This window comes from Neorhizobium huautlense (genome assembly GCF_030811685.1).
GTDB lineage: Bacteria > Pseudomonadota > Alphaproteobacteria > Rhizobiales > Rhizobiaceae > Neorhizobium > Neorhizobium huautlense_A.
The window spans coordinates 1-57,671 of sequence record NZ_JAUSRF010000023.1 but is presented as its reverse complement, the minus strand read 5'-3'; the positions used below and the strand labels follow the sequence as shown (position 1 = coordinate 57,671).

At 59.4% G+C, this 57,671-nt stretch carries 49 protein-coding genes, 3 tRNA genes and 1 pseudogene (1 of these 53 running past the window's edge); 40 read left to right on the top strand and 13 right to left on the bottom strand.

Annotated elements, in window-relative coordinates; genetic code table 11:
• A protein-coding gene (gene ggt, locus J2T09_RS24530; protein ID WP_306839562.1) for a gamma-glutamyltransferase crosses the window boundary here: on the bottom strand, positions 1-449 show its beginning. The gene continues 1,312 nt to the left of window position 1, outside the view; the window shows 449 of its 1,761 coding nt (coding positions 1-449); its start codon is at positions 447-449; its stop codon lies beyond the left edge, outside the window.
• A 403-nt stretch (positions 450-852) separates the two neighbouring features.
• On the opposite strand from ggt, the gene clpP reads away from it, so the two are divergent.
• From clpP to J2T09_RS24500, 6 genes are all read left to right on the top strand, one after another.
• Positions 853-1,485, top strand: a complete 633-nt coding sequence (gene clpP, locus J2T09_RS24525) for an ATP-dependent Clp endopeptidase proteolytic subunit ClpP (RefSeq protein ID WP_306839560.1) — start codon at positions 853-855, stop codon at positions 1,483-1,485.
• A gap of 290 nt (positions 1,486-1,775) precedes the next feature.
• On the top strand, positions 1,776-3,053 hold the full coding sequence (gene clpX / locus J2T09_RS24520) for an ATP-dependent Clp protease ATP-binding subunit ClpX (protein ID WP_306839559.1): 1,278 nt from the start codon (positions 1,776-1,778) through the stop codon (positions 3,051-3,053).
• Positions 3,054-3,464: 411 nt separating this feature from the next.
• On the top strand, positions 3,465-5,885 hold the full coding sequence (gene lon / locus J2T09_RS24515; protein ID WP_306839558.1) for an endopeptidase La: 2,421 nt from the start codon (positions 3,465-3,467) through the stop codon (positions 5,883-5,885).
• Between the two features lie 306 nt (positions 5,886-6,191).
• Positions 6,192-6,470, top strand: coding sequence for a DNA-binding protein HupB (gene hupB, locus J2T09_RS24510; RefSeq protein WP_112728432.1), 279 nt, complete (start codon positions 6,192-6,194; stop codon positions 6,468-6,470).
• A 165-nt stretch (positions 6,471-6,635) separates the two neighbouring features.
• Positions 6,636-7,238 carry an inorganic diphosphatase gene (locus J2T09_RS24505; protein WP_306839555.1) on the top strand — a complete coding sequence of 201 codons (603 nt, stop codon included), beginning with the start codon at positions 6,636-6,638 and terminating at the stop codon, positions 7,236-7,238.
• Between the two features lie 173 nt (positions 7,239-7,411).
• A complete protein-coding gene (locus tag J2T09_RS24500) occupies positions 7,412-9,601 on the top strand; it encodes an esterase-like activity of phytase family protein (protein ID WP_306839553.1) in 2,190 nt (729 codons plus the stop codon).
• Positions 9,602-9,798: 197 nt separating this feature from the next.
• Here J2T09_RS24500 and J2T09_RS24495 read toward each other — a convergent pair.
• Positions 9,799-9,874: transfer RNA gene (locus tag J2T09_RS24495), tRNA-Val, on the bottom strand.
• 285 nt (positions 9,875-10,159) lie between these two features.
• Between J2T09_RS24495 and J2T09_RS24490 the strand changes: the two genes are divergently transcribed.
• The 28 genes and pseudogenes from J2T09_RS24490 (at position 10,160) to J2T09_RS24355 (ending at position 36,577) form a co-directional block, all read left to right on the top strand.
• Positions 10,160-10,236: transfer RNA gene (locus tag J2T09_RS24490), tRNA-Asp, on the top strand.
• A gap of 66 nt (positions 10,237-10,302) precedes the next feature.
• Positions 10,303-10,379: transfer RNA gene (locus J2T09_RS24485), tRNA-Asp, on the top strand.
• Positions 10,380-11,070: 691 nt separating this feature from the next.
• The gene (locus J2T09_RS24480; protein ID WP_153356548.1) at positions 11,071-11,436 is read left to right on the top strand and encodes an NADH-quinone oxidoreductase subunit A; all 366 of its coding nucleotides are present in this window, start codon (positions 11,071-11,073) and stop codon (positions 11,434-11,436) included.
• A complete protein-coding gene (locus J2T09_RS24475) occupies positions 11,406-12,005 on the top strand; it encodes a NuoB/complex I 20 kDa subunit family protein (protein ID WP_306839550.1) in 600 nt (199 codons plus the stop codon). The genes J2T09_RS24480 and J2T09_RS24475 overlap by 31 nt, the downstream gene beginning before the upstream one ends.
• Positions 12,006-12,015: 10 nt before the next feature.
• Positions 12,016-12,618, top strand: a complete 603-nt coding sequence (locus tag J2T09_RS24470) for an NADH-quinone oxidoreductase subunit C (RefSeq protein WP_306839548.1) — start codon at positions 12,016-12,018, stop codon at positions 12,616-12,618.
• 64 nt (positions 12,619-12,682) lie between these two features.
• Positions 12,683-13,873, top strand: coding sequence for an NADH-quinone oxidoreductase subunit D (locus J2T09_RS24465; RefSeq protein WP_306839546.1), 1,191 nt, complete (start codon positions 12,683-12,685; stop codon positions 13,871-13,873).
• 52 nt (positions 13,874-13,925) lie between these two features.
• A pseudogene (gene nuoE / locus J2T09_RS24460) lies at positions 13,926-14,828 on the top strand (NADH-quinone oxidoreductase subunit NuoE); the annotation flags it as partial.
• Between the two features lie 26 nt (positions 14,829-14,854).
• Positions 14,855-16,159 carry an NADH-quinone oxidoreductase subunit NuoF gene (gene nuoF, locus J2T09_RS24455; RefSeq protein ID WP_306839541.1) on the top strand — a complete coding sequence of 435 codons (1,305 nt, stop codon included), beginning with the start codon at positions 14,855-14,857 and terminating at the stop codon, positions 16,157-16,159.
• Between the two features lie 4 nt (positions 16,160-16,163).
• The gene (locus J2T09_RS24450; RefSeq protein ID WP_306839539.1) at positions 16,164-16,775 is read left to right on the top strand and encodes a 5' DNA nuclease; all 612 of its coding nucleotides are present in this window, start codon (positions 16,164-16,166) and stop codon (positions 16,773-16,775) included.
• 2 nt (positions 16,776-16,777) lie between these two features.
• A complete protein-coding gene (gene nuoG / locus J2T09_RS24445; protein WP_306839537.1) occupies positions 16,778-18,859 on the top strand; it encodes an NADH-quinone oxidoreductase subunit NuoG in 2,082 nt (693 codons plus the stop codon).
• Between the two features lie 10 nt (positions 18,860-18,869).
• Positions 18,870-19,916, top strand: a complete 1,047-nt coding sequence (nuoH, locus tag J2T09_RS24440; RefSeq protein WP_306839535.1) for an NADH-quinone oxidoreductase subunit NuoH — start codon at positions 18,870-18,872, stop codon at positions 19,914-19,916.
• A 37-nt stretch (positions 19,917-19,953) separates the two neighbouring features.
• Positions 19,954-20,448: an NADH-quinone oxidoreductase subunit NuoI gene (gene nuoI, locus J2T09_RS24435; RefSeq protein WP_306839534.1), complete on the top strand. Its 495-nt coding sequence runs from the start codon at positions 19,954-19,956 to the stop codon at positions 20,446-20,448.
• Between the two features lie 155 nt (positions 20,449-20,603).
• Positions 20,604-21,218, top strand: a complete 615-nt coding sequence (locus J2T09_RS24430; RefSeq protein WP_306839532.1) for an NADH-quinone oxidoreductase subunit J — start codon at positions 20,604-20,606, stop codon at positions 21,216-21,218.
• A 22-nt stretch (positions 21,219-21,240) separates the two neighbouring features.
• Positions 21,241-21,549, top strand: coding sequence for an NADH-quinone oxidoreductase subunit NuoK (gene nuoK / locus J2T09_RS24425; protein ID WP_132273210.1), 309 nt, complete (start codon positions 21,241-21,243; stop codon positions 21,547-21,549).
• A 7-nt stretch (positions 21,550-21,556) separates the two neighbouring features.
• Complete coding sequence (gene nuoL, locus J2T09_RS24420) at positions 21,557-23,554, top strand: NADH-quinone oxidoreductase subunit L (RefSeq protein WP_306839530.1); 1,998 nt, start codon at positions 21,557-21,559, stop codon at positions 23,552-23,554.
• Positions 23,554-25,068, top strand: a complete 1,515-nt coding sequence (locus J2T09_RS24415) for an NADH-quinone oxidoreductase subunit M (RefSeq protein ID WP_306839527.1) — start codon at positions 23,554-23,556, stop codon at positions 25,066-25,068. The genes nuoL and J2T09_RS24415 overlap by 1 nt, the downstream gene beginning before the upstream one ends.
• 16 nt (positions 25,069-25,084) lie before the next feature.
• Positions 25,085-26,527, top strand: a complete 1,443-nt coding sequence (gene nuoN / locus J2T09_RS24410) for an NADH-quinone oxidoreductase subunit NuoN (RefSeq protein WP_306839525.1) — start codon at positions 25,085-25,087, stop codon at positions 26,525-26,527.
• A 1-nt stretch (position 26,528) separates the two neighbouring features.
• Complete coding sequence (locus tag J2T09_RS24405; RefSeq protein WP_306839523.1) at positions 26,529-27,287, top strand: biotin--[acetyl-CoA-carboxylase] ligase; 759 nt, start codon at positions 26,529-26,531, stop codon at positions 27,285-27,287.
• A gap of 17 nt (positions 27,288-27,304) precedes the next feature.
• Positions 27,305-28,972, top strand: coding sequence for a ribonuclease J (locus J2T09_RS24400; RefSeq protein WP_306839634.1), 1,668 nt, complete (start codon positions 27,305-27,307; stop codon positions 28,970-28,972).
• 125 nt (positions 28,973-29,097) lie between these two features.
• Entirely contained in the window at positions 29,098-29,226 is a 129-nt protein-coding gene (locus J2T09_RS24395) for a hypothetical protein (protein ID WP_306839521.1), read from the top strand.
• A 162-nt stretch (positions 29,227-29,388) separates the two neighbouring features.
• Positions 29,389-29,790 carry a methylmalonyl-CoA epimerase gene (mce, locus tag J2T09_RS24390; protein ID WP_306839519.1) on the top strand — a complete coding sequence of 134 codons (402 nt, stop codon included), beginning with the start codon at positions 29,389-29,391 and terminating at the stop codon, positions 29,788-29,790.
• Between the two features lie 122 nt (positions 29,791-29,912).
• A complete protein-coding gene (locus J2T09_RS24385; protein WP_306839517.1) occupies positions 29,913-30,182 on the top strand; it encodes a DUF1467 family protein in 270 nt (89 codons plus the stop codon).
• Between the two features lie 10 nt (positions 30,183-30,192).
• On the top strand, positions 30,193-30,486 hold the full coding sequence (locus tag J2T09_RS24380; protein ID WP_306839515.1) for a hypothetical protein: 294 nt from the start codon (positions 30,193-30,195) through the stop codon (positions 30,484-30,486).
• A 40-nt stretch (positions 30,487-30,526) separates the two neighbouring features.
• On the top strand, positions 30,527-31,090 hold the full coding sequence (locus tag J2T09_RS24375; protein ID WP_306839514.1) for a GNAT family N-acetyltransferase: 564 nt from the start codon (positions 30,527-30,529) through the stop codon (positions 31,088-31,090).
• Positions 31,091-31,654: 564 nt separating this feature from the next.
• Positions 31,655-32,983, top strand: a complete 1,329-nt coding sequence (gene proS / locus J2T09_RS24370; RefSeq protein ID WP_306839512.1) for a proline--tRNA ligase — start codon at positions 31,655-31,657, stop codon at positions 32,981-32,983.
• Between the two features lie 84 nt (positions 32,984-33,067).
• Positions 33,068-34,375 carry a lipoprotein-releasing ABC transporter permease subunit gene (locus J2T09_RS24365; protein ID WP_306839509.1) on the top strand — a complete coding sequence of 436 codons (1,308 nt, stop codon included), beginning with the start codon at positions 33,068-33,070 and terminating at the stop codon, positions 34,373-34,375.
• Between the two features lie 14 nt (positions 34,376-34,389).
• Positions 34,390-35,073 carry an ABC transporter ATP-binding protein gene (locus tag J2T09_RS24360; protein WP_306839508.1) on the top strand — a complete coding sequence of 228 codons (684 nt, stop codon included), beginning with the start codon at positions 34,390-34,392 and terminating at the stop codon, positions 35,071-35,073.
• 202 nt (positions 35,074-35,275) lie between these two features.
• Entirely contained in the window at positions 35,276-36,577 is a 1,302-nt protein-coding gene (locus J2T09_RS24355) for a PQQ-dependent sugar dehydrogenase (protein WP_306839506.1), read from the top strand.
• 14 nt (positions 36,578-36,591) lie between these two features.
• Here J2T09_RS24355 and J2T09_RS24350 read toward each other — a convergent pair whose 3' ends face one another.
• The 4 genes from J2T09_RS24350 to J2T09_RS24335 form a co-directional block, all read right to left on the bottom strand.
• Entirely contained in the window at positions 36,592-36,975 is a 384-nt protein-coding gene (locus J2T09_RS24350) for a VOC family protein (RefSeq protein WP_306839504.1), read from the bottom strand.
• Entirely contained in the window at positions 36,975-38,135 is a 1,161-nt protein-coding gene (locus J2T09_RS24345; RefSeq protein WP_306839502.1) for an MFS transporter, read from the bottom strand. Before J2T09_RS24345 ends, J2T09_RS24350 begins: the two co-directional genes overlap by 1 nt.
• A gap of 23 nt (positions 38,136-38,158) precedes the next feature.
• A complete protein-coding gene (locus J2T09_RS24340) occupies positions 38,159-38,956 on the bottom strand; it encodes a DeoR/GlpR family DNA-binding transcription regulator (protein ID WP_306839500.1) in 798 nt (265 codons plus the stop codon).
• Between the two features lie 115 nt (positions 38,957-39,071).
• A complete protein-coding gene (locus J2T09_RS24335; RefSeq protein WP_306839498.1) occupies positions 39,072-40,328 on the bottom strand; it encodes a sensor domain-containing diguanylate cyclase in 1,257 nt (418 codons plus the stop codon).
• A gap of 286 nt (positions 40,329-40,614) precedes the next feature.
• Here J2T09_RS24335 and J2T09_RS24330 point away from each other — a divergent pair, with 286 nt between their 5' ends.
• Entirely contained in the window at positions 40,615-42,138 is a 1,524-nt protein-coding gene (locus J2T09_RS24330) for an ABC transporter substrate-binding protein (protein WP_306839496.1), read from the top strand.
• Between the two features lie 103 nt (positions 42,139-42,241).
• On the top strand, positions 42,242-43,570 hold the full coding sequence (locus J2T09_RS24325; protein WP_306839494.1) for a GH1 family beta-glucosidase: 1,329 nt from the start codon (positions 42,242-42,244) through the stop codon (positions 43,568-43,570).
• A gap of 134 nt (positions 43,571-43,704) precedes the next feature.
• On the opposite strand, the gene J2T09_RS24320 is transcribed toward J2T09_RS24325, so the two are convergent.
• Positions 43,705-44,169 carry a PAS domain-containing protein gene (locus J2T09_RS24320; protein WP_306839492.1) on the bottom strand — a complete coding sequence of 155 codons (465 nt, stop codon included), beginning with the start codon at positions 44,167-44,169 and terminating at the stop codon, positions 43,705-43,707.
• Positions 44,170-44,576: 407 nt separating this feature from the next.
• On the opposite strand from J2T09_RS24320, the gene J2T09_RS24315 reads away from it, so the two are divergent.
• The gene (locus J2T09_RS24315; protein ID WP_306839490.1) at positions 44,577-45,692 is read left to right on the top strand and encodes a metallophosphoesterase; all 1,116 of its coding nucleotides are present in this window, start codon (positions 44,577-44,579) and stop codon (positions 45,690-45,692) included.
• On the opposite strand, the gene J2T09_RS24310 is transcribed toward J2T09_RS24315, so the two are convergent.
• Positions 45,693-46,463 carry a phosphodiester glycosidase family protein gene (locus J2T09_RS24310; protein ID WP_306839488.1) on the bottom strand — a complete coding sequence of 257 codons (771 nt, stop codon included), beginning with the start codon at positions 46,461-46,463 and terminating at the stop codon, positions 45,693-45,695.
• A gap of 1,056 nt (positions 46,464-47,519) precedes the next feature.
• On the opposite strand from J2T09_RS24310, the gene dnaE reads away from it, so the two are divergent.
• A complete protein-coding gene (gene dnaE, locus J2T09_RS24305) occupies positions 47,520-51,023 on the top strand; it encodes a DNA polymerase III subunit alpha (RefSeq protein ID WP_306839486.1) in 3,504 nt (1,167 codons plus the stop codon).
• A 54-nt stretch (positions 51,024-51,077) separates the two neighbouring features.
• Here the strand turns inward: dnaE and J2T09_RS24300 are convergent, their stop codons facing one another.
• The 4 genes from J2T09_RS24300 to J2T09_RS24285 form a co-directional block, all read right to left on the bottom strand.
• Positions 51,078-52,424: a L,D-transpeptidase family protein gene (locus J2T09_RS24300; protein ID WP_306839483.1), complete on the bottom strand. Its 1,347-nt coding sequence runs from the start codon at positions 52,422-52,424 to the stop codon at positions 51,078-51,080.
• 130 nt (positions 52,425-52,554) lie between these two features.
• Positions 52,555-53,856 carry a DNA polymerase IV gene (locus J2T09_RS24295; RefSeq protein ID WP_306839480.1) on the bottom strand — a complete coding sequence of 434 codons (1,302 nt, stop codon included), beginning with the start codon at positions 53,854-53,856 and terminating at the stop codon, positions 52,555-52,557.
• A 117-nt stretch (positions 53,857-53,973) separates the two neighbouring features.
• A complete protein-coding gene (locus J2T09_RS24290; RefSeq protein WP_306839478.1) occupies positions 53,974-54,630 on the bottom strand; it encodes a hypothetical protein in 657 nt (218 codons plus the stop codon).
• Between the two features lie 12 nt (positions 54,631-54,642).
• Positions 54,643-54,948, bottom strand: coding sequence for a DUF3572 domain-containing protein (locus J2T09_RS24285; RefSeq protein WP_306839476.1), 306 nt, complete (start codon positions 54,946-54,948; stop codon positions 54,643-54,645).
• Positions 54,949-55,110: 162 nt separating this feature from the next.
• On the opposite strand from J2T09_RS24285, the gene J2T09_RS24280 reads away from it, so the two are divergent.
• Together J2T09_RS24280 and J2T09_RS24275 are read left to right on the top strand one after the other, a co-directional pair.
• Positions 55,111-55,482 (top strand): response regulator, encoded by a 372-nt coding sequence (locus J2T09_RS24280; protein WP_306839474.1) that lies wholly within the window; start codon positions 55,111-55,113, stop codon positions 55,480-55,482.
• A 17-nt stretch (positions 55,483-55,499) separates the two neighbouring features.
• Positions 55,500-56,867, top strand: coding sequence for a PleD family two-component system response regulator (locus J2T09_RS24275; RefSeq protein ID WP_306839472.1), 1,368 nt, complete (start codon positions 55,500-55,502; stop codon positions 56,865-56,867).
• A gap of 677 nt (positions 56,868-57,544) precedes the next feature.
• Here J2T09_RS24275 and J2T09_RS24270 read toward each other — a convergent pair.
• Positions 57,545-57,671 (bottom strand): transposase domain-containing protein (locus J2T09_RS24270; RefSeq protein WP_306839632.1); only part of this gene is annotated, 127 nt, incomplete at its 5' end.

Below are 57,671 nucleotides of genomic sequence, written 5' to 3'. Positions count from 1 at the left end.
GGCGTGCCGACCGACCGGCCGCCCACGACGGCATCCATGAATTTCAGCGGCTGGCCCTGCTCGTCGAGAAACAGTTTTGGTGTTGCCTGCATCGGCGCCTTCTCGCGGCCGTCGAAGGTGGTGAGCTTTTTCGAAGCGGCATCGTAATAGACGAGAAACGCTCCGCCACCGAGACCGGAACTCTGCGGCTCGACCAATCCCAGCACGGTTTGAACTGCCACCATCGCGTCGATGGCATTGCCGCCCTTGGCGATCACGTCCCGCCCGGCTTGCGCTGCCAGCGGATTGGCGGCCGCCACCATGAAGTTTTTGGCCTCGACTCGTTTGGCTTTCGTCGTCCCGGTTGCCCGTTCGGGCGCCACCGTGTCGGAGGCCTGCTGTGCCAAGGCGCCGCCGGCTGTGCCGGTTGCCAGCAGGGTGGCAAGAATGAACCTGTTGAAAATCCGCATGGCGTCCCTCCATCTCTCAAGGGGATTTGGGTCTTGTGAAGGCAAGGGCAAGGGGTGGTGTTTGCCGGGATTGCGCGCGGCTCCTGGCGCTGTCGCCATCGAGAGAATCCTCGCTTTAAAGAGGATGATGCTGGAAACTTAAGCTATACCTTGCCTGATAGCCGGTTCATCTTTGCTTTACCATGTTTCCGCGAAAACCTGTGCAGGCTCCGATGCTGCGCCATTCACGCCTTTCCACATGTAGGAAAATGTTTAGCACCGGCCTCTAACAACGGTTTCAGGTTAAGGATATCGGGGTCTCCGTCTTGAAGTGACAGGCGTTGACACTCTATGTAGGGATTGACCATTCCAATGATTCCGGGGCGCATGCTGCCTACGGCAAGGCATTTGACAAAGGACGGACATGAGAAATCCAGTTGATACCGCAATGGCCCTGGTGCCTATGGTCGTCGAGCAGACCAACCGCGGTGAGCGCTCCTACGACATCTTTTCGCGCCTCCTGAAGGAACGCATCATCTTCGTCACCGGTCCGGTGGAGGATCAGATGGCGTCGCTCGTCTGCGCCCAGCTGCTTTTCCTCGAGGCTGAAAATCCGAAGAAGGAAATCGCGCTCTACATCAATTCGCCGGGTGGTGTCGTGACCGCCGGCATGTCGATCTACGACACGATGCAGTTCATCAAGCCGGCCGTTTCGACGCTGTGCATCGGCCAGGCAGCCTCCATGGGCTCGCTTCTCCTTTGCGCCGGTGAAAAGGGCATGCGTTTCGCCATGCCGAACTCGCGCATCATGGTTCACCAGCCTTCGGGCGGTTTCCAGGGCCAGGCGTCGGATATCGAGCGTCATGCTCGTGACATATTGAAGATGAAAAAGCGCCTCAACGAGGTTTACGTGAAGCATACCGGCCGCACTTACGAGGAAGTCGAAAAGACCCTCGACCGCGACCACTTCATGGATGCCGACGAGGCGCAGGCCTGGGGCGTGGTCGACAAGATCCTGACCTCGCGTCAGGACGTCGAAGGTGCTCCGGCCGCATAAGTGGCCGAATTCCTGGCCAGGCCTCACCCCGTTGTGACCGAAAAGGGGTTTAATCTGGTCAGGAACAAACTAATAGTCCATATTAAGGCTGTGTTGAATTCTTATGACATAGCATTCGGTCTGGAAGGGGTTTCGTTGCCACCGGTGAAGGACTGTCGTCCGGCCCGGTAGAGTACCCCTTGAAGGTTCAAGCGGGCTTGGCCTCCGATAGGGAGGCCGGCCGGCCGGCGATGTAAGTGTCTGCCCGCGTGTTGAAACGGTCTGGGCGGCGGTGCTGGAAGGAAAGTGATATGAGCAAGGTCAGCGGCGGCAACGGCAGCGACTCCAAGAATACCCTGTACTGCTCCTTCTGCGGAAAGAGCCAGCACGAGGTCCGCAAGCTTATTGCAGGACCGACCGTATTCATCTGCGATGAATGCGTCGAACTGTGCATGGACATCATTCGCGAAGAGAACAAGAGCTCGCTGAACAAGTCCCGCGAAGGCGTTCCCACGCCCCAGGACATCATCGAGGTTCTCGACGAATACGTCATCGGCCAGAAGCAGGCGAAAAAGATTCTCTCTGTAGCGGTGCACAACCACTACAAGCGTCTCGCGCACGCCTCGAAGAACAACGAGATCGAACTGGCGAAGTCGAACATCATGCTGGTCGGCCCGACCGGCTGCGGCAAGACCTATCTTGCCCAGACGCTCGCCCGCATCATCGATGTTCCCTTCACCATGGCGGACGCCACCACGCTGACCGAAGCCGGTTATGTGGGTGAAGACGTCGAAAACATCATCCTGAAGCTGCTTCAGGCTGCGGATTACAATGTCGAGCGCGCCCAGCGCGGCATCGTCTACATCGACGAAGTCGACAAGATCTCCCGCAAGTCCGACAACCCGTCGATCACCCGCGACGTGTCGGGCGAAGGCGTGCAGCAGGCGCTTCTGAAAATCATGGAAGGCACGGTTGCCTCGGTTCCGCCGCAGGGTGGCCGCAAGCATCCGCAGCAGGAATTCCTGCAGGTCGACACGACGAACATCCTGTTCATCTGCGGCGGTGCCTTTGCCGGTCTGGACAAGATCATTTCTGCCCGCGGCGAAAAGACCTCGATCGGTTTTGGCGCAAGCGTTGCTGCACCGGACGACCGTCGTGTCGGCGAGGTTCTGCGCGAACTGGAGCCGGAAGATCTCGTCAAGTTCGGCCTCATCCCGGAATTCATCGGTCGTCTGCCGGTTCTGGCAACGCTCGAGGATCTCGATGAAGATGCGCTGATCCAGATCCTGTCGGAGCCGAAGAACGCTCTGGTCAAGCAGTACCAGCGCCTGTTCGAAATGGAAGACGTCGAACTGACCTTCCATGAGGACGCGCTGCGCGAAATCGCCCGCAAGGCGATCGTGCGCAAGACCGGTGCCCGTGGCCTGCGCTCGATCATGGAAAAGATCCTGCTCGACACGATGTTCGAACTGCCGACACTCGAAGGCGTTCGTGAAGTCGTGATCTCGGATGATGTGGTGAAGGGCAATGCCCGTCCGCTGTACATCTATGCCGATCGTCAGGACGAGAAGGCCAACGTTTCCGCTTGATGGCGTGATAGAATTGTCGGCGGGGAGGGCAACCTCTCCGCCGAAACCGTTTTCGAGGCCCGCGCTTTTGTCTGGAGTATGCGTTGCGGCAGATCGTTTCCTTGCCGGCATTGCCGGGCAGGCGAAATGACCGGAAACAAGACCGCCGACAGGTTATCCCTCAGTCGCGGTCGAACGAATGGACGCGCCGCCCTCCGGCCCCGCCCGTGATCCATTCGAGAACACTGACCAGACCCCTTCAGTCTGACGTAAGCATCGCATGCAACAGTTCCAATACTGTCGCAGTTTTGTCATGCGCGGACTGGATGGCTTGAAAAAAGCCTAGTAGGTTACCACTTTGGGCAAGACCAAAATGCCTGGTGATTTGCTTTTCAGGCATGCTCCCGGAAACGGGACGAGAAAGGAAATGACATGACGAATACGACGTCTGACGCACAGAGCCCCGCGACCTATCCGGTCCTGCCGCTGCGCGATATCGTGGTCTTCCCGCATATGATCGTTCCCCTGTTCGTCGGACGTGAGAAATCCATCCGCGCGCTCGAGGAAGTCATGGGCTCCGACAAGCAGATCATGCTTGCCACCCAGATCAATGCCGGCGACGACGATCCGGAATCCGCCGCGATCTACAAGATCGGCACCGTTGCCAATGTCCTGCAGCTCTTGAAGCTGCCCGATGGCACCGTCAAGGTTCTGGTCGAAGGCCGCGCCCGCGCCAAGATCAGCGAATATACCGATCGCGAAGAATTCTACGAAGCCCATGCCGAGACGCTGGCCGAGCCTGAAGAGGACGCGGTCGAGGTCGAAGCTCTGTCGCGCTCCGTGGTTTCCGAGTTCGAAAACTATGTCAAGCTGAACAAGAAGATCTCCCCGGAAGTGGTTGGCGCTGCCAGCCAGATCGAGGACTATTCGAAGCTTGCCGATACGGTCGCCTCGCACCTCTCCATCAAGATCACCGAAAAGCAGGAAATGCTGGAAACGGTGAGCGTCAAGACGCGCCTTGAAAAGGCTCTTGGCTTCATGGAAGGCGAAATCTCCGTCCTGCAGGTCGAAAAGCGCATCCGCTCGCGTGTAAAGCGCCAGATGGAGAAGACCCAGCGCGAATATTACCTCAACGAACAGATGAAGGCGATCCAGAAGGAACTCGGCGACGGCGAAGACGGCCGCGACGAGATGGCCGAACTGGAAGAGCGCATCGCCAAGACCAAGCTTTCCAAGGAAGCCCGCGAAAAGGCCGAGGGCGAGTTGAAGAAGCTGCGTCAGATGAGCCCGATGTCGGCCGAAGCCACGGTCGTGCGGAACTATCTGGATTGGCTGCTGACCATTCCGTGGGGCAAGAAGTCGAAGATCAAGACGGACCTGAACGCAGCCGAACAGATCCTCGAACTGGATCATTTCGGCCTCGAAAAGGTCAAGGAACGCATCGTCGAATATCTGGCCGTTCAGGCACGCGCCACCAAGATCAAGGGCCCGATCCTGTGCCTCGTCGGCCCTCCGGGCGTCGGCAAGACCTCGCTTGCCCAGTCGATCGCCAAGGCGACTGGCCGCGAATATGTGCGCATGGCGCTCGGCGGTGTGCGTGACGAAGCCGAAATTCGTGGTCACCGCCGCACCTATATCGGCTCGATGCCCGGCAAGGTCATCCAGTCGATGAAGAAGGCGAAGAAGTCCAACCCGCTCTTCCTGCTCGATGAAATCGACAAGATGGGTTCGGATTTCCGTGGCGATCCATCGTCAGCCCTCTTGGAAGTGCTCGATCCGGCCCAGAACGGTACCTTCATGGACCATTACCTGGAGGTTGAATACGACCTGTCCGACGTGATGTTCATCACCACGGCGAACACGCTCAACATTCCGGGCCCGCTGATGGACCGCATGGAGATCATCCGCATCGCCGGTTACACGGAAGATGAAAAGCGCGAGATCGCCAAGCGTCACCTTCTGCCGAAGGCGATAAAGGAACATGCCCTGCAGCCGAACGAATTCTCGGTTTCGGACGATGCCCTGATGGCCATCAGCCAGCAATACACCCGCGAAGCCGGCGTTCGTTCCTTCGAGCGCGAGCTGATGAAGCTCGCCCGCAAGGCCGTGACCGAGATCATCAAGGGCAAGACAAAGTCGGTTGCCGTGACGTCTGAAAACATTTCGGACTATCTCGGCGTGCCGCGGTTCCGCCACGGCGAAGCCGAGGGTGAGGATCAGGTCGGTGTCGTTACCGGTCTCGCCTGGACGGAAGTCGGCGGCGAACTCTTGACGATCGAAGGCGTGATGATGCCGGGCAAGGGTCGCATGACCGTCACCGGCAACCTCAAGGACGTCATGAAGGAATCGATTTCGGCAGCGGCATCCTATGTCCGTTCGCGCGCCGTCGATTTCGGCATCGAGCCGCCGCGTTTCGACAAGTCGGACATCCACGTCCACGTGCCGGAAGGCGCCACACCGAAGGATGGCCCGTCGGCCGGCGTCGGCATGGCAACGGCGATCGTCTCGATCATGACCGGCATTCCGGTATCCAAGGATGTCGCCATGACGGGTGAAATCACCCTGCGTGGTCGCGTCCTTCCGATCGGCGGCCTCAAGGAAAAGCTGCTTGCAGCGCTTCGCGGCGGCATCAAGAAGGTGCTGATCCCGGAAGAAAACGCCAAGGATCTGGCGGATATTCCGGACAATGTGAAGAACGGCATGGAAATCATTCCGGTCTCGCGCATGGGTGAAGTGATCAAGCACGCACTGGTTCGCCAGCCCGAGCCGATCGAATGGGACGGTTCCATCGAGACGCCCGTCATCGCCACCGTCGAAGGTTCGGAAGAATCGGGCACCACCATCGCCCACTAAAATTGTTATCCCGCAGGTCATTTGCGACCTGCGGGATACCCCACCGGCAGAATCACCCATGCCGCCGAAACGCCTTATTTTCCGGGCTTTCTCGCCGCATTAGGTATTTATTCCCGGTTTTGGACGGCGAGTTATATTTTTTGACGAAAAGGCCGGCTTTTTGCCGGCCTTTTTTGTGAAAAATGACTGCTCCCCCCTTGTTTTTCAGGCGTTTCCAGAGCTTTTGGGTGCGCAGGGGACGCTCAAAATCATTGTCGCCCCGGAGCTGAACTTGATACGTTTCAAACCATTGAAAGGGGTGGAAACATGAACAAGACCGAATTGGTTGCTGCCGTTGCCGAAAAGGCTGGCCTGTCGAAGACCGACGCCGCATCCGCAGTCGACGCTGTTTTTGACACCGTCCAGGCTGAACTGCAGAAGGGTGGCGACATCCGTCTCGCCGGTTTTGGCAGCTTCTCCGTTTCGCGCCGCGAAGCCTCCAAGGGCCGCAACCCGTCGACGGGTGCGGAAGTTGACATTCCGGCACGCAACGTGCCGAAGTTCTCGGCCGGCAAGGGCCTGAAGGACGCCGTCAACAACAAGTAAGTTGAACTTGGCGGTTTTACCGCCATGGTCTCGAAACCCCGGATTGCATCCGGGGTTTTTTGTTTTGCACGTCTCCTGCTGTTCCTTTTGTTCAACAGCAACTTGTCATGTGCCTGTCATGTCGTGCCCCTACGTGAAGCGCCTTACCGCATCAAAGGGAACTTCATGAAAACGCTTCTGACTGCCGCCGCCGCTCTGTTCGTCACCGCCGGCGTTGCCGCTGCCGAATACGTCTCCTATCTCGATTTTCCGCAGAAGATGGATGACGGCAAGGAATTCAACGTTGCCATCGAGATCCCGCAGGGCAGCTTCACCAAATATGAAATCGACGAAAAGACCGGCCACGTCATTGTTGACCGCTACCAGTCCATGCCGGTCGTTTATCCGGGCAATTACGGTTCGATTACCAGTTCGCTCGGCGGCGACAACGACCCGCTCGACGCAATCGTCTACACTCGCGAGCCGATCGTTCCGGGTGCCATCATCAAGGTTCGCCCGATCGGTGTCCTGAAGATGATCGATGGCGGCGAAGTCGATGACAAGATCGTTGCCGTTCCGACCAGCAAGATCGACCCCACCTATGACGACATCAAGGAAATCACCGATCTGCCGAAGATCGAGCAGGAACGTCTTGAGGCGTTCTTCCGCGTCTACAAGCAGCTGCCGACAGGTCGCAAGGTCGTCGAATTGAACGGTTTCGACAATGCGGCACATGCCGAAGGTGAAGTCGCAGCAGCCATCAAGGCGTATAACGCCAAGAAGAAGTAATCCTGGTCACTCTTTCAGTGGATGATGCGAAAGGCCGGGTCTCTCCGGCCTTTTCTTTTGCCGTTGCGAATTCCCGCCTTGCCGTTGCGAAAGCGGACGGCTCCCGAACGTCTGTCATGCTGCTGTCATCGGGCCAGCAGACAACCCAATCTGGTTTAACAGAGGGGTTATCCATGACATTCTCGAAACGCAGCGCATTCCTTGCGATTCTTTTGGCTTCAGTCGCCGTACCAGCCAGCGCCGAGCAGGTTTTTAACCGCATCGCGTCTTTCCCCGTCGCCCAGAACCTGCCGAAGGGCGAGGACAAGGCGACGTCGTCGGAAATCATCACCGCGACGGCCGATGGCAATACGCTGATCTATTCCGATGCGCCGGGCAGCACGATCGGTTTCATCGACATCACCGATGCCAGGGCGCCGAAGGCCGGCGGTTCCATCAAGATCGACGGCGAGCCGAACTCGGTCGCCGCCGCTGGCCCGAAGGTTCTCATCACCATCGACAAGACCGAAGATCTGACCAAACCGGCCGGTCAGCTGGGCGTCATCGACATCGCGTCGAAGAAACTTGAAAACACCTGCGATCTCGGCGGTCAGCCTGATTCGGTCGTGGTCGCGCCGGATGGCACGTTTGCCGCCATCGCCATCGAGAACCAGCGTGACGAGGAGCTGAACGACGGCGCCCTGCCGCAGCTTCCGGCTGGTGAACTGCTGATCGTATCGCTGAAGAACGGCGTTCCGGCCTGCGACAGCATCAAGCGCGTTGATGTGACCGGCCTTGCGACCGTCGCCCCGGAAGATCCGGAGCCGGAATTCGTCAACATCAACGCCAATGGTGAAATCGCCCTGACGCTGCAGGAAAACAACCACGTCATCATCATCGACAGTAAGACCGCCAAGGTCACCGGCCATTTCACCGCCGGCACGGTCGATCTCGAAGGCGTCGATGCCAAGACCGATGGTGCACTGAACTTTTCCGGCAAGCTGACCGCCGTCCCGCGCGAGCCGGATGCCGTCAAGTGGCTGGGCACCGATCGCCTCGTCATCGCCAACGAAGGCGATTACAAGGGCGGTTCGCGCGGCTTCACCATTTTCGACCGCTCCGGCAAGGTGCTTTACGATGCCGGCATGACGCTCGAACATGAAATCGCCCGTCACGGTCATTTCCCGGAAAAGCGCGCCAAGAACAAAGGCATCGAGCCGGAAGGCATGGAAGCCGCCATCTTCAACGGCCAGCAGTATTTCTTCGTGCTCTCTGAGCGCGGCTCGATGGTTGCCGTCTACAAGGACACCGGTGGCGAACCTGAACTCGTGCAGCTTCTCCCCTCGGGCATCTCGCCGGAAGGCGCCGTTGCCATTCCGGGCCGTAATCTGCTTGCCACGGCCAACGAAGCCGATCTCGGCGAAGATGGTGGCGCACGCTCGCATGTGATGCTCTATGAATTGGCAGAAGGCGAAAAGGCCTATCCGACGCTCGTCTCCAAGGATCTGGATGGCAAGGTCATCGGCTGGGGTGCTCTTTCCGGTCTCGTTGGTGACGCGGAGAAGGACGGCACGTTCTACGCCGTGTCCGATTCGGTCTATGCCATGCAGCCGTCGATCTTCACCATCGACGCAACGAAGAAGCCGGCCGAGATCACCAATGTCGTCCGCATCACCCGCAACGGCCAGCCGGCCCAGAAGCTCGACATCGAGGGCATCGCGCTCGACGGGAAGGGCGGTTTCTGGCTGGCGTCGGAAGGCGACAGCGCCAAGCTGGTTGGCCACGGCATTTACAACGTCAACGCCAAGGGCGAGATCAAGACGGAAATCGGCCTGCCGTCTGAACTGCTGGCCGGCGAAACCCGATTCGGCCTGGAAGGCATCACAACGACGGGCGAAGGCGACGACCTGACGCTCTGGATGGCCGTGCAGCGCGAATGGAAGGATGATCCGAAGGGCCAAACGAAACTTCTCTCCTACAAGCCGAAATCGAAGGAATGGGCAGCCGTCCGTTACCCGCTCGAAAAGGCTGAAAAGGGTTGGGTTGGTCTTTCCGAAATCACCGCCAACGGTGACCACCTCTATGTCGTCGAACGCGACAACCTGATCGGCGACGCCGCCAGGCTGAAGAAGCTCTACCGCGTCTCACTCAAGGACCTGAAGCCCGCAAAACTCGGCGGCGAACTGCCGGTCGTAAAGAAGGAAGAAGTTCACGACTTCCTGCCGGACCTGAAGAACGCCACCAACGGCTATGTTGTCGACAAGCTGGAAGGTTTTGCCTTCGACAAGTCCGGCAAGGCCTTTGCGGTGACTGACAACGATGGTGTGGATGATTCTTCGGGTGAGACGCTGTTCTTCCCGGTGAACATCAAGGTCACCAACTAAAAGCTTTCACGTGATGTGAAGAGGAGGGCCGGGTGCGTGAGGCGCGCCCGGCTTTTTCGTCTGGTCATCGCTGCGTGGGAATCTGGTGATTGCCGATCTCAAGCCACAGGCGGCGATCAAACTGGTTCAGAAAACGCCAGCTCGTGTCGATCAACGACAGAACCGAAAATAATGATAATTCAGAGGGGGGAAAGAAATGGTGGGCGATGAGAGACTCGAACTCCCGACATCCTCGGTGTAAACGAGGCGCTCTACCAACTGAGCTAATCGCCCTTCGCGTCAACCGGATCATGTCCGCCGCGTCGGTGGCCGTGAGATATGCGGAACCGGAGAAATCCGCAAGAGCCTTTTTCCATTTTTTTGAAAAATTTGCGACAGATATGGGGAAATCCCTGTTCCGCTGGGGCCAGGCTGGGGAAAGTTCATTTCGTCATTCTTTTGTCGTGAAAACTTGTTGACACCCGTCCGCGAACCTCTTAGTGAGCGCTCATCCCAAGCGGTTGAGGCCGCCGGGGGGAAGGGAAGCCTCTCAACAGAGTGCTTCGTTTCGAGATAAGTGCGGGTGTAGCTCAGTTGGTTAGAGTGCCGGCCTGTCACGCCGGAGGTCGCGGGTTCGAGCCCCGTCACTCGCGCCACTATCTCTTCCTCAGTCTACCTTCTGCCTCATGCAGAAGTTTTGCCGCAAGGCGAAGAAAATATGCGCGGGTGTAGCTCAGTTGGTTAGAGTGCCGGCCTGTCACGCCGGAGGTCGCGGGTTCGAGCCCCGTCACTCGCGCCATTTTCTTCTCGATCCTTGTCCGCGACATGATCCCATCATTCTCTCCCTGATGTCAAATTTATGATCACGATTGCACAAGCCTCTTCTGTGGGCGTTTTGCGTGAGTCTCCACCTGATGGTTCTCTTGTCCGGCGCAGGGTGCGCTGCGGCATGGATTTGTTTGCAATTGCGTGATCGGCCAGGGGAGGGGTGCGCGTCGTCTCGTGCGGTATCTGGGTGTGTTTTGCACAAAAAATGGGCCGTCGAGCGCGGAAATTCTCCGGTGTTGCAGGCTTAACTCTTTGATTGCATTCGTTATGTCGTTGTTGACCCCGAAGTTGATTTTCGGGACTTTTTTCTGCGCGCTATCGTCGCATGAAATTTTTTTAGTAAATTCAAACATTTGTCGAGTATCGCCTGACAAAGCGCAAAAACGCCCGAAAACCTTGAGTTTTTTGCTCCTGTTAATAATTTCGGTGCATTGTCATCTATGGTCATGAAGGGGTTTTCCCGGCGCTTTATGGCTTTCCCGCACATGCTGCGACGTTTCGTCGTCTTTCGCATCATTTTGGAGTGGGGGTTGGGGGTCAAACCTCTTGCGCCGGGGGCTGTCCTGCGATAGTCAGCCCTTGTTGCAATGCACGTTCGCTTGGCCAGTGCATAAGTGTTAGGCGTTTGCCCTTCGCTTGCGGTCAGGCAGGGATGGAATACAATGACTGAACTCCTCAGTTCCTATCTCCCGATCGCGATCTTCATCGGCATTTCCATGGTGATCGGTCTGGCGCTGCTGATCGCGCCCTTCGCCGTGGCCTACAAGGCTCCCGATCCGGAAAAGCTCTCCGCCTTCGAATGCGGTTTCAATGCCTTCGATGACGCCCGTATGAAGTTCGATATCCGGTTCTACCTGGTCTCGATTCTCTTCATCATCTTCGATCTCGAAGTTGCCTTCCTCTTCCCTTGGGCCGTGTCCTTCGGTGAAATGGGCTGGTTCGGCTTCTGGTCCATGATGGTGTTCCTCGGTGTGCTCACCATCGGCTTTATCTACGAATGGAAGAAGGGAGCTCTGGAATGGGAATGACCGGCAACACGCTCGTCGCGCAAAAGCCGAAGGGCATTCTCGATCCGGCGACCGGCAAGCCTGTCGGCGCGAATGATCCGTTTTTCACCGATGTCGACAACGAGCTGGCCGACAAGGGCTTTCTCGTCACCTCGACCGACGAGCTGATCACTTGGGCGCGCACCGGCTCGCTGATGTGGATGCAGTTCGGTCTGGCCTGTTGCGCCGTTGAAGGCCTGATGCAGGCGTCCGGCCCGCGTTACGACATGGAGCGCTTCGGTGTTGCTCCGCGCGCGTCTCCGCGCCAGTCTGACGTGATGATCGTTGCCGGCACGCTGACCAACAAGATGGCGCCTGCGCTTCGCAAGGTCTATGACCAGATGCCGGAGCCGCGTTACGTCATTTCGATGGGCTCCTGCGCCAATGGTGGCGGTTATTACCACTATTCCTATTCGGTGGTGCGCGGCTGTGACCGTGTCGTCCCGGTCGATATCTATGTGCCGGGCTGTCCCCCCACGGCAGAAGCACTGCTTTACGGCGTGCTCCTGCTGCAGAAGAAGATCCGCCGCACCGGCACGATCGAGCGCTGAGGGATAAGTCATGAGCGAAGTTCTCGAACAACTCTCCACCTACATCCGCGAAGCCACGGGCAACCTCGTGTCGGCGTCCGAGATCGCCTATGGCGAACTCAACCTGACGACCGACCGCGACAGCATCGTCGAACTTCTAACGTTCCTGCGCGATGATCCGCAGGGCGGTTTCATCAGCTTCATCGATGTGTCCGGTGTCGACTGGCCGCAGCGCCCCGAGCGTTTCGATGTCGTTTATCACCTGCTGTCGCCCAAGCGTAACCTGCGCCTGCGTGTAAAGCTGTCGGTTGCAGAAGACGTTTCGGTTCCCTCGGTCACCGGTGTCTACAAGGGTGCCGACTGGTTCGAACGCGAGATCTGGGACCTGTACGGCGTGCCGTTCTCCGGTCACCCGGACATGCGCCGCCTCGTCACCGATTACGGTTTCCAGGGCCATCCGCTGCGCAAGGACTTTCCGGTTACCGGTTTTGTCGAGGTGCGTTACGATGACCAGCTCAAGCGGGTCGTTTACGAGCCCGTCGAGCTTCGCCAGGAGTTCCGCAATTTTGACTTCACGTCGCCATGGGAAGGCACGGATTACGTGCTGCCGGGTGACGAGAAGGCACAGCAGTAAAATGGGTGGGGCCCTTCGGGCTCCTCTCGCCATTCGCCATTCGCCTGACGGCGTGGAGCGCACAATGACTGAACATAACGTCCGCAATTTCACGATCAACTTTGGCCCGGAGCATCCGTCCGCGCACGGCGTTCTGCGTCTTGTGCTCGAACTCGATGGCGAAATCGTGGAGCGCGTCGATCCGCATATCGGTCTGCTGCATCGCGGCACCGAAAAGCTGATGGAAACCAAGACCTATCTGCAGGCACTGCCTTATCTGGACCGTCTCGACTATGTCGCGCCGATGAACCAGGAGCATGCCTACTGTCTGGCCATCGAAAAGCTGCTGGGGCTGCAGGTGCCGAGCCGCGGTCAGCTGATCCGCGTTCTCTATTCGGAAATCGGCCGTATCCTGTCGCACATCATGAACGTCACGACCCAGGCCATGGACGTCGGCGCCATGACGCCGCCGGTCTGGGGTTTCGAAGAGCGCGAAAAGCTGATGATCTTTTACGAGCGCGCCTGTGGCGCCCGTATGCACGCAGCTTATTTCCGCCCGGGTGGCGTCCATCAGGACCTGCCGCAGCAGCTGGTGGAAGATATCGGCGCCTGGTGTGATCCGTTCATCAAGGTTCTCGACGATATCGAAGGCCTGCTCACCGGCAACCGCATCTTCAAGCAGCGTAACGTCGATATCGGCGTGATCTCGCTGGAAGACGCGTGGAACTGGAGCATGTCGGGCGTCATGGTGCGTGGTTCGGGCGCTGCCTGGGACCTGCGCAAGTCGCAGCCTTACGAATGTTATGCCGAGCTCGATTTCGACATTCCGATCGGCAAGAACGGTGACTGTTTCGATCGTTACCTCGTCCGCATGGCCGAAATGCGCGAATCGGTGAAGATCATGAAGCAGTGCGTTGCCCGCCTGCTCGGTGATGCCAAGACCGGCCCGATCTCGGCAACGGACGGCAAGGTGGTTCCGCCCAAGCGCGGCGAGATGAAGCGTTCGATGGAAGCGCTCATCCACCACTTCAAGCTCTATACCGAAGGTTTCCACGTGCCGCCGGGCGAAGTTTACGCAGCCGTCGAAGCGCCGAAGGGCGAATTCGGCGTCTATCTCGTCGCCGACGGTTCCAACAAGCCATACCGCTGCAAGCTGCGCGCTCCCGGTTTCGCGCATCTTCAGGCCATGGATTACATGTCGACAGGCCACCAGCTGGCCGACGTCACGGCAATCCTCGGTTCGCTCGATATCGTGTTCGGGGAGGTGGACCGCTGATGCGTTCGCTCCCGACCATGATTGCAATGTATTGAATAGGACGTGATGTAAAATGTCTGTTCGTCGACTAGCCGAAGATCAGTTCCAGCCTGCCTCATTCGCCTTCAACGCGGAAAACACCGTGTTCGAAGCTGCGACCATCGCCAAGTATCCAGAGGGACGTCAGCAGTCGGCGGTTATCCCGCTGTTGATGCGTGCGCAGGAACAGGACGGCTGGGTCACCAAGGCGACGATCGAATATGTCGCCCAAAAACTGTCCATGCCGTATATCCGCGTGCTGGAAGTGGCGACCTTCTACACCCAGTTCCAGCTGAAGCCTGTCGGTACCCGCGCCCATATTCAGGTCTGCGGAACCACGCCCTGCATGCTGCGCGGCTCCGATGAGCTGATCAAGGTCTGTCAGCACAAGATTCATCACGATCCCTTCCATACCAATGCCGAGGGCACGCTGTCCTGGGAAGAGGTCGAGTGTCAGGGCGCCTGCGTTAACGCTCCCATGGTCATCATCTTCAAGGATGCATATGAGGACCTGACGCCTGAACGCCTCGAACAGATCATCGACGAATTCGAAGCCGGCAAGGGCGCGGATGTGCCGGTCGGCCCGCAGAACGGCCGTCACCTGTCGGCGCCTGAAGGCGGCGCTCTGACGCTGCTCGACGATATCAAGCCGGTGCGCACCAATCTCGATCCGAAGCCGGCCCCGGCTGCCGAAGGCGCATCCGTGCCGCCGGCCGATGCAGGTCATCCGAAGGATACCGCGCCGGAAACCGACAAGTCGCTCAAGACCCCGGTCACCGCACCGAAGGCTGCTGCGAAAAACGCCAAGGAAGCCGAAAAGGGCGAATCGACGACGACCTCGACCAAGCCGGCCGCCAAGCGCGGCAGCAAGGCCGAGGGCGCTCCGGCAGCCGAAGGCGCCGTTGCCGGTGAAGACAAGCCGAAGCGCACGCGCAAAGCCAAGCCTGAAGGGGAGGCGTGATCATGTTGAACGATCAGGATCGCATCTTTACGAACATCTACGGCCTCAAGGACAAGTCCCTGAAGGGCGCCATGAGCCGTGGCCATTGGGATGGCACCAAGCAGATCATCGAAAACGGTCGTGACTGGATCATCAACGAGATGAAGGCCTCCGGTCTTCGTGGTCGTGGTGGTGCGGGCTTCCCGACCGGCCTGAAATGGTCCTTCATGCCGAAGGAATCGGATGGCCGTCCGCATTACCTCGTCGTCAATGCCGACGAATCCGAGCCCGGTACCTGCAAGGACCGTGAAATCATGCGCAACGATCCGCATACGCTGATCGAAGGCTGCGTGATCGCCGGTTTCGCCATGGGCGCGCACACCGCCTACATCTATGTTCGCGGCGAATACATGCGCGAACGCGAAGCCCTGCAGGCCGCGATCGACGAATGCTACGATGCCGGCCTTCTCGGCAAGAACAACAAGAACGGCTGGGATTACGACATCTACGTCCATCACGGCGCGGGTGCCTATATCTGCGGCGAAGAAACCGCTCTGCTCGAAAGCCTTGAAGGCAAGAAGGGCCAGCCGCGCTTGAAGCCGCCGTTCCCGGCCAACATGGGCCTCTACGGCTGCCCGACCACGGTCAACAACGTCGAGTCCATCGCCGTTGCCCCGACCATCCTGCGTCGCGGTGCCACCTGGTTTTCGTCGATCGGCCGTCCGAACAATGTGGGCACAAAGCTGTTCATGATCTCCGGTCACGTCAACAAGCCGTGCACTGTCGAAGAAGCCATGGGCATCCCGTTCCGCGAACTGATCGAAACCCATGCCGGCGGCATTCGCGGCGGCTGGGATAACCTGCTCGCCGTCATTCCCGGCGGCGCATCCTGCCCGGTCATCAAGGGCGAGGACATGGGCGACGCGATCATGGACTTTGACGGCATGCGCGAAAAGAAGTCGTCCTTCGGCACGGCTGCGATCATCGTCATGGACAAGTCCACCGACATCATTCGCGCGATTGCCCGTCTGTCGGCCTTCTTCAAGCATGAAAGCTGCGGCCAGTGCACGCCGTGCCGCGAAGGCACCGGCTGGATGTGGCGCGTGATGGAGCGCATGGTGAAGGGCAATGCCCAGAAGCGCGAAATCGACATGCTGCTGCAGGTCACCAAGCAGATCGAAGGCCACACCATCTGCGCGCTCGGCGACGCGGCTGCGTGGCCGGTGCAGGGGCTGATCCGCAATTTCCGCCCGGAAATCGAAAAGCGCATCGACGAATACACCTACCGCTCGACGTCTGATGGCGCCGTGCTGGAAGCTGCGGAGTAAGGTCATGACGTCGCCGGAGGAGAAACACGCGGGGCAGGGGGCATCGACGGCAAAGCCGACGTTCGGCTCTGCTTGGCCCGGTTTCGATCCGGCTTCGCTGACGCTGAACCCGATGATGGCCAATCCGGCGGCTGCCATGGCGGCAATGACGCAGATCGGCATCGAATTGCAGACTCAGTTCGCCACCGCGATGTTCGGCATGATGCAGAACGCCATGGACGCCAGCCAGCGTCTGCACCGCACGCTGGAAGACATGGCTCGCGAGCCTGCCGCTTCCGAAGCCGAAAAGGCTGAAGCGCCGGCACCGACGGCCACGAAGACAAGAACCGCCAAGGCTGCACAGCCGGAAGCGAAAGATGACTTGAAACGGATCTCGGGTCTCGGGCCCAAGATCGAGACGAAGCTGAACGGTCTGGGTATCACAACCCTTTCCGAGATCGCCGGATGGAGCGCCGATGAGGCTGCCCGCGTCGATGCAGAACTCGGCCTGGATGGCCGCGTGACGCGCGATGATTGGGTGGCCCAGGCAAATGCGCTGACCACCGGCACAGCACAGGAATTGCCACCGGTCAGGGCTGCGGCCCGCAAGACCGGCGGACGGAAAAACAGGACGTAACGATGACGAAGCTCAAGGTTGACGGCAAGGAAATCGAGGTTCCGGACCACTTCACGCTGCTGCAGGCATGCGAGGAGGCAGGTGCCGAAGTGCCGCGTTTCTGTTTCCACGAACGTCTGTCTGTCGCCGGCAACTGCCGCATGTGTCTGGTCGAGGTAAAGGGTGGCCCGCCGAAGCCGGCAGCATCCTGCGCCATGGGCGTGCGCGATATCCGCGGCGGCCCGAACGGCGAGCTTCCGGAAGTCTTCACCAACACGCCGATGGTCAAGAAGGCCCGCGAAGGCGTGATGGAATTCCTGCTGATCAACCACCCGCTGGATTGCCCGATCTGCGACCAGGGCGGTGAATGCGATCTGCAGGACCAGGCCATGGCCTTCGGTATCGACAGTTCGCGCTACACCGAAAACAAGCGCGCCGTCGAAGACAAGTATATCGGCCCGCTCGTCAAGACCGTGATGAACCGCTGCATTCACTGCACGCGTTGCGTCCGCTTCACCACCGAAGTCGGCGGCATTTCCGAGCTTGGCCTGATCGGCCGTGGCGAAGATGCCGAAATCACCACCTATCTCGAGCAGGCGATGACCTCCGAGCTGCAGGGCAACGTCGTTGACCTCTGCCCGGTCGGCGCGCTCACCTCCAAGCCGTTCGCCTTCACTGCCCGTCCGTGGGAACTGAACAAGACCGAATCCATCGACGTGATGGATGCCGTCGGTTCTGCCATCCGCGTCGATACGCGTGGCCGCGAAGTCATGCGCATCATGCCGCGTGTCAACGAGGCCGTGAACGAAGAGTGGATTTCTGACAAGACACGCTTCATCTGGGATGGCCTCAAGACCCAGCGTCTCGACCGTCCTTACGTGCGCCGCGACGGCCGTCTTCAGGCAGCGTCCTGGGGTGAAGCCTTTGCCGCCATCAAGGGCGCGGTTTCGGCCAGTTCGGGCAACAAGATCGGCGCCATCGCTGGCGATCTCGCGTCCGTCGAAGAGATGTACGCTCTGAAGTCGCTGATCGCCTCGCTCGGTTCGGAAAACATCGATTGTCGCCAGGATGGTTCGGCCTTCGACCCGTCTCTCGGCCGTGCAAGCTACATCTTTAACCCGACGATTGAAGGCATTGAAAAGGCTGACGCTTTGTTGATCGTGGGTTCCAACCCGCGTTATGAAGCCGCTGTTCTTAACGCCCGCATCCGCAAGCGTTTCCGTCGCGGCAATTTCCCGATCGGCCTGATCGGCGAAGCCGGCGAAATGCGTTGGGATTACGAATATCTCGGTGCCGGTCCGGACACGCTGACCGACCTCGTCGAAAACGGCAATGCCTTCATCGACAAGCTGACCGCCGCCAAGAACCCGATGATCATCGTTGGTCCGGGCGCTGTTGCCCGCGCTGATGGTGCAGCCATTCTGGCACTGGCCGCCCGTCTTGCTGCAACGGTTGGTGCCGTCACGGAAGACTGGAACGGTTTTGGCGTTCTCCACACCGCAGCCTCGCGCGTCGGCGGCCTCGACCTCGGTTTCGTACCGGGCAAGAACGGCGTCAACGCAGCCGAAATGCTGAAGTCGATGGACGTGCTCTTCCTGCTCGGCGCTGACGAGTTCTCGGCGGCCGACAAGGGCGCAAAGTTCACCGTCTATATCGGCAGCCATGGCGATGCCGGTGCACATGCCGCCGACGTCATCCTGCCGGCTGCAGCCTATACCGAAAAGTCGGGCACCTGGGTCAACCTCGAAGGTCGCGTCCAGATGGGCAACCGCGCTGGCTTCGCCCCGGGCGAGGCCCGCGAAGACTGGGCGATCTTGCGCGCGCTGTCCGACGTTCTCGGCCACAAGCTGCCGTTCGATAGCCTGTCTGCGCTGCGCTCCAAGCTTTATGCCGAATTCCCGCATTTCGCCGAACTCGACGAAGTGGCAGTCGGCACCGGCGATCAGGTCGCAAAGCTTTCGCAGGCCGGTGGCCGCGCCGACAAGGCGGCCTTCGTGTCGTCGGTCAAGGACTTCTATTTGACGAACCCAATCGCCCGCGCTTCCGCCGTCATGGCAGAGTGCTCGGCATTGGCCCGCAACAACTTCCAGGTTGCGGCGGAGTAAGGGCAGGACAATGGATACTTTCTTCTGGACCTATATCTGGCCGGCCCTGATCATTGTCGGGCACTCGCTGCTGACGCTGGTCTGCCTTCTGGTCTTTATCGCCTTCATCCTTCTTGCCGACCGTAAGGTCTGGGCAAACGTACAGCTGCGCCGCGGCCCCAACGTCGTTGGTCCGTTCGGCCTGTTCCAGTCGTTCGCCGACCTGATCAAGTTCGTCCTGAAGGAGCCGATCATTCCGGCCGGCGCCAACAAGGTGGTATTCCTCCTGGCGCCGCTGGTCTCGGTGACTTTGGCGCTTGCCACATGGGCGGTCGTGCCGGTTGCCGATGGCTGGGCCGTCGCCAACATCAATGTCGGCATCCTCTATATTTTTGCGATCTCCTCGCTCGAAGTCTACGGCGTCATCATGGCCGGCTGGGCATCGAACTCGAAATACCCGTTCCTCGGCGCGCTGCGCTCGGCGGCACAGATGGTGTCCTACGAAGTCTCGATCGGCATCGTCATCGTCACCGTTCTTCTCTGCGTTGGTTCCTTGAACCTGCAGGACATCGTCTACGCGCAGAAGACCGGCCTCGGCACGATGATCGGCCTGCCGAACACGTTCCTCGACTGGCACTGGCTGTCGCTGTTCCCGATGTTCGTGATCTTCTTCATCTCGGGTCTCGCTGAAACCAACCGTCCGCCCTTCGATCTTCCGGAAGCGGAATCGGAACTCGTCGCCGGTTATATGGTCGAATATTCGTCGGCCCCGTACATGATGCTGATGCTCAGCGAATATGCTGCCATCATGCTGATCTGCGCGCTGACCACGATCCTCTTCCTCGGAGGCTGGTTGCCGCCGTTCGACTTCTGGCTGATCAACTGGGTTCCGGGCATCGTCTGGTTCCTACTGAAGGTCATCCTGGTGTTCTTCGGTTTCGCGATGGCCAAGGCGATCGTGCCGCGCTACCGCTACGACCAGCTGATGCGTCTCGGCTGGAAGGTCTTCCTTCCGCTTTCGCTCGGTATGCTGGTGATTGTTGCATTCGTACTGAAGCTGACGGGTTGGGCTGGCTGATGGCTCACCACTCGCTCGGCTCACTTGGAGAATAAAGATGGCAGGCCTCTCTCAAGCCGTCGGTTCGCTGTTCCTGAAGGAATTCGTCGCTGCTTTCGCGCTGACGTTCAAATATCTGTTCTTCCGTCAGAAGGCGACGATCAACTACCCGTTCGAAAAGGGCCCGGTCTCTCCGCGCTTCCGTGGTGAACATGCGCTGCGCCGTTATCCCAACGGCGAAGAACGCTGCATCGCCTGCAAGCTGTGTGAAGCCATCTGTCCTGCTCAGGCGATCACCATCGAAGCCGGTCCGCGCCGCAATGACGGCACCCGCCGCACGGTGCGTTACGACATCGACATGGTAAAATGCATCTATTGCGGTTTCTGCCAGGAAGCATGCCCGGTCGATGCCATCGTCGAAGGGCCGAACTTCGAGTTCTCGACCGAGACGCGCGAAGAGCTGTATTTCGATAAGGCCAAGCTGCTCGCCAATGGCGACCGCTGGGAGCGTGAAATCGCCCGCAACCTTCAGCTGGACGCGCCTTATCGTTGATAGGGTGCCATTGAAGGCAACATGAATTGACATGTCCCGCAGCCGGATGGCGGCGGGAAACAGGATAAAAAAGTCTGGACGGCATCGGCCGCCAGGTCCGACGGGGAGGGGCCCTTATTCAAGGGTCTTGCCGGGGAAGACGAGAAGGCACCAACATGGGTCTGCACGCTATATTCTTTTATCTCTTCGCCTTCGTCGCTGTGGCGTCGGCGGTCATGGTCGTGTCGGCCAGAAACCCGGTTCACTCGGTGCTGTTCCTGATCCTCGTGTTCTTCAACTCGGCGGGCCTGTTCCTGCTGACGGGAGCCGAGTTCCTGGCGATGCTGCTTCTGGTCGTCTATATCGGCGCCGTCGCGGTTCTCTTCCTCTTCGTGGTCATGATGCTCGACATCGACTTCGCCGAGTTCCGCCAGGGCGTGCTGCAATATGCGCCGATCGGCGCGCTGATCGGCCTCGTGGTCGCCGCTGAACTGATCCTCGTGGTCGGTGGCTCGGTCCTGTCGCCGCAGGCTGCCAAGTCGATCGCCATGCCGATCCCGCCGGTGGCCGAGCGCCAGAACACGGCAGCGCTGGGTGACGTGCTTTACACCCATTACGTCTACTTCTTCGAAGTGGCCGGCCTCATCCTGCTCGTCGCCATGATCGGCGCGATCGTGCTGACGCTGCGCCATCGCCAGAACATCAAGCGGCAGAATATCGCCCGCCAGGTTGCTCGTACGCCGGAAACCGGTGTCGAGATCGTCAAGGTCAAGTCGGGCCAGGGCCTCTGAGAGCGGGACAAGGATTGAAATTATGGAAATCGGACTTTCCCATTACCTGACGGTCAGCGCCATCCTCTTCACGATCGGCGTGTTCGGCATCTTCCTGAACCGCAAGAACGTCATCATCATCCTGATGTCGGTCGAACTGATCCTTTTGTCGGTAAACCTCAACATGGTGGCCTTCTCGTCGTTCCTCAACGACATCGCCGGCCAGGTGTTCGCGCTCTTCATTCTGACGGTTGCTGCAGCGGAAGCGGCGATCGGTCTTGCAATTCTCGTGGTCTTCTACCGCAACCGCGGCTCCATCGCGGTCGAAGACGTCAATATGATGAAGGGCTGATCGGGTCATGATCTACAAGGCAATCGTCTTTCTTCCCCTGATCGGCTTCCTGATCGCCGGCCTTTTTGGCCGTCAGATCGGCGCCAAGGCATCGGAATACGTCACCACCGGTCTGATGATCGTCGCGGCAATCCTGTCGTGGATCGTCTTTTTCGATATCGCGCTCGGTCATTCCGAGGGCGAGGTCGTCAAGGCCGTCGTCATGCGCTGGATCCAGTCCGGCGGCATCGATGTCGAATGGACCTTCCGCATCGACACGCTGAGCGCGATCATGTTCGTCGTGGTCAACACCGTGTCTACGCTCGTGCATCTCTATTCGATCGGCTACATGCATCACGACGAGCATCGTCCGCGTTTCTTCGCGTACCTGTCGCTCTTCACCTTCGCGATGCTGATGCTCATCACCGCCGACAACCTGCTGCAGATGTTCTTCGGCTGGGAAGGCGTGGGTCTGGCGTCCTACCTGCTGATCGGTTTCTGGTTCAAGAAGCCGTCCGCGTCTGCTGCCGCCATGAAGGCCTTCATCGTCAACCGCGTCGGTGACTTCGGTTTCATCCTCGGCATCGGCTGCGTCTTCGTGCTGTTCGGTTCGATCAATTTCGAAACCATCTTCGCCACAGCCGCGACCTACATGCCGCATGAAGGTGCAAGCGACGCCAACGTGATCGTTGCCAACTTCTTCGGCATGGAACTGACCAGAAGCACGGCGATCACCGTCACCTGCCTCCTGCTCTTCATGGGTGCGATGGGTAAGTCGGCGCAGTTCCTGCTGCACACCTGGCTGCCGGACGCGATGGAAGGCCCGACCCCGGTTTCGGCCCTCATTCACGCCGCAACCATGGTCACCGCCGGCGTTTTCCTCGTCGCCCGCATGTCGCCGATCTTCGAACTGTCGCCGGATGCGCTGCTGGTCGTCACCATCATCGGTGCCATCACCGCCTTCTTCGCGGCCACCGTCGGCCTCGTGCAGAACGACATCAAGCGCGTCATCGCGTATTCGACCTGCTCGCAGCTCGGTTACATGTTCGTTGCGCTCGGCGTCGGCGCTTATGGCGCAGCCGTTTTCCACCTGTTCACGCACGCCTTCTTCAAGGCTCTCCTGTTCCTTTGCGCCGGCTCGGTTATCCATGCCGTCGATGGTGAGCAGGACATGCGCCACATGGGCGGCCTGCGTCCGCACATCAAGGTCACTTTCGTGATGATGCTGATCGGTACGCTCGCCATTACCGGCGTCGGCATTCCGTTCACGCCGGTCGGTTTTGCCGGCTTCTTCTCCAAGGACTTCATCATCGAAGCGACCTACGCATCGCATTCGCCGGCTTCCGGCTTTGCCTTCACGCTTCTGGTGATCGCGGCCATGTTCACGAGCTTCTATTCGTGGCGCCTGATGTTCCTCACCTTCTTCGGCAAGCCGCGTGCGAGCCACGAGGTCATGCACCACGTGCATGAAAGCCCGCAGGTCATGCTGGTGCCGCTCTACATCCTTGCCGTTGGTGCGGTTGTTGCCGGTGTGGTCTTCAAGGAATATTTCTACGGTCACGAATACGAAATGTTCTGGTCGGGGGCGCTGTTCACGTCCGAGCACAACGAACTGCTGCACGAATTCCACCACGTGCCGGCGCTCGTTGCTCTTGCACCGTTCATCGCCATGCTGATCGGTCTCGTCACCGCCTGGTATTTCTACATCAAGTCGCCGGAAACCCCGAAGCGTCTGGCCGCTTCGCAGCAGGGCCTCTACCAGTTCCTGCTCAACAAGTGGTATTTTGACGAACTCTACGACTTCCTGTTCGTTCGTTCGGCAAAGGCACTCGGCCGCTTCCTGTGGAAGAAGGGTGACGTCGCCGTCATCGACGCCTATGGCCCGAACGGCATCGCCGCCCGTGTTGTCGACGTTACGCGCAATGTCGTGCGTCTGCAGTCCGGCTACCTTTATCACTACGCGTTTGCGATGCTGATCGGCATCGCCGCCCTCGTCACATGGATGATGCTCGGGAGTTCCTTCTGATGACCGATTGGCCCATTCTTTCAACGGTCACCTTCCTGCCGCTGGTCGGCGTGGTGCTCCTGCTCCTCACCGGGCAGGAGGGCGCGAACGGCCGCCGCAATGTCCTGAACATCTCGCTGGCGACCACCGTCGTCACCTTCATCGTGTCTCTGTTCATCTGGATCGGCTTCGACAATTCGAACCCCGGCTTCCAGATGGTCGAGAAGCATGAATGGCTCGGCACCGGCATTTCCTACCATCTCGGCGTCGATGGCATTTCCATGCTGTTCGTCATCCTCACCACTTTCCTCATGCCCTTTTGCGTGCTGGCAAGCTGGGAATCGATCGAACACCGCATCAAGGAATACATGATCTCCTTCCTGCTCCTGCAGGTGGCGATGACCGGCGTGTTCGTCTCGCTTGACATCGTTCTGTTCTACGTATTCTTCGAAGCGACCCTGATCCCGATGTTCATCATCATCGGCGTCTGGGGCGGCAAGGATCGCGTCTACGCATCCTACAAGCTCTTCCTCTACACGCTGCTCGGTTCGGTTCTCATGATGCTCGCCATCATGGCCATGTACTGGAACGCCGGCACGACCGACATCGTCGAACTGCTGAAGCACGGCTTCCCTGCCGGCATGCAGACCTGGCTTTTCCTTGCCTGCTTCGCCGCCTTCGCTGTCAAGATGCCGATGTGGCCGGTCCATACCTGGCTTCCGGATGCGCACGTTCAGGCTCCGACCGCAGGTTCGGTCATCCTGGCAGGCGTCATGCTGAAGCTCGGCGGTTACGGCATGATCCGTATCCTGCTGCAGATGTTCCCGCTGGCGTCGGACTATTTTGCGCCGATGGTGTTCGCGCTGTCCGTCATCGCCATCATTTACACCTCGCTGGTCGCGATGATGCAGGACGACATCAAGAAGCTGATTGCCTATTCGTCGGTTGCCCACATGGGCTACGTGACCATGGGTATCTTTGCCGCCAATACGCAGGGCGTGCAGGGTGCGGTGTTCCAGATGCTGTCGCACGGTATCGTGTCCGGCGCGCTCTTCCTTTGCGTCGGCGTCGTTTATGACCGCCTGCACACCCGCGAGATCTCCGCTTACGGCGGTCTCGTCAACAACATGCCGAAATACGCCGTGGCGATGATGATCTTCACCATGGCCAATGTCGGCCTGCCGGGTACGTCTGGCTTCATCGGCGAGTTCCTGACCATCATCGGCGTCTTCCGCGTCAATACCTGGGTGGCCCTGTTTGCCGCTACCGGTGTCATCCTGTCGGCCTGCTACGCTCTGTGGCTCTACCGCCGGGTTCTGTTCGGTGCGCTGGAGAAGGAAAACCTCAAGCAGTTGCTGGACCTTTCAACGCGTGAGAAAATCCTTCTTTACCCGCTGATTGCGCTCACCATCTTCTTCGGCTTCTATCCGGCGCCGGTATTCGACGTGACTGCCGCGTCGATCGACGCGCTGGTCAACAATTACTCGGCAGCCCTGCAGGCAGCGCAAAAGCTTGCGCTCGCAGTAACGCACTGAGACGGGACGGACTGATATGACCGCTGAACTACTCCTTGCCAGCCTGCAGATCTCGAGCCCGGAAGTTCTTCTGGCGCTCGGTGCGCTGGCGCTCCTGATGATCGGCGTCTTCAGTGGCGACCGCTCGTCGCCGCTGGTAACCGGCCTCACCATTGCCGTCATGATCGTGGCGCTCGTCATGATCATCTTCGTGGCCCCGGCAGGCGAAGCCTATAACGGCGCGTTCATGATGGACGGCTTTGCCCGCTTCATGAAGGCAACCGCGCTGTTCGGTTCGATCGTCGCGCTGCTGATGACCTTCGCCAATGCCAAGTCCGACCAGATCGACAAGCCGGAATTTCCGGTTCTCGTCCTGCTTGCCACGCTCGGCATGATGCTCTTGATCTCGGCCAACGACCTGATCGCGCTCTATCTCGGCCTCGAGTTGATGTCGCTGTCGCTTTATGTCGTTGCCGCCTTCAACCGCGACAGCATCCGTTCGACGGAAGCCGGCCTCAAATATTTCGTTCTCGGCGCGCTGTCCTCCGGCATGCTGCTTTACGGCATGTCGCTGGTCTATGGTTTCACCGGCAATACCGGCTTCGAACAGATCGCCCAGGTTCTCAGCCAGGAAACCCGTTCGCTCGGCCTCGTTTTCGGTCTGGTCTTCGTTCTCGCCGGTCTGGCGTTCAAGATCTCGGCCGTGCCGTTCCACATGTGGACGCCGGACGTTTATGAAGGTGCGCCGACCCCCGTCACCGCCTTCTTCGCTTCCGGCCCCAAGGTCGCCGCCATGGCCATCCTGGTGCGCATCGTGTCCGACGCCTTCATCCCGGTCGTTGCCGATTGGCGCCAGGTCGTCGTCTTCATCGCGATCGCTTCCATGCTGCTCGGTTCGTTTGCGGCCATCGGCCAGAAAAACATCAAGCGACTGATGGCCTATTCCTCCATCGGTCACATGGGTTACGCGCTCGTCGGTCTGGCCGCGGGTTCGGAAACCGGTGTGTCCTCGATCGCGCTTTACATGCTGATCTACATGGTCATGACGCTTGGAACCTTTGCCTGCATCATGTCGATGCGCCGCGCTGACGGTACTGCCGTCGAAGCGGTGGATGATCTGGCTGGTCTTTCTTCCACGCGTCCGTTCATGGCGCTGGTTCTGACCGCGCTGATGTTCTCGCTTGCCGGCATTCCGCCGCTCGCCGGTTTCTTCGCCAAGTATTTTGTCTTCCTCGCTGCCATCGAAGCCAAGCTTTACGCGCTTGCCGTCATCGGCGTGCTCTCCTCGGTCGTCGGTGCGTACTACTACCTGCGCGTCGTGAAGCTGATGTGGTTCGACAAGCCGGTTGGCGAATTTGCCCGCACGCCCGGCCTGCTCAAGCTGGTCTTCGGTTTCTCCGGTCTGTTCGTCACGGCCTACGTGCTGTTCGGCGGTCCGGTCGGCACGGCAGCATCTGCGGCAGCAAAGTCCTTCTTCTGAGATGATGCAAGACAGACGCCGCTTCCCGCTCGAAGCCTTCAGGCATATCGCGCTGGATGAAGTCGGCTCCACAAATACAGATGCCCTCGCAGCTGCGAGGGCAGGAGACCAAGGTCTTCTCTGGATCACCGCCCGGCGCCAAAACGCCGGGCGTGGTCGTAGAGGGAGGGCATGGACGTCTGAGACCGGCAATCTTTACGCCACGCTCCTGTTGATCGACCCCGCGCCGATCGAACGCACCGCCTCGCTTCCGCTGGCTGTCGCCCTTGCCGTCCGCAACGCCATTGCAGCCGTGATGCCGCCCGGTACGCCACCGGTCGAGGTCAAATGGCCGAACGATATCTTGATAGAACGCAGGAAAACCTGCGGCATATTGCTCGAAGCGGAAATGTTGGCGAACGGAAAAGGCGCTCTCGTCATCGGTATCGGCATCAATATCCGCCACAAGCCGGATAGCGCTCAATACGCCGTTGCCTCGCTTGAAGATTACGGCGTCACAGCCACGGCGGATGAGATTTTCGCGCATCTTTACAAGGAGATGGCGCAGGTTCTGGGTGTGTGGAACGAAGGCCTTGGTATTGCCGAAATCACGGCGCAGTGGCGTGGCGTCGCCTGCGGCATCGGTGAGAAGATCACCGTCAATCTGCCGAATCACTCGATTTCCGGGCGCTTTGCCGGAATTGATGATAAAGGCTTGCTGATGCTGGACACGGGCACCGAACTTATGCCCATAGCTGCCGGCGACGTATTTTTTGCATGAATCGGAAACAGGACAATATGGCCTCCAAGGACGAACTGGTATTTTTGCCGCTGGGCGGCGTAGGCGAGATCGGCATGAACCTCGCGCTCTACGGCTTTGGCCCCGAGGCAACCCGCCAGTGGATCATGGTCGATTGCGGCGTTACCTTCCCAGGCCCCGACCTGCCGGGTGTCGATCTGGTACTGCCCGATGTCCGCTTCCTCGCCGACAAGAAGAAGAACCTCAAGGGCATCTTCATCACCCACGCGCATGAAGACCATTATGGCGCGTTGAACGACATCTGGCCGGGCCTCAACGTGCCGGTCTATGCCTCGCCGTTCACCGCCGGCATGCTGGAAGCCAAGCGTAATTACGAAGGCACCCGCGCCGAAATCCCGATCACCATCTTCAAGGCCGGCGACCGCATCAATGTCGGGCCGTTCGAAGTCGAGGCCGTCGGCGTCAACCATTCCATTCCCGAGCCGATGTCGCTGGTCATCCGCACGCCGCTCGGCAATGTCATCCACACCGGCGACTGGAAAATCGACCATAACCCGTCGCTCGGCCCGCTGACCGACGAAGACCGTTTCCGCGCCATCGGCGACGAAGGCGTTCTCGCCGTCATGTGCGACTCGACCAACGCCATGCGTGATGGCATCTCGCCGTCCGAAGAGGAAGTGTCGAGAGGCCTGCAGAAAGTCATCGAGGCCGCCGAAGGCCGCGTCGCCGTCACCACCTTCTCGTCGAATGTCGGCCGCATCCGCTCCATCGCGCTTGCCGCAGAAGCCGCGGGTCGGGAAGTCCTGCTGCTCGGCTCGTCGCTGAAGCGCGTTGTCTCCGTCGCCCGCGACATCGGCATCATGGATGACATCAAGCCTTTCATCGCCGAGGATGAATTCGGTTATATCCCGCGCGACAAGGTCGTGGTCATCCTCACCGGCAGCCAGGGCGAGCCGCGCGCAGCGCTGGCAAAACTGTCGCGTGACGAGATGCGCAATGTCGCACTTGCCGCCGGCGATACGGTGGTGTTTTCCTCGCGCACCATTCCCGGCAATGAAAAGCCGATCCTCGAGATCATGAACGGCCTGATCGAGCAGGGCGTCAACATCGTCACCGATACCCAGGCGCTCGTCCACGTCTCCGGTCACCCGCGCCGCAACGAACTCCTGAAAATGTACGAGTGGACCCGTCCCGAAATCCTCGTGCCGGTTCACGGCGAAGCCGCGCACCTGACGTCGCAGCGTGATCTGGCGCTCGGCGCCGGCATCAAGACCGTGCCGCGCGTGCGCAACGGCAACATGCTGCGTCTCGCTCCGGGCCCGGCCGAAATCATCGCGGATGTGCCTTTCGGCCGTATCTACAAGGATGGCAAGCTGATCGGCGATTTCGAGGAGATGGGTATCGGCGATCGCCGCAAGCTCTCCTATGTGGGACACGTCTCGGTCAACGTGCTGCTCGACAGCCGCCACGATTTTCTTGCTGACCCCGATATCGTCCTGTTCGGCCTGCCGGATGTGGATGACGAGGGCGAGAGCATGGAAGACACACTTTATGATGCGGTTCTTGGCGCCGTCGAAAGCATCCCGCGCGCGCGCCGCAAGGATCTCGACATGCTGCGCGAATCCGTTCGTCGTGCTGTGCGTTCGGCTGCCAATAACGGCTGGGGCAAAAAGCCGATCGTGACGGTTTTTGTTACCCGTCTCTGAGTCCAAAGGGTCACACCGGCCCTGAATTGACGTTTGTGTGATGCGATGGCGCGGATGTGTGAAAGCTCCGCGCCATTTTCATGTGTTAGCTCTTCGATTGGCTGGGACGATTCGGAGACATGTTAATGAGACCTGGAAATTTCCTGGGCGCCGCCGTTATCTGCGCGGCGCTGTTGGCGATCGTGTTCGTTGCTTCGGTAACGCAGGACAGCACCGCCGAAATGGCTGCGACCACGGTGAGTGTGGTTCGCTGAGGGTATCTGTGGGGCAGGGACTTTGCCCCTCATCACCAGGATTGGTGACCTTGGCTGAAGCGTGGTCGTGATCTTGTAGCTTCTCCCGTCGACGGGAGATAAAGATGCTGCGGTCCTGTCTGTTCCTGCCATGGCAGGGTTAATCTCTGTCGGGAGGAAGCCATGCTCGGCCGTATCAATCACATCGCCATCGCGGTTCCCAACCTTACGGCTGCCGCGATGCCCTATAAAAATCTCGGCGCTGCGGTTTCCGATCCGCACCCCCTGCCGGAGCACGGCGTCACCGTGGTTTTCGTCACACTCGAAAATACCAAGGTGGAGCTGCTGGAACCGCTCGGCGAAAACTCGCCGATTGCTGGCTTTCTCGAAAAAAATCCGGCCGGCGGCATGCATCATGTCTGTTACGAGGTGCCCGACATCCTTGCCGCACGCGACAGGGCGGTGGCGCTTGGCCTGCGCGTGCTGGGTGACGGAACGCCAAAAATCGGCGCGCATGGCAAGCCAGTGCTCTTCCTGCACCCGAAGGATTTTTCCGGCACGCTCACCGAGTTGGAGCAGATTTGAATCCGAATTCAATGGCTTGGCACCATTGCCGGAATCATTTTCCGAAACGCTTCATGCATCGCTGCAATTGAGCTTGGGCGCATTCCCCCTATAATCGGTGCGGGGTAATGGAGGAGTGAGAAATGCCTTTCCTGTCGACATTCGCGGTCTATTTCGTCATCTGGTGGCTGACTTTGTTCATCGTGCTGCCCATCGGCATGCGCAGCCAGCAGGAAGAAGGCGAAGTGGTGCTCGGCACGGTCGCAAGCGCGCCGGCAAAATTCCGCGGCCTGCGTGTCGTTCTCGTCACCAGCCTCATCGCTGCCGTCATCCATGGTGGCTGGATGCTCGCCTCGCATGTCTTCGGCATCAGCGTCAGTTCTCTGCCGGTCATTCTGCCGGATTTCGGGTGAGGTTCGCAGAATGAACGAAACGGATCGCATGGATTTCGAGCAGGCCATGGGGGAGGAATTCGGCCAGTGCCTGTCGCCGCCTTTGCCCTTTGAAGATGCCTCCGCGCACGAATGCTGCGAGGCCATCTGGAGGGTCCTTGGCGATGAGGTCGGCCCGGATCGCCTTGCCACGCTTTCCGCGGCAGATATTGCTGCTCTTGCAGCCAGTTTTGGACGCTATTTCGAGGTGGAAAACCCGACGGAAGAACAGGTGAGGGCGGCGGTCGCCCGGACATTGGCGCGCTGGCCTGTCGGCTCTCTGTGAGGGTGGTCATCCTTCGCTTCAAAACGCATACGGAATGACAATGAACCTTCAGTCTCTCCCCACCTCCGTCACCACGGAACGTCTCATCCTCCGCAAGTTTCTGCCCGGTGATCTTGAGAGTTACGCTGCCTACCGCACGCGCGAGGATGTCTATCGTTACCTCTATGCCACGCCCTCGACCGGTACTGTGTTGGAGGAAAAATTCGCAAAATTGCTGGAGGCGCCGTTTGAAAACGACGGCGACGATTTTCACTTCGCCGTCACCCGGAAAGATGATGGCGCCCTGATCGGTGATGTTATGCTGAAGCTTGCCAACAAAGCCGCGCTGCAGGCCGAGGTCGGTTACGTTTTCCATCCCGATTACGGCGGAAAAGGTTATGCGACGGAAGCCGTGTCGGCGATGATTAGCGTAGGTTTCGAAGCCTTTGGTTTTCATCGCATTTTTGCCCGGTTAGACAGCCGCAACAAAGGCTCGGTCGGCATCGTCGAGCGGCTGGGTCTGCGGCGTGAGGCACATCTGATCGAAAACGATCGGTTTAACGGCGAGTGGGGCGATGAATATGTGTATGCCGCGCTGGCTCGCGAATGGGCGGCGGTCCATTAAGCAATCAGACCTGACATCCGTCATCTTCCCGTAACCTTTCACAGGCATAAGCCCGTCAGCCGGAAATACGAACCTTGATTTGAAGGCAAAAAAAAACAAGGCGTTGAAGCCTTGTTTTTTGAGTTTCGCGTGATCTTTCCGTTGCCGGGGCTGCGTTCGAAGCGCGCCTAAGATCTAAATCCTCCCAAGACTTTGACCGCGAAATAGGCAAGAATTTAATCCCCTTGCCCGTTTTGTGAGCTGAAGCTAGCTCACATGAGACATCTTGTCACCCCAATTTTTTGCATTTTTGTTACACAGGGGTAGAAAAATCCTGTGAACAAAAATGTCGCACCCCTTGTCCCTCAAAAAACCATGTTTTGCCTACCTAAGGCGGCGCTGCTTCGCTGTATTGCACGTTTTGGCTGCTGCAAACGCTGTTCGCCTGAGCATTCGCTCACATGTTTTCAAGCCTGCCCCCAACCGGGTTTTCATGTGCTGCCGAACCGGCTATGAACGCACGCAATATCAGCCCTCTAACGGTCGATTCCTTTTCAGGTTTCGGCCCGCAAATCGGAAACCGCGATGCGCCTGTCCCGCTATTTTTTGCCCATTCTGAAGGAAAATCCCAAGGAAGCGGAAATCGTCTCCCACCGCCTGATGCTGCGTTCGGGCATGGTTCGCCAGCAGAGCCAGGGCATCTATTCCTGGCTGCCGCTCGGCAAGCGCGTCATGGACAAGGTCAACAAGATCATCCGTGAAGAGCAGGACCGTGCCGGCGCCATCGAGCTTTTGATGCCGACGCTGCAGTCGGCCGATCTGTGGCAGGAAAGCGGTCGTTACGAGGATTACGGCAAGGAAATGCTGCGCATCACGGACCGCCAGGAGCGTCCGATGCTCTACGGCCCGACCAACGAGGAAATGGTCACCGACATTTTTCGTTCGGCGGTGAAATCCTACAAGAACCTGCCGCTCAACCTCTACCATATCCAGCTGAAATTCCGCGACGAGATCCGTCCGCGTTTCGGCACCATGCGTTCGCGCGAATTCCTGATGAAGGATGCCTATTCCTTCGATCTGACCAAGGAAGGCGCGATCCACTCCTATAACAAGATGTTCGCGGCCTATCTGCGCACGTTCGATCGTCTCGGCCTGCGCGCTATCCCGATGCGCGCCGATACCGGTCCGATCGGCGGCAACCACAGCCACGAATTCATCATTCTGGCCGAAACCGGCGAGTCCGAAGTGTTCTCGCACCGCGATTTCACGAATTTCGACATTCCGGCAGCCGATATCGATTTCGACGACGTTGCCGGCATGCAGGCGATTTTCGACAAGTGGACTTCGGTTTACGCCGCCACCTCGGAAATGCACGACGAAGCCGCTTTCGACGCCATCCCGGCAGGCGACCGCCTGTCCGCTCGTGGTATCGAAGTCGGTCACATCTTCTATTTCGGCACAAAATATTCCGAGCCGATGGGCGCCAAGGTTCAGGGCCCGGATGGCAAGGAACATCTTGTCCACATGGGATCCTACGGCATCGGCCCGACCCGCCTTGTTCCCGCCATCATCGAAGCCTCGCATGACGAGAACGGAATCATCTGGCCGGCTTCGGTCGCGCCGTTCGATGCCATGGTCATCACCATGAAGCCGGGTGACGAAAACTGCGACCGCGTCTGCGATGGCCTTTACACCGGCCTCACAAATGCCGGTTTGGACGTGCTCTACGACGACACGGACGACCGCGCAGGTACCAAGTTCGCCACCGCCGATCTGATCGGCGTGCCGGTGCAGCTGATCGTTGGCCCGCGTTCGGCCGCGACCGGCGAAGTCGAGGTGAAGGACCGCAAGACGGGTGCGCGCGAAACTATGACCATGGAAGCCGCGCTGAACCGCCTGACGGCCAAGGCCTGAAGAGTACCGTCCGGGCGATCTCTCGTGAGGCCGCCCGGACTGCAAGACAACTGACCGCCGGCGCGCGGTGACCGAGGAGAACACATGGCGAAGGTCGTGAGCGAAGGTGATGGCACGCGGCAGGGAGCACCCTCGGCCGGTCCGTTTTCCGGGTTTGAGCGCATGGTCGCCTGGCGTTATCTGCGCTCGCGCCGCAAGGAAGCCTTCATCTCCGTCATCGCCGGCTTTTCGTTCGTCGGCATCATGCTCGGCGTTGCCACGCTGATCATCGTCATGGCCGTCATGAACGGTTTTCGCACCGAGCTGATCTCCCGCATTCTCGGCATCAATGGCCATATCGTCGTGCAGCCGGTCGATCGGCCACTTAATGACTATGCCGATCTCACCACCAAATTCGCAGCCGTTCCCGGCGTCACCATGGCGCTGCCGCTGGTCGAAGGGCAGACGCTGGCGCAGGGCAATACCGGCGGCGGTTCGGGCGCTCTTGTGCGCGGCGTGCGCGCCGAAGATCTTGAAAAGCTGAAGGAAGTCTCCGGCAACATAAAGTCGGGTGACATGGTCGGTTTCGCCTCGGGCGATGGTGTTCTGGTCGGCTCGCGTCTGGCGTCCTCGCTCGGCCTGTCCGCCGGTGACCGCATCACGCTGGTGGCGCCGGAAGGCGATGTCACGCCGATGGGTGTCAGCCCTCGGGTCAAATCCTATCCGATTTCCGGCACGTTCGAGATCGGCATGTCGGAATATGACGCCTCGATCGTCTACATGCCGCTTGAAGAGGCGCAGGCCTATTTCAACGCCGATGGCATCGTCCAGTCGATCGAACTGTTCATCGAACACCCGGATGCGGTGGACGGCATGCGGCCGCTGATCGAAATGGCCGCCGGCGACCGCCAGATCTTTCTCACCGACTGGCGCCAGCGCAACCAGACCTTCTTTTCCGCCCTGCAGGTGGAACGCAACGTCATGTTCATGATCCTGACGCTGATCGTGCTCGTCGCCGCGCTCAATATCATTTCAGGCCTGATCATGCTGGTGAAGGACAAGGGATCGGATATCGCCATCCTGCGCACCATGGGCGCCAGTTCCGGCTCGATCATGCGCATCTTCTTCATGACCGGGGCTGCCATTGGTTTTGTCGGCACGGCGGCCGGTGTCCTGTTGGGCGTTGTCGTCTGTCTCAATATCGAATCGATCCGCAGCTTCTTCTCCTGGCTTTCCGGCACGGTTCTGTTCAATCCGGAACTCTATTTCCTCAGCGAACTGCCCGCCGAAATGACATTTAGCGAAACCACCACCGTGGTCGTCATGGCGCTGACGCTGTCCTTCATTGCAACCATCTTCCCGGCATGGCGGGCCTCGAGGCTCGATCCCGTGCAGGCGCTGCGCTACGAATAGGAACGCACACCTCCATGGCAACCAAAACCATTCTGAAGCTCACGGGCGTCGGCAGGCAGTACGGGCAGGGCGATACGGTCCTCTCCATCCTCAAGGGCGCCGATTTTTCGCTTAAAAGCGGTGAGATCGTCGCACTGGTCGCGCCGTCGGGCACCGGCAAGTCGACGCTGCTGCATCTGGCCGGCCTTCTGGAACATCCGGATGAGGGTGAAATCCATATCGACGGCGAGGCCTGCGGCAATCTTTCCGACGATCGCCGCACCGCCATTCGTCGTGGCGATATCGGTTTCGTCTACCAGTTTCACCATCTGCTGCCGGAATTCACCGCGCTCGAAAACATCATGATGCCGCAGCTGATCGCCGGTCTGCCGGTGAAGGAAGCCAAGGAGCGCGCCGCCGCTCTTCTGGATTACATGCGCATCGGTCACCGTGCCGATCACCGCCCGGCAGAATTGTCCGGCGGCGAGCAGCAGCGCGTGGCGATTGCCCGCGCCGTTGCCAACGCGCCGCTTCTGTTGCTCGCTGACGAGCCGACCGGCAACCTCGACCCGGAAACGGCATCCTATGTGTTCGATGCCTTGCAGGCACTGGTGCGCCAGTCGGGCCTTGCCGCAATGATCGCCACCCATAACCACGAACTCGCCGCCCGCATGGACCGGCGGGTGACGCTGGAAGGCGGCAAGATCATCGACTTCTGATCGATTGCGACGGACCTTTCCAAATTCTGTCTGATGCGCAGGCAGCGGCTCGCCGCCGTCTGCGCATATGTCAAAAGCGTAAACTTCACGCATTTTTCGAAACCGCGCCGGCTTCTGTCGGTGGCGATGGTTTCCTTTATCGGTCAAACGCTCTAGCTTCCTGGTTCATCCACGTTTTTCCTCCGTCAATTGAGGTAATGCCATGGTCGAGCCTTCTCTGTTTGCGCGTTTTGTCGCCCTTGTCGGCCAATGCGCCGTTGCCATTCGTCATTCGGGCGATGGCGCGCGTGAGCCCGCCTATGGGGTGACGCCGGCCATTCCGCTGGCCAAGCCGCAGGGCCGCATCCCGACCCTGAAAATGCCCACCGCCAAAGGCTGGGACGGCGACCACAAGCCGACGGCCGCTGCTGGACTGAAGGTCAATGCCTTTGCGCGCGGGCTTGTTCATCCACGCAACATGCATGTGCTGCCCAACGGCGATGTGCTGGTCGCGGAATCGATCGGCGAGCAGGGAAATCCGCGCAGCCTGTTCGACCACGCCATGGCCGCAACCATGCAGCGGGCCCGCGCTTCCGGTCAGAGTGCCAACCGCGTGACGCTGCTGCGCGATGCCGATGGCGACGGGGTGGCCGAGCAAAGTTTTGCCTATATCGAAAACGTCCGCCAGCCCTTCGGCATCGTGCTGGTTGGCGAGACATTGTATGTCGGAGCCAGCGACGCGCTTCTGGCTTATCCTTATACGGCGGGCGCCACCAAAATCACCGCGCCAGCCACAAAACTGATGGATCTGGTGCCCGGTGGACACTGGACCCGCAATCTGATCGCCAGCAAGGACGGCACGAAAATCTACGTGGCCGTCGGTTCGCTGACCAATATCGGCGATGAGGGCATGGCGGTGGAAGAAAACCGCGCCTGCATTCATGAATATGATCTGGCATCGGGCCAGTCGCGCATCTTTGCCGGTGGCCTGCGCAATCCGGTCGGCATGGCCTGGGAGCCGGAAGGCGGCATGCTCTGGACCGTGGTCAACGAACGCGACGGACTGGGTGACGAAACGCCTCCCGATTATCTGACATCGGTGCGCGACGGCGGGTTTTATGGCTGGCCCTATTGCTACTGGGACCGTGTGGTGGATGACCGCGTACCGCAGGATGCCGCCAGGGTGGCATCCGCGGAGCAGCCCGATTATGCGCTCGGCGGTCACACCGCTTCACTCGGCCTCTGCTGGCTGCCCGAAGGAACGCTGCCGGACTTTCCGGCCGGCATGGCCATCGGCCAGCATGGATCGTGGAACCGCTCGAAGCTTTCCGGCTACAAGCTTGCCTTCGTCGCTTTCGAAAATGGCAGGCCGGTCGGAGCGCCGCGCGAAATCCTGACCGATTTCCTGTCGCCCGACGAAAAGCATTCCTATGGGCGCCCGGTTGGTGTGGCACTGGCGAAGGATGGTGCAGTGCTGATGGCAGACGACGTGGGTGATGTCATCTGGCGCGTCACTGGCGCCTGAGGGAGCTGCGCCTCTTACGCCGTAATCTCCACCGGCGTTCCATCCGGCATCAGGATCACTGCCTCGTAAAACCCGTCGCCGGTCCAGCGCGGAGCGGATTTCAGGCAGCCATCTGTCCGGCATTTTTCCGCCAGCGCATCGACGGCTTCGCCGCTGCCGAGCGTGATGGCGATATGATCCCAGCCGATCTGCTCGGCCGGGGCATCATCTGCCAGCCACGGCCCTGTCATCAGTTCGATCTGGCCACCATCTTCCGGCAGGGTGATGAAACGCGAGACGAAACCCTGCCGGTTCCGGCTGTGATACGCTTCGCCGACGCCGGCGCCAAAATAACGCTGCCAGAATTGAGCAGCCGTATCGAGGTCCTGCGTCCACAAGGCGACATGGGTGATCCGCATCAGTTGGCCTTTCGTGTCACGATGCCGGCGCAGATCGGCACGAGCGTAAGCAGGGCGGCCAGAAGCCAGAAGGACACCGGAAGACCGGTATGTTTGGCGACGAAACCGACGCCGGCCGGGCCTACCAGTATACCGGCATAACCGGTCGTGGTGATGGCCGCGACCGCAAGGCCCGATGGCATCACCGTCTGCGAACCGGCGCGGCGAAACAGCACCGGCACGATGTTGGATGCACCCAGCCCGATCAGCAGAAAACCGCTCATGGCAAGAATGGTGCCGGGGGCTGCCAGCAGCACGGCAAAACCGGCAATCGCCACGATGCCACCCCAGAACAAGGTCGGGCGGTCACCGAGTTTTGCGGTGATCACATCGCCGCACAGGCGGCCAGCCGTCATGGCGATTGCAAACAGCATGTAACCCAAGCCGCCCTGGCTCGCCTCGACACGGCCTTCTGAGGTCAGGAGCAGCGCGCTCCAGTCCAGCACCGCGCCTTCAACGAGAAAAGTGATGGCGGCAAGTGCTGCCAGAAGCACGACGATACCGCGCGGCATCACGAACAGCGGCCCGTCCTCGGCCTGCACGGTCGAGAGCAGTCGCGGCCAGATGATCGCCATCGCCACCAGCATCATGGCCGACGAGATCAGCGTGGTGATGAAAGGCCCGAGCTTTGCCGACAGAAGCAGCGTTACCAGCATGGCCGCGATAAAGCCGCCAATGCTGTATTGCGCATGAAAGCCGGACATCAGCGGTTTTGGCGCATCCTTTTCCACCTCGATGGCATGGATGTTCATCGCCACGTCCAGCGTGCCGAGCGAGGCGCCGAACAGGGCAAGAGCGATGCCGAGCGTTACCGGCGTATCGGCAAGCGTCAGGAAGGGCAGGGTGAGCGCAATGCCGAACCCGCTGACGATAATGATCGGCCTGGCACCGTATTTTGCCGAAAGCACACCGGTCGCCAGCATGGCGATGACCGACCCCAACCCGAGGCAGAGCAGAAGCATGCCCAGCACGCCGTCATCGATGCCCAGACGCGTTTTGGCATAAGGTACTAGCGGCGCCCAGCAGGCAATGCCGAAACCGGCAACGAGAAAGGAGAGGCGGGTGGCAAGCCGCGTGGCGGGCCGGTCCGCGCTGGCTGTGGTCTGTGCAAAAGCGGTCATGAAAATCTTTCCTGCGGGATGGGTCAGGCGGCGCTCTGGCCGGGTGTCAGCATGGCGTAACCGGCGTTCGTCAGCGCCTGTTTTGTGTCTGCGGCCAGATCGTCTTCGACGATCAGCCAGTCGATATCTTTGGCGTAGCCGATACGGTGCGGCGCGCGCTCCTCAAACTTTTCCGATGTGGCGAGCACGATATTGATGGCGCTGCGCGTCATCAGTTTGCGCTTGAAGATCGCGTCTGCATGTTCCTGCACGCTCATCCCGCCTTTGGGGCCCGTTTCGGCAGACACCGCGCAGGCGCCGACAAAACAGCGGTCGATGTTCAACTCGTCCAGTCTTGCAATCGCCGAGGCATCGACACTGCCGCCGACAACCGGATCGACCACGCCGCCGATGAGGATCAGCGGAATATCGCCGCGTTTGATGATGGCGGCGGCGATATCGATGGAATTGGTCGCGACGGTGAGCTTCTGGTCGCCCGGCAGCAGCGCCGCCATGGCCAGATTGGTGCTGCCGCAATCAAGAAACAGCAATTCACCCGCAGCCACCGTACCGGCCGCGACACGCGCAAGTGCCGTCTTGCGCTCCGATGCCTGGCCGATCCGCTCGGCAATCGGTCGTGACGGCGTGACAAGCGGCAGCGCGCCACCATAAACCCGTCGGCATTTGCCTTCGGCTGCCAGTGCGCGCAGATCGCGGCGCACCGCATCCTCGGAAATATCGAATTCGATCGCCACGGCGGACGCAACGATTTCCTGGCCCTTGGCAAGCCGGGCCTCGATGATGTCACGGCGTGATATGGACAGTGAAGTGGTCATAAACATGAATTAACGTGCACGATAAGGTGCGTCAATCGTCGCAATGTTTCACGATTTGTAAATTTTGTGCATATTTGTACACGTTTCGGACGCTGGTGGATTGGGCAGGGTTTTGCGTCGATTACTGGAACATCACTTCGAGATTTTGCCCGTCGTGGGCAATCACCCGGCACATGGTCTCGATCCCGTCGGCCGGGATTTGCAGCAAAAATTCTTCCGGCAGGCCGAATGCGTCCGAAACGACAAGGCCTGCGCTATCCGCTCCCAAGGATTTCACCGAGCAGTCGACGAGGCTCCTGCGCTCGTCGAACAGGATGAAGCCGGTGCGCAGCACGCGTTTGCGCGTGCCCTTGGTTGCCTTGCCGGCTTCTTTTCGCAAGGTGCTCCAGGAGCGGCACTGGTTACGGCCTTCCTGCTTGGCGCGGTACATGGCGGCATCTGCCTGCGCCAGCAAGGTCTCGATATCCTTGCCGGTCAGCGAGCGCGCGGCGACGCCAAAACTTGCCGTCACCGATATCGACTTGCCGCCGATATCGACCGTCTGGGTGGCCAGCGCCTTGCGCAGCCGCTCGGCCGTCGCCATGGCGCCTTCCATGTCCACATAGGGTAACACGACCACAAATTCCTCGCCGCCGAAACGACCGAACAGGTCGGTGGCGCGCAGGGTTGACTTGCAGGTGGCGGATACGGCTTTCAGCACGATGTCGCCGGCCGCATGGCCGTAGGTGTCGTTGATCGATTTGAAGTGGTCGATATCGAGCACGATGCAGGAAAGCGCATGCGCGTGGCGCCGCGCCAGCGTCACCATCTGGTCTGCCTCGGCCTTGAAGGCGCGGCGTGTCAGTGCTTCCGTCAGGCTGTCGGTAGAAGCCGTCTGCAGAAGTTCGATACGGTCCATGGCCGCTCCGGCCAGTTCCCGCAGGATATCGGTGTCGCGGTCATCGAATGTGCGCGGTTCCGTATGGATTGCGCAGAGCGTGCCGATCACATGGCCGGCTTTGGTCTTTATCGGCATGCCGGCGTAAAAGCGGATATGCAGGTCGCCGGTTACTGCCGGATGATCGGAAAAGCGCGGATCGAGCGTGGTATCCGGCACGATGATCGCTTCCTCGGCTAGGACGACATGTTTGCAGAAACTGCCATCGCGCGGCACTTCGCCAAAAGGCAAGCCGTCGCAGGCCTGATACCATTGCCGGTGCGCGTCGATCAGCGAAACGATGCCGATCTTGATGCCGTAGATCTCCTTGATCAGTCGCACGAACCGGTCAAACCCCTGATCGCGTGGCCCGTCCATCACGTCCAGTTGTTCGAGGGCGGCCAACCGCTCGCGCTCGCGTTTACCGGTTTTGGACACGATCTGGTCAAGGACGGTTGTCATCGTCTCATTTTCCTCAAGCGTTTCGGCGCAGTCGCAACGCCTCGCCGCCTGCTTAGGCGGCGGTCATCGCCTTGGCAACAAACGCCATGCGTTGTCGCTGTTTTAGTCAAGCATAATTGCGTGATGCTTTCGAAACGGTGCATGCGCGCCCTGTCGTCATATCTGACGCATTGTCGGATCGATGCGGCGTGGCAATTCCGGTTTGACAAACAAAATCATGCCCGACACTATATCCATAATAAGAATGCATATTCCATAACTGTGGTTTATCGAAAAAGGGAACTTCATGCTCAGACACGCTTTGCTCGCTGCCCCCTTCCTGTTCTTGTCGGCCATCCCCAATCCATCCTTCGCGGCCGGCGTCATCAATGTCGCGACGATCGGCGAGCCGCCGACGCTCGATCCGATGGCCTCCACCGCCGATGTGGTGGGCATGACCACGCAGCACATCTTTGAAACGCTGTTCACCTTCGATGCCGAATGGAATGTCGTGCCGCTTCTGGCCGAAGCGATGCCGACCGTATCGGCCGACGGCAAGACCTATGACATCACCCTTCGCACGGGCATAAAATTCCACGATGGCTCGACCATGACATCCGCCGATGTCGTCGCCTCCGTCGAGCGCTGGGTAAAGATAGCCTCGCGCGGCAAACAGATCGCACCCTATTTCACCTCGATCACCGCCAAGGGCGATGACGCCGTGCAGATCGTGCTGAGCAAGCCCTATGCGCCGCTTCTGTCATTGCTCGCCTTCAACAATTCCGCTGCCGTCATCATGCCGAAGGCGAACCTTGCCGAAGACCCGCTGACCAAATTCATCGGAACCGGCCCCTATCTGCTGAAAGAACGCAAGGCCGACCAGTATCTGCAACTCACCCGTTTTGACGGCTATCAGCCGCGCTCGGAAGCGGCCAACGGTTTTGGCGGCGCCCGCAAGGCGATCCTCGATGAGATCCGCTTCGTGCCGGTGCCCGATGCCAACACCCGCCTCGAAGGCGCGATTTCCGGCCAGTTCGATTATGCCGACTCGCTGGCGCCTGAAACGTTTGACCGCCTGAAAGGCTCGGATGCTTCCGAACCGGTGGTGCTAAAGCCTTATGGCGCGCCGGTTTTCGTGATGAACACCAAGGAAGGGGTGCTGGCGAACAAGGAAATGCGCCACGCCATCCAGGCGGCACTCAATCCCGAAGATATGTTGCTCGCCGCCTTTGGCAATCCGGAATTTTTCGCGGTTAATGGCGCACTTTATCCGGAAGGGTATGTCTGGCACACGGAAGAGGGCATTGAGCGTTACGGCAATGGCGATCCGGAAACCGCAGCCTCCATGGCCAAGGAAGCCGGGTATGACGGCGAAAAGCCGATCCGCATCCTCACCAGCCGCCAGTATGAATTCCACTACAAGATGGCGCAGGTCGCCGCCGAATATCTGAAGGCCGCCGGCTTCAAGGTCGATCTCGGCGTCTTCGACTGGGCGACACTCACCACCCGCCGCGCCGATCCAAAGCTGTGGGATATCTTTATCACCCACGGCCCGTTCCCGCCGGAGCCGATCCTCAACGGCTGGATGTCCGACAGCTATCCCGGCTGGTGGGCAACACCGGGCAAGACGGCAGCCGTCGAACCCTTCATCGCCGAGCCGGATCAGGAAAAACGCAAGGCACTCTGGGCGGAAATCCAGAAGACCTTTTACGAAGAAGCCCCGGTCTACAAGGTCGGTGATTTCAATGCACTCGGCTCCAAGAAGAAGACGCTGAAGGATTTTCAGCCGTCGCCCTGGCCGTTCTTCTGGAATGTCAGCACGGCCAACTGATCCCGTTGCCACCGCCTGACATCCCGCATGTCCCGCGCCTCCCGCGGGGCATGCCCAAAAGCATCATCCCCAAATCATCATTGACCGATAACGAGCACCCGTCATGACGCGTTCTTTTCCCAAGGACTTTCTCTGGGGCGTTGCCGCCTCCGCCTTCCAGACCGAAGGCGCCGTCAACAAGGATGGCCGTGGCAGAAGCGTCTGGGACGTTTACGCCCACACGCCCGGCCGCACCACCAACGGCGAAACCGCCGACGTTGCCTGCGATCATTACCACCGTTACCCGGAGGATATCGGCCTGATGAGTGGCCTCGGCGTCGGTGCCTATCGCCTGTCGACCGCATGGCCGCGCATCTTCCCGGAAGGCTCGGGTCAGGTGAACCAGCGCGGACTGGATTTTTACGACCGCGTCATCGACCTTCTCCTGCATGAAGGCATCGAGCCGTGGATCTGCCTGCATCACTGGGACATGCCGGTGGCGGTGGAGGAAAAGGGCGGCTGGCGCTCCCGTGAGACGCCAAAAATCTTTGCCGATTACGCCGCCACCATCGCCCGCCATTTCGGCGATCGCGTCAAACGGTTCGCGCCGATCAACGAACCCAATGTCATTCCGTGGGTGGCTTACAATGTCGGCCGTCACGCGCCGGGCAAACAGTCCTATGAGGACAGTTTGAAAGCCATCCACACGCTCAATCTCGCTCACGGCTATTCAGTCAAGGCCGTGCGCGCCGAAGCACCGGACGCGCAGGTCGGCAACATCGTGTCGCTCGGCCCGGTACGCCCGCATTATGATGATGCCGCCCATGAGGAGGCCCGCATTCTGGGCGATTGCCTGTGGCGCCGCGTCACCGTCGATCCGCTCTGGCTCGGCACCTATCCCGAGCCGATCGCCAAGGAAATGGAACCGCTGATTCTCGGCGACGACATGGCCGATATCAGCCAGAAAATGGATTTCTTCGGCCTCAACCATTACAATCCGGTCTTTGTCGGCCCGAACAGGAACACCACGTTCGGCATCGCCGAAACCGCCCCGCCGACAGGCATGGGCCCGCTGACCGACGTTAACTGGGTGGTCGATCCGCAGGCGTTTCTGGAACAGATCCGCGACACCAGCGAGCGCTATAACAAACCGACGATCTACATCACCGAAAACGGCGCCTCCTACCCGGATGCGCTGGGCCCCGACCGAAAGGTGATCGACAAGGACCGCATCGCCTATTTCGAAGGATATCTGAATGTCCTGCTCGATGCGCTGGAAGAGGGGCACGATATCCGGGGGTATTTCGCCTGGTCGTTGATGGACAATTTCGAATGGGGCAGGGGTTTTTCCAAACGGTTTGGCCTCGTTTACGTCGACTACCCGACGCTGCAGCGCATTCCGAAAGCGTCGTATCACTGGCTGAGCGAGGTTATTCGCAAGAACGCGCTGTAAGGGCGCGGAAATAATAGTAAAACGGCCCGGTATCGTCCGGGCCACCAGCATCTCGGTGCCATGTCGATTTCGCTTTGTTTCCGTGCCGACGACCTGCGCCGGAAAATTCTGAATGCCCTGCAGATCGTGTGCTCTCAAGTCTGCGGTTCGAGGGACTTGACGCGCCGCCTCCGGGCGTGATGAGCCGATGCCCCGCTATTCTTGACCGCTGCGTGCTCGTTGGCAGCTGCGGGACGAAGCCGCTCCACCTGTAATATCTCCTGTGTGCCGGTCGTCATGCTGGCCAGCCCATCGCGAAAACGAAAGCAGGAGCCACGGGCGCGGACCGTGACGATATCGTCGCCACGGCAGATGCGGTTGATGATCATGAAAGGCTGGCCGGTCAGCACTGCCATGCGGGTGGCTGCCGCCACATGCTCCTGATCGTCAGGATGCACCAGTTCCATGAAGCGAAGCACCGAAAAACCTTCATTGGCGGTATCGGCGTCGATACCGATATTTTCCGCAAACGTGGCGTCGCCCCAGATCTCGTCCCTGGCGATATCCCAGGTGAAGTAGCCGTAATGCGGCTTGTTGTTGAACGAATAGGTGTCTCCCATCACCTTTCCCCCTCTCAAATGTCCCGTTTAAATCGTCCTTTTGCAAATCAGTCTGAGCATGATCTTTCGCAAATTTGCTTCCCGGCAAGGGAGGCTTTGTCGTTTTTCGGCCAATCCCATCGATTTTTATGGGTTCGCATATCTGGATACCGTATCAGATATTCAGATTGGGTAATTTTACCCAGCAATGTTCCGGCGCCACGCATTGATCTGGTGACCACGCAGATCGCCTGCCGCAGGCCCTGTCCGTCATCCGGGGCTTCCTCCCCCGGTTGAAATCGGGGAGGCATCGGCAACGCGCAGGCGGAATCGATCACCATCTGTCGATCAAAATCCCGTCAGAACCTTGATATGAAAGGCAAACTCACCGAGGTATGGCGTCCGATCCCGCCTCGAGTTCTTTCGCCGTGTTTCATCTCTTCAAAGCTCTTTTCTGCCTTTACGTCGTTGTCCGTTTTCTCTGGCCCATGCCCTGGCCGAAATGGATCAGGGCGCTGATCGCCATCACGCTGATGGTGGTGTTTCAGCACAGCTATATCAGCCATATCGTTTTCGGCACGATGTTCTCCCCGGAAGTGCCGCGCACCATCATGATCGCCGTCAACTGGCTGGCCGGCTCCATCCTCTTCCTTGCCATCCTGCAGCTGACGATCGATATCGTCTCGGTCATCACCGCCGCCATCCGCCGCCGCACCATCCGTGTTCCGGTCGCCCTCCGATATGCCGTCGGTGTCATCGCGCTCTCCACCTCAGCCTTTGCCGTCAGCCAGGCCATCCGTGTGCCGCCGGTCAAGGAAATGGAAATCCGCATCAAGGATCTGCCTGCCGAATTCGATGGTTACCGCATGATCCAGCTGACGGACCTGCACCTGAGCCGCCTGTTCGAAGCCCCCTGGGCGGAACAGACCGTGGCGCTCGCCAATGCCCAGAATGCCGATCTCATCGTGCTGACCGGCGATCTCATCGACGGCACGCTGCAGGCCCGCGAAAAGGATATCGCCCCGCTCGCCAGGCTGCGGGCAAAGGATGGCGTCTTCACCATTCCCGGCAATCACGAATATTACTTTGGCCATGACGACTGGATGCACAAATACCAGGAGCTTGGTCTCACCACCATTTCCAACGGTCACGTGGTCCTGTCCCGCGGTGAAGGAAAGCTCACACTTGCCGGCGTCAATGATATAAACGCCACCCGTTTCGAACGGGAAGGCCCGGATGTGACAAAGGCGCTTGCCGGCGCGCCGCAGGGTGCGCCCGTCATCCTGCTCGACCACCAGCCGCGCAATGCCCGTGTATCGGCCGCAGCCGGTGCCGATCTGCAGCTTTCCGGCCACACACATGGCGGCATGATCCGTGGTTTTGACCAGCTCGTTGCCCGTTTCAACAACGGTTTCGTGTCCGGTCTCTATCAGGTGGGTGACATGCAGCTTTACGTCAACAATGGCACGGCTTTGTGGATCGGTTTTGCGCTGCGCCTCGGCGTGCCGTCGGAACTGACGGTGATCACCCTCAAGCGGGCGTAGTCACTCGACAAAGCCGATCATCGGTCCATAACCGCCATGCCATGACCAGTCGGCGCGTTTGAGGGCGGGATTGAAAAATCCCGCCCCCTGGCCGCCATCGAGAAACAGCGCATCCGGGCATTTCAGATGCGTCTGGAAGAGCGTGCCGAAGTCGAAAAAGTTGACATCGTCCTCACTGATGACGAACCGCATGCCGCCTCCGTCACAAACACCGACGCCGCTGCGCCGCGTGCGGTCGCTTGATCCGTCGATGAAGATCGGGTTCAGCTTGTCAGCCACGACAAGCATCGGGCCGGATTGCGTGGCGAACTCCGCCTTCGGTCGCTCTTTCAAAAAACGCTCGGTCGTCAGGATACCGGCACCTTCAGCCCCGAAATAGAAGATGCCGTTGGGCTGCTTGTAAAAATTCGGAATTTTCGATTGCGGCCCGTCCATCTTCTTGAGGTCCGCCGGCCGCAATTCCTTTCCCGCCTCGATATAGAGCCCCATCGGCGCATAATCGGTGCCATACATGCCGGCATTCATAGCAAACACCAGCGACTTGCCTTGCGTCTTCGTGGCGTCCGCCAGTGTGCCGAACCAGCGATAGGGTGACCCATTCGGCTTCTGCCAGAGCAGCTTTAACCGTGCATCCTTCGCTTCCACCGCACAGACGATATAATGCGCACCGCCAAACTCCTGCCTCTCGCAAGGCTCCTCCGCCGCGAGCGAAGGGGCGGCGGAAAAAAGAAACGAGGCGGCGGCAAAAAGCCCGTGGCGCAGATCGATCATGGTTTGGCTCGCATTGGCAGATGGGGTGACTAACCGTGTTTCGGTGGCGGGTTCAAGGCATACGTCTGATCGGCGGCACAAACTCTCTGTTTTGCCCGAAGTTGACAAAAGCCCGTGGACGTTTTGAGGGGGCGATTCAATGATAACAACATCTTGAGTCAGAGTTCATCCACGCATTTCGGGCCTGTGCGATACTTCGCGTGTTCCATCGTGGATACACCGGGAGGCGTCCCGGCGAGTTGGAGCCGGCGCTGGTGTTGGAGAAAAGACGTAAGTCTCCATCCTCAGGGTTCGCGGAAACTGGTTCTCCTCCGGCGACACGGGGGAGGTGTTGCGGGTGTTAAAACCTCGCAATGCCTCTGAGGCCCGAAAGAAGCGCGCCGGGCGTGCCTGTGCGGCACACATGATCGCCAGTCGGTGGAAACACCGGGATGGCTTTCGCAGAGGAACCGAAGTCGCGGGCATAAACCGCCGAAACGGGGCACGTCGTGCGCCATTATAAAATTAAATTAGGAGGCACAGGACGTGCCCCGGCCACATGACCCGGCCCAATGCCAGACAACGGCACCGGGAAAACAAAAAAATCGAAGATCGCCAAGGCACGACTCTGTCCAAAATTCATTAGGAGACTCAACGGCTTCGCAAGCGCCATCAAGCCGCGCCAAAACGTCAATCGAAAAGAATTTTCATTCACTGTTTGTTCTTGTGTTGACTCTGAGTACGAAATGAGAACAAAATACAAACATAACGAACACGGGAGACAGTAAATGACCGACCTTCTTCGTGATGTTGCCGCATTCGCATCGATCGCAACCTTTCTGGCCAGCCTGTCGCTTTTCATGATGGCCATGTGAAAAGATTTTTCGGACCGCCGGAGCAAAAGCGCGGCTGTCCATCGAGAACCGCCTCGGGGCCTGCCCGGGGCCATACACGCCCCAAGTGTTGAAAATGAACATTCGGGCCTGTGAATGACGGTAGGATCCGCATTCGAAACTGGACTCTCACGCGCCCAAGCCGGACAATAGGCCGATTCATCGAAAAGGCATCGGCGACAGCATGGCAGACCATCAAGACGTGACCGCAGCAACGAACGGGCAGGGCGCCGCCACGCCGCAATTCGTGCATCTGCGTCTGCATTCGGCCTATTCGCTGCTGGAAGGCGCGTTGCCGCTGAAAAAGGTTCTCGGCAAGGCCGTCGCCGATAATCAGCCGGCGATCGCCATTACCGATACCAACAACCTCTTCGTCGCGCTCGAATTCGCTCAGAAGGCATCGGGTGACGGCTTGCAGCCCATCATCGGCTGCCAGATGTCGATCGACATGGAGGATGCGACGGATGAAAAGCGCGGCAATGGCTTGGCAAAACTGCCGGCCATTGTGCTCTTGGCAGCCACGCAGACCGGTTATGAAAATCTCGTCGATCTCGTCAGCCGTGCCTATCTCGGCGGCGAGGGCGGCAGTGCCGGCATTCACATCCGCCAGTCATGGCTGGAGGAAATGGGCGCCGAAGGTCTGATTGCACTCACCGGTGCCAGCACCGGCCCCGTCGATATGGCGCTGAACGAAGGCCATCGGCCGCAGGCGGTCGCCCGCCTGTTGCGGTTGAAGGAGATTTTTGGAGACCGGCTTTATATCGAATTGCAGCGCCATGGCCGGTATGATCGCCGTCATGAAAAGTCGATGATCGCGCTTGCCTATGATCACGAAATTCCGCTGGTCGCCACTAACGAGGCGTTTTTCCCGACCCGCGACGACTACGATGCCCATGATGCGCTTATGGCGGTTGCCCATGGCGCCATCGTGTCGGACGATACCCGTTTCCGCCTGACGCCCGACCACTATCTCAAAAGCCGCGAGGAAATGGCAAAGCTGTTTGCCGATATCCCGGAAGCGCTGGAAAATACGATCGAGATCGCAAAACGCTGCTCGTATATTCTCAAAACGCGCAACCCGATCCTGCCGCGCTTCACCGGCGTCAGCGATCAGCCGGAAGAAGACGAACGCAAGGAAGCGGCGGAACTGCGCCGACAGGCGGTCGAAGGTCTGGAAAGCCGCATCAAGCTTCTCGGCATGACCGAGGGCTATACCGAAAAGGATTATCACGAGCGGCTGGATTTCGAGCTGAGCGTCATCGAGAAGATGAAGTTCCCCGGCTACTTCCTGATCGTTGCCGACTTCATCAAATGGGCCAAGGACCAGAACATCCCGGTGGGCCCCGGCCGTGGTTCGGGTGCTGGCTCGCTGGTCGCCTACGCGCTCACCATTACCGACGTCGATCCGCTGCGTTTTTCGCTTCTGTTCGAACGTTTCCTAAATCCCGACCGCGTGTCGATGCCCGACTTCGATATCGACTTCTGCCAGGATCGCCGCGAAGAGGTGATCCGTTACGTGCAGCGCAAATACGGGCGCGAGCAGGTGGCACAGATTATCACCTTCGGTTCGCTGCAGGCCCGTGCCGCCTTGCGTGACGTCGGTCGCGTGCTGGAAATGCCCTATGGTCAGGTCGACAAGATCTGCAAACTGGTGCCCAACAACCCGGCCAACCCGACACCGCTGTCGAAGGCGATCGAGGAAGAACCAAAGTTGCGGGAAGAGGCCGAGGCCGAGCCGGTCGTCGCGCGCCTTCTCGATATCGCCCAGAAGGTCGAAGGCCTTTACCGCCACGCCTCGACCCACGCGGCCGGTATCGTCATCGGCGACCGTCCGCTGTCGAAACTTGTGCCGATGTATCGCGATCCGCGATCCGATATGCCGGTCACCCAGTTCAACATGAAATGGGTGGAACAGGCCGGTCTCGTTAAATTCGACTTCCTCGGCCTGAAGACGCTGACCGTATTGAAGACGGCGGTGGATTTCTGCCGCAAGCGCGATATCCATGTCGATCTCGCCACCATCCCGCTCGATGACAAGCTGACCTACGAGATGCTGTCGCGCGGCGAAACGGTCGGCGTGTTCCAGGTGGAAAGTGCGGGCATGCGCAAGGCGCTGCTCGGCATGAAGCCCGACTGTATCGAGGACATTATCGCGCTCGTGGCGTTGTATCGTCCGGGCCCGATGGAAAACATCCCCACCTACAATGCCCGCAAGCATGGCGAGGAGGAGATCGAGTCCGTCCATCCGTCCATCGATTACCTGCTGAAGGAAACGCAGGGCGTTATCGTCTACCAGGAACAGGTCATGCAGATCGCGCAGGTCCTGTCGGGTTATTCGCTCGGCGAAGCCGACCTTCTGCGCCGCGCCATGGGTAAGAAGATCAAGGCGGAGATGGACCAGCAGAGCGAGCGTTTTGTCGATGGTGCCGTGAAGAACGGCGTGTCGAAACCGCAGGCGAAAAACATCTTTGAACTTTTGGCCAAATTCGCCAACTACGGGTTCAACAAGTCACACGCGGCGGCCTACGCCATCGTGTCCTACCAGACGGCCTATATGAAGGCGCATTACCCGGTCGAGTTTCTGGCCGCGTCGATGACCTACGATATGGCCAACACGGAAAAGCTCAACGATTTCAGACAGGATGCCAACCGTCTTGGTATCAAGGTTCATGCTCCATCGGTGCAGACCTCGTTCCGCAAGTTCGAAACCGGCGACATGCGCATCTATTATTCGCTCGCGGCCATCAAGGGCGTCGGCGAAGGCGCGGTCGATCACATTGCCGAAGTCCGCGGCGACAAGCCTTTCGAAAGCCTGGAAGATTTCTGCCTGCGCATCGATCCGAAACAGGTCAACCGACGTGTTCTGGAAAGCCTGATCTTTGCCGGCGCCTTCGATTGTTTCGGCATCGACCGCGCAGCTCTGGTGACGGGCATGGACCGCATCATCGGTTACGCCCAGCGCGCCGCCGAAAACAAGACGAGCGGCCAGTTCGACATTTTCGGCTCGGGCGGTGGCAGCGGCGGCGGTCCTGAAAAGATCGTCATGCCGAGCTTCGATCCGTGGACGCCTTCCGAAAAGCTGATGAAGGAATATCAGGTCCTCGGCTTTTATCTCTCGGCCCATCCGCTCGACAGCTATAAGGAAACGCTTGCCAAACTACGTGTGCAGACCTTTGCGGATTTTTCCGCCGCCGTGAAAAAGGGTGCAAGCGCCGGGCGTCTCGCCGGCACTGTCACCAGCCGTCAGGAGCGCAAGACGCGAACCGGCAACAAGATGGGCATCGTCACCTTCTCCGATTCCTCGGGCGGTTACGAAGCCATCCTGTTTTCCGAAGCCCTGGCGCAATACCGCGACATGCTGGAGCCCGGCAAATCGCTGGTCATCATCGTGCAGGCGGACGAACGCCCGGAAGGCATCGGCCTGCGTATCCAGAACGTCCAGTCGCTGGAGGAACAGTCGGTACGCATGCAGAAGGCGCTGCGCATCTTTGTCCGCGATGCCAGCCCCATGAAAATCGTCGCCAAACACCTGAACGGCCGTGGTGACGGCCAGGTCTCGTTTGTCGTCATCAAGGACGATGGCCGCCGCGAGATCGAGGTCTCACTCAACGACCGCTACCGCCTGTCGCCGGAGATCGCGGCGGCACTGAGAGCCGCACCCGGTGTGCTGGATGTGGAACTGGTCTAACGAAAAGTGGCCGGTTGAACGGCCCCTTCGAAATTATTGAATGCGTAGCAAGTCTCAGTAAAGTCCCACGCCCAGCGGCACCGCCCGCACTTTTCGCGCCGGCTTTTCCGCACGAGGTTTGGCCGAAACCGTCTGCGCCTCCGCCCGTTCCGGCGTAGAGCGGGTGATGGTGATGAAATCGGTGCCGTCGCCGGTGTCCTGGCCGATGCCCTGATCGTTGATGGTGATCGAGCTGCCGCTCGTCAGCATGGTCTCGATGCGGTCGCGCAGGTCGGCGGAAATCTCGATGCGGTCAAAGGCCTGCTGTGCGGCCGTCTCGGTCGTGGTGAAACCCGCATCGCTATTGGTAATGCCGAGCCGCTTCATCATCGCTTCAGGCAGACGGTTCGGCAAGGTCAGCGCCTGCCAGCCGGCGGTTCCTTCCGCGCGGTCGAAGGCGGTGGCGGTGAAGAGATGTGTGCCGAGCGCCGTTTCCGGGTCCTTGATGCCGACCGGAACCGACAGGATCGGCTTGAAACCCTGGCGGATCATCAGCTGTCCCGCCGGCGCCTTCGGTTTTCCGCTGGTCGCATAAAGCGCCGTCATGAATTCGTCGGTCAGAAAGCCCTTGGCCTCCAGCCCTTTCCAGCGTTTGAAACCCTCGACGGCGGAGCGCGTCATCGGCCCGACAAAACCGTCATGCGAACCGGCATCGAAGCCGAGGTCGTTGAGCATTTCCTGCACATCGGCCACCTGTTCGCGTTCGCCGCGACGGGTGATGAGAATGCGCAATGGGGCCGCTTCCGGGGTCGCGGCCTCTGCCTTTTTCGGTATGGTCAGCAAGGGCGAGGCGGGGGCCATATTCATGGCGACCTCAAGCTGCTTGGTCGTGCGGGCAAAATTGTCGGCGCGCAGCGGCACGTCGGACATCAGGTTGGCCGGCACCGGCTTTTTGGGTGAAAACAGCTTTGCGTCATGCAACATAACCGGCGTCACCTGTGCGTCGGTGATCACCACATGCATGCCACGTTCGGTCTGGCCGTAAAGCGATTGCGCGAATTTTGCCGGCAGGCGCACGCAGCCGTGCGAGGCCGGATAGTTCGGCACGCTGCTGGATTCATGCAACGCGATGCCCGACCATGTCAGGCGCTGCATCCACGGCATCGGCGCGTTGGAGTAGATGTTGGATTCGTGGTATTTTTTCTTGTCAAGAATGGAAAAGATACCGGTCGGCGTATCGTGGCCTTCCTTGCCTGTCGACACCTTTGACGTCGACAGGACCGTGTCGCCATCATAGACGACAAGCGACTGTTTGTCCTTGGAAACGATGATCTGCAGGGTTCGTGCGTTTTCTGCGACGGCCGTTCCGGCCAGTACGCAGGTGGACATCAATGCAAGGCCGAAGGCCGCAAGCCGGTACATGGAAACCTCATACGCAATACAGGCTCATAGTCTATCTCGGCATGCTTAAGAAAGGTTTGACCGGGCTGCGGAAAATTGTCGTCTCGCAACACGATTGGCTCACGTTGAGGTGAGGTCACTACCGACGAAATCAGCGTTTTCGGTCCTTGCCGCCAAAGGTGTAACCGGTCTCGACGGCACCCTTGCCGAATTTGTCGCGCAGCTTGTCGATCGCCGCTTCCGCCTGCGCGCGACGGGTCGCCTGCCGGTCCACGAGGTCGGGCGGGTCGGCGCGGGAACTGTCTTCGAGATCGGTCACGCCGATGCCGAGCAGGCGGAATTTCGTGCCGTCCGTCTCCCGCTCCATCAGTTGCAGGCCGGTGCGAAAAATCCGGTCGGCCAGCTGTGTCGGGTCTTCCAGCCGCCGGTTGCGGGTGCGGCTCTTGAAGTCCGAGGTCTTCATTTTCAAGACAACAGTATGCCCGGCAATGTCATGCTTCTTCAGACGCGTCGAAACCTTTTCCGAAAGACCACGCAAGATGGGCACTAACTGGTCATGGCTGGAAATGTCGTCAAAAAAGGTCGTTTCCGCCGACACGCTCTTGGCCGCCTCATTGAGATGCACGGTGCGGTCATCGATGCCGCGCGAAAGGCGAAAAAGCCGCTGGCCCATCACGCCATAACGGCGCATCAGGTCGCCTTCGGCCATGGCCTGCAATTGCCCGATGGTGCGGATGCCATCGGCTTCCAGCGAGGCGTTAAAGGCTTTGCCGACGCCCCAGATGGTGGTGACGGGGCGGGGTGCGAGGAAGTCTAGCGCTTCCGCCTTGCCGATCACCGAAAAACCGCGTGGCTTCTGCAGGTCGGAGGCGACCTTGGCCAGAAACTTGCAGTAGGAAAGACCGACGGAAATGGAGATGCCGAGCTCGCTTTCCACCCGTTTGACAAAGCGCGCCAGCGTGCGGGCCGGCGGATCGCGATGCAGGCGTTCGGTGCCGGCCAGTTCCAGAAAGGCCTCATCGATGGAAAGCGGCTGCACGAGCGGCGTCAGGTCCTGCATCATAGCGCGCATCTGTCGGCCAACGGTCACGTATTTTTCCATGTTGGGCCTGATCACCACCGCATCCGGGCAGGCTTCCAGCGCCTTGAACATCGGCATGGCGGAACGCACACCGCTGATGCGGGCAATGTAGCACGCGGTGGACACGACACCACGCTTGCCGCCGCCGATTATGACGGGCTTGTCGGCAAGGCTCGGGTCGTCGCGTTTTTCGATGCTGGCATAAAAGGCGTCGCAATCGATATGCGCGAGTGTGAGCCCGTAAAGCTCCTTGTGGCGCAAAAGGCGAGGGCTGCCGCAGGCACGGCAGCGGGTGCGGCCCTCCGGTTGTTCCGTCAGGCAGTCTCTGCAAAATGACCCGGGTCTGTCGATCGTATCGCGTTCGTCTGCCATCTTCGGAACAAATGTTGAACAAGTCGACATTAGGCCGTAAGATCGCAACTCTCAAGCGGTAAGGAAGCAGGCATGCACGACTTCCAGACCTGTCCACGGATTGCGTTCAGCCAAGGCTCAGAGCGGCCGCCAGTGTGCGCGGATCAGTTCTTCCGCGTGCCGCCAGTCGCGGGCACGAACGATATCGTCCTGTGGTTTCGGCGCCATCAGGTGCAACGGACTGTCGGGCATCATGTGAATGAGCAGGCTGTCCGGCATGTGCTGGCGCACCGAATGCAGATTGTGCGCCATGTCATCGATAAAGGTGGTCGGAAGGATGCGTTCGCCATTCAGCTGCCGCATGATCGGCCCCTTCGGTTCCACGCTCGCGATCAGCGGGAAGGTAAGACCCAGCCTGTCGAGAAGGCGGCGACGCTGCTGGCTATAGAGCGGCGGCATGGCGGTGAGGAAAACCACGTCAGCATCGACAGACAGCGCTTCCAGCGTCTGTACCACTTCCTCGATAGGAAGCTGCCAGCTTTCCTGCGCCTCGAAAAATGCGCCGATCAGGCGATAGACACCGGCGGTATCGACTTCCAGCCGCGTATCGCTGGCGACGATATTGCCGATCAGGTCGAAGGAACGCGGCAGGAATTCGTGGTTCTGGCTGAGCAGGAATTCCCGAAACGGATCGGTGAAATGCAGCACGACGTCATCGACATCGCAGACGACAAGCGGCCGGTCGGTGACGACGACATGCGAAATATCGAGAATATCGTTCGAGCCGGTTTTCATGCCGCATTCACCTCAATCCATCGCCGGGCCGGAATAATGATGCCATGCGGCCACCACCGTTTCCGGCCGGGTATTGGTCGTTTCGCAAAAGGCCATCAGCGATGGTTCGTGCGCCATGACGAAATCCAGCATGCCGGCGAGAAAGCCGGGATCGTTGATCGCCTGTCGCAATTGCGGGGCCTGAATGCCGGACAGCGCCAGAAATCGGCTCATCATGTCCGGCTCGCTGGCCAGCCAGCCCAGCAGGGTAACGGCGGTTTCTTCGGGGTCGACGGCTGCCGCTTTGTCTTTCTGACGCGGCTCAAGCGGTCCTCGCATGCTCTCAAGTTACCTTTTATTCAAACAAATTACTCTAGACTGAAACGAACAAGAGTTTTTGGAATCGGTCGTGGGGTGAACTTATATCTTCGCGATATCGTTACAAGACCGGAACCGGCCGTTCCCGGCCAACTTTCCGTGCGCAATAAGGACCGTTCATAAATGGCCAAGCAGGTTATGATCGTCGAAGACAACGAGCTGAACATGAAGCTCTTTCGCGACCTGATCGAGGCTTCAGGCTATGCGACCATCCAGACACGCAACGGTATGGAAGCGCTGGATCTCGCGCGAAAGCACCGTCCGGACCTCATTCTCATGGATATCCAGCTGCCGGAAGTCTCCGGTCTGGAAGTGACCAAGTGGCTGAAGGAAGATGACGAGCTGCATGTCATCCCGGTTATCGCTGTAACCGCTTTTGCGATGAAGGGTGACGAGGAACGGATTAGACAAGGCGGCTGCGAGGCCTATGTATCGAAACCCATCTCGGTTCCGAAATTCATCGAAACCATCAAGACCTATCTGGGCGACGCCTAAAGTTCGGGAAATTAGCCATGACGGCGCGCATTCTTGTTGTCGACGACATCCCCGCCAACGTGAAGCTGCTGGAAGCGCGGCTTCTGGCGGAATATTTTGACGTTTTGACCGCCGATGACGGCCCGAAGGCGCTCGCCATCGTCGAAAGCACCAGTGTCGATCTCATTCTTCTCGATATCATGATGCCCGGCATGAGCGGTTTCGAGGTCTGCGAGCGCCTGAAGGCCAACCCGCGCACGGCCCATATTCCGGTCGTCATGGTGACGGCGCTCGATCAGCCATCCGACCGCGTCCGCGGCCTGAAAGCCGGCGCCGACGATTTTCTGACCAAGCCGGTCAACGACTTGCAGCTGATTTCCCGCGTAAAAAGCCTCGTGCGTCTGAAGACGCTGAGCGATGAATTGCGCATCCGCTCCGAAACTGCCCGCACGATCGGCATGGAAGACATGCTGAAAGGCGAGGGGCGTGAGGAAGCGGGACAGATCCTCCTGGTCGACAGCCGCGCCAGTTCGCAGGAACGCATCATCAAGGCCTTGAAGCCGGTGGGTGAGGTGACGGCCATGTCCGACCCGCAGGCAGCATTGTTCGAGGCGGCCGAAAATCCGATCGATCTCGTCATCGTCAACGGCAATTCCGGCGAATACGATCCGCTGCGCCTTTGTTCGCAGCTGCGCTCGCTGGAGCGCACCCGCTTCATTCCGCTGCTGCTGGTGACCGATCTCGGCGATGAAGATCTCATCGTGCGCGCTCTCGATCTCGGTGTGAACGACTATATCGTCCGCCCGATCGATCCGAACGAACTGGTGGCGCGAACGCTGACGCAGATCAAGCGCAAGCGCTACAATGATCGCCTGCGCTCCAGCGTGCGCGAAACCATCGAACTTGCCGTCACGGATGGCCTGACGGGTCTGCAGAACCGTCGTTATCTCGACAATCACCTGAAGACGTTGTTCAACCGCGCCGCTGCGCGTGGACGCTCGCTGTCGCTCTGCCTTGTCGACATCGATCGCTTCAAGCAGGTGAACGACACCTATGGTCACGATGTCGGCGACGAGGTGCTGAAGGAATTCGCGTCGCGCATTCGCTCCACCGTGCGTGGTGCCGATCTGGCCTGCCGTTATGGCGGTGAGGAATTCGTGGTCGTCATGCCGGATACCGATGCAGGCCAGGCGGCGGTGATCGCCGAGCGCCTGCGGGCGATGGTCGAAACGCAGCCGTTCCATATCCGCAGCCTCGGCATAAATCTGACCGTGACGGCATCGCTCGGCATAGCAGGCAACGAGCCGGGCGTGGAAACGCCAGACCAGTTGTTGAAGCAGGCGGATCGGGCGCTTTACGAAGCCAAGAATGGCGGTCGCAACCGCGTCGTGGCTTTTGCGGCCTGAGGAATCGAATCGGTTACCTCTCGGCTCCGCGCGGGAAGCAGCGGAAACCTTGATTGTGTGCCTGTCTGCGGGTTGTTCACAGGCTGTTGGCGGGAACTTGATTACTCGAGTGACCAGCGTAATCTTGAAGATTAAGTCGCAGTAAAAATCTGCCACATAGTCGCATTTGAGTTGATTTCTGCGAAAAATGACACTTGTAGCAGACGTATTGTGTTAATTTGTACTTGCTAAAGATTTCATATTAACGAGTGCTTTTATTCCTAGCAGCGCTAAATTGTTGAATTGAAACGGTCGATGCTAGGGCGGTATGGTTTCTTGCTGATGTAAAACTCGCGTGAGCGGCAGGGTAGGCGCGTCATTTTTAACCATAGCGGTGCAAAAATGCACCGCTTGTTAAGATTATGTTGCTTTTCCGGGGAATTTGAGCGAGTTTGCTATCAACAAGCAGATGTTCCTTGCGGAACACGATACCCCATGATGCTCAGGTCCGCCGCATCTCCTGGGTCGTGGGGTCGGTCGATCGGCAGGCATGCCAAAAACGGTTCCTCGTGCCGTGATTGCAGGCTGATCGACCCCCAATCAAAGCGCCGTCTCCCTCGGGAACGGCGCTTTTTCTTTGCGGGCTTTTCAGGAAGATCGGGCGGGGGAGAGGGTAAGCCTACGGTGAAGACCGCAGATCATGCCGCTTGAGCGTTGACGGTCGGCGGTATCCAATTCCACGGAAACAGTTGCTCCAGTCTGGTCATCGGCGTGTCTGCGATGCGGGCAAGGACGTCGGCCAACCACGCCTGCGGATCGATGTCG

Bases quoted from the DNA above. Each gene is read 5' to 3' on its own strand.
- nuoI (WP_306839534.1), top strand. From the start codon at position 19,954: ATGGCAGGCCTCTCTCAAGCCGTCGGTTCGCTGTTCCTGAAGGAATTC.
- J2T09_RS24415 (WP_306839527.1), top strand. From the start codon at position 23,554: ATGACCGATTGGCCCATTCTTTCAACGGTCACCTTCCTGCCGCTGGTC.
- J2T09_RS24335 (WP_306839498.1), bottom strand. From the start codon at position 40,328: ATGACAACCGTCCTTGACCAGATCGTGTCCAAAACCGGTAAACGCGAG.
- J2T09_RS24505 (WP_306839555.1), top strand. From the start codon at position 6,636: ATGAAAACGCTTCTGACTGCCGCCGCCGCTCTGTTCGTCACCGCCGGC.
- J2T09_RS24500 (WP_306839553.1), top strand. From the start codon at position 7,412: ATGACATTCTCGAAACGCAGCGCATTCCTTGCGATTCTTTTGGCTTCA.
- J2T09_RS24290 (WP_306839478.1), bottom strand. From the start codon at position 54,630: ATGAAAACCGGCTCGAACGATATTCTCGATATTTCGCATGTCGTCGTC.
- J2T09_RS24280 (WP_306839474.1), top strand. From the start codon at position 55,111: ATGGCCAAGCAGGTTATGATCGTCGAAGACAACGAGCTGAACATGAAG.
- clpX (WP_306839559.1), top strand. From the start codon at position 1,776: ATGAGCAAGGTCAGCGGCGGCAACGGCAGCGACTCCAAGAATACCCTG.
- J2T09_RS24310 (WP_306839488.1), bottom strand. From the start codon at position 46,463: ATGATCGATCTGCGCCACGGGCTTTTTGCCGCCGCCTCGTTTCTTTTT.
- J2T09_RS24365 (WP_306839509.1), top strand. From the start codon at position 33,068: ATGGCGAAGGTCGTGAGCGAAGGTGATGGCACGCGGCAGGGAGCACCC.
- J2T09_RS24375 (WP_306839514.1), top strand. From the start codon at position 30,527: ATGAACCTTCAGTCTCTCCCCACCTCCGTCACCACGGAACGTCTCATC.
- J2T09_RS24385 (WP_306839517.1), top strand. From the start codon at position 29,913: ATGCCTTTCCTGTCGACATTCGCGGTCTATTTCGTCATCTGGTGGCTG.
- J2T09_RS24480 (WP_153356548.1), top strand. From the start codon at position 11,071: ATGACTGAACTCCTCAGTTCCTATCTCCCGATCGCGATCTTCATCGGC.
- J2T09_RS24330 (WP_306839496.1), top strand. From the start codon at position 40,615: ATGCTCAGACACGCTTTGCTCGCTGCCCCCTTCCTGTTCTTGTCGGCC.
- J2T09_RS24345 (WP_306839502.1), bottom strand. From the start codon at position 38,135: ATGACCGCTTTTGCACAGACCACAGCCAGCGCGGACCGGCCCGCCACG.
- mce (WP_306839519.1), top strand. From the start codon at position 29,389: ATGCTCGGCCGTATCAATCACATCGCCATCGCGGTTCCCAACCTTACG.
- dnaE (WP_306839486.1), top strand. From the start codon at position 47,520: ATGGCAGACCATCAAGACGTGACCGCAGCAACGAACGGGCAGGGCGCC.
- J2T09_RS24325 (WP_306839494.1), top strand. From the start codon at position 42,242: ATGACGCGTTCTTTTCCCAAGGACTTTCTCTGGGGCGTTGCCGCCTCC.
- J2T09_RS24400 (WP_306839634.1), top strand. From the start codon at position 27,305: ATGGCCTCCAAGGACGAACTGGTATTTTTGCCGCTGGGCGGCGTAGGC.
- nuoG (WP_306839537.1), top strand. From the start codon at position 16,778: ATGACGAAGCTCAAGGTTGACGGCAAGGAAATCGAGGTTCCGGACCAC.
- J2T09_RS24465 (WP_306839546.1), top strand. From the start codon at position 12,683: ATGACTGAACATAACGTCCGCAATTTCACGATCAACTTTGGCCCGGAG.
- J2T09_RS24355 (WP_306839506.1), top strand. From the start codon at position 35,276: ATGGTCGAGCCTTCTCTGTTTGCGCGTTTTGTCGCCCTTGTCGGCCAA.
- J2T09_RS24405 (WP_306839523.1), top strand. From the start codon at position 26,529: ATGATGCAAGACAGACGCCGCTTCCCGCTCGAAGCCTTCAGGCATATC.
- J2T09_RS24450 (WP_306839539.1), top strand. From the start codon at position 16,164: ATGACGTCGCCGGAGGAGAAACACGCGGGGCAGGGGGCATCGACGGCA.
- nuoL (WP_306839530.1), top strand. From the start codon at position 21,557: ATGATCTACAAGGCAATCGTCTTTCTTCCCCTGATCGGCTTCCTGATC.
- J2T09_RS24395 (WP_306839521.1), top strand. From the start codon at position 29,098: ATGAGACCTGGAAATTTCCTGGGCGCCGCCGTTATCTGCGCGGCGCTG.
- J2T09_RS24475 (WP_306839550.1), top strand. From the start codon at position 11,406: ATGGAAGAAGGGAGCTCTGGAATGGGAATGACCGGCAACACGCTCGTC.
- J2T09_RS24275 (WP_306839472.1), top strand. From the start codon at position 55,500: ATGACGGCGCGCATTCTTGTTGTCGACGACATCCCCGCCAACGTGAAG.
- J2T09_RS24360 (WP_306839508.1), top strand. From the start codon at position 34,390: ATGGCAACCAAAACCATTCTGAAGCTCACGGGCGTCGGCAGGCAGTAC.
- J2T09_RS24295 (WP_306839480.1), bottom strand. From the start codon at position 53,856: ATGGCAGACGAACGCGATACGATCGACAGACCCGGGTCATTTTGCAGA.
- nuoF (WP_306839541.1), top strand. From the start codon at position 14,855: ATGTTGAACGATCAGGATCGCATCTTTACGAACATCTACGGCCTCAAG.
- J2T09_RS24300 (WP_306839483.1), bottom strand. From the start codon at position 52,424: ATGTACCGGCTTGCGGCCTTCGGCCTTGCATTGATGTCCACCTGCGTA.
- clpP (WP_306839560.1), top strand. From the start codon at position 853: ATGAGAAATCCAGTTGATACCGCAATGGCCCTGGTGCCTATGGTCGTC.
- lon (WP_306839558.1), top strand. From the start codon at position 3,465: ATGACGAATACGACGTCTGACGCACAGAGCCCCGCGACCTATCCGGTC.
- J2T09_RS24320 (WP_306839492.1), bottom strand. From the start codon at position 44,169: ATGGGAGACACCTATTCGTTCAACAACAAGCCGCATTACGGCTACTTC.
- proS (WP_306839512.1), top strand. From the start codon at position 31,655: ATGCGCCTGTCCCGCTATTTTTTGCCCATTCTGAAGGAAAATCCCAAG.
- J2T09_RS24470 (WP_306839548.1), top strand. From the start codon at position 12,016: ATGAGCGAAGTTCTCGAACAACTCTCCACCTACATCCGCGAAGCCACG.
- nuoH (WP_306839535.1), top strand. From the start codon at position 18,870: ATGGATACTTTCTTCTGGACCTATATCTGGCCGGCCCTGATCATTGTC.
- J2T09_RS24380 (WP_306839515.1), top strand. From the start codon at position 30,193: ATGAACGAAACGGATCGCATGGATTTCGAGCAGGCCATGGGGGAGGAA.
- J2T09_RS24350 (WP_306839504.1), bottom strand. From the start codon at position 36,975: ATGCGGATCACCCATGTCGCCTTGTGGACGCAGGACCTCGATACGGCT.
- nuoK (WP_132273210.1), top strand. From the start codon at position 21,241: ATGGAAATCGGACTTTCCCATTACCTGACGGTCAGCGCCATCCTCTTC.
- hupB (WP_112728432.1), top strand. From the start codon at position 6,192: ATGAACAAGACCGAATTGGTTGCTGCCGTTGCCGAAAAGGCTGGCCTG.
- J2T09_RS24340 (WP_306839500.1), bottom strand. From the start codon at position 38,956: ATGTTTATGACCACTTCACTGTCCATATCACGCCGTGACATCATCGAG.
- J2T09_RS24430 (WP_306839532.1), top strand. From the start codon at position 20,604: ATGGGTCTGCACGCTATATTCTTTTATCTCTTCGCCTTCGTCGCTGTG.
- nuoN (WP_306839525.1), top strand. From the start codon at position 25,085: ATGACCGCTGAACTACTCCTTGCCAGCCTGCAGATCTCGAGCCCGGAA.
- J2T09_RS24285 (WP_306839476.1), bottom strand. From the start codon at position 54,948: ATGCGAGGACCGCTTGAGCCGCGTCAGAAAGACAAAGCGGCAGCCGTC.